Raw genomic sequence first — 57,671 nt, 5'->3', positions numbered from 1 at the left:
AATCATCGGCAATTCCTCGACGACGGTGTATGACGGCTTGATCGTGACTCCGCGCGGATATCAGCGCAAATACACGCTGGATGCGACCGAGCAGGCGCTCAAGCCACATCAGCGTCTCCGCACGGAAGCGGAGCCGTGGTCGCTGGGAGCACAAGAGGATACACCGCAGGCAGGCGCAGCCCAGACTACGCCCGCTGGACCCTCCGCGAGCGGCGCTGCGGTTGCGACGCAGGCACGCCCGCAAGCGATGGCTGCCGTACAGGCAACGACTGCTGTGCAAACCGGCGCAGCCCCGGCATCGCTGGCGGCAGAGGCACTAAGCCGCCTCGCTGTCGGCGGCAAGCTGCCTGGCGAAGCCAACGCTCGCTGGAGCGGGCAAGCGCCTACCGCCGAGAGCACCGCCAGAACGTCAGCGGTGGCCGGAGCGGGGGCCGCGTCCGGGATGGCGACAGGCGGCTTTGGCAAGCCTGCGCTATTTGAGGTGGGCGTTTCCCCGGGTGTGGGAAACAAGAAGTTCACCGCTCGCCAGATGGCGCTGCTCGCGGAGGTAGCGGGTGATGACGGCGAGCTGGAATACTCGCCAGATCATCAGATCGTGCTGCGCGTGCCGTGTGCAGACCCCGAGGAACTGGTCGGACGGCTGCGGGATGAACGATTCATTGTCATGCCGATTGGCGATGTGTTTAAGGTGAAGGCGTGCGACTTCTGCAATATGGAGAAGGATGACGCTGTGCCTGTGGCTGAGCATTTACAGGTTGTACTTGGCGGATTACAGGCACCCAAGGAAACGAGCATTGCTTTGAACGGATGCGGTATGGCCTGCTATGGAGCGGTGCTGGAGGATATCGGAATCGTCTATCGCAAGGGAGGATACGACCTCTTCCTTGGTGGCAAAAAATTCGGTCGCAATGCTCATGCCGCTCAGCCCGTAGCGGAAGGGATTCCGGGTGATCAAATTACTGACATCGTGGAGAACGTCATCGCTGAATATAAGGAAAAAGGGCATCCGAATGAGCGTTTTCATAAATTTTTTAAACGTGTAGGTGTCGTTGCGGGTTTCCGGCATGAAGATGCACCAGCAACGGTAGAAGTGAATGCGGTTTGTGGTGATTAATGGACTGAAGGCCTGATGAACTGGATACAAGCATATATATAAAATAGGGCGTCATGCAGGCGCTATCCCTATTAAAGAGGAGGAAAAAACAGCAGTGGATGCAATATTGTTGGTTGGACATGGAAGTCGGGACCCGGAGGGGAACCAAGAACTGCTGGAATTTGCACAGGCAGTGGCAGACCGGGTACCGGATATGTGCGTGGAAACCTGTTTCTTGGAGTTGGCACGTCCCAGCATTGCTGATGGGATGCAAACATGTGTGGAGAAAGGGGCGACGCGTGTCGTTCTCATTCCGATTATCTTGTTCGCAGCGGTACATGCCAAAATTGATATTCCGATGGCTATTGATCGGGCAAAAGCAAAATATCCGCAGGTGGAATTTGTATACGGACGCCCGATTGGTGTTCACGAGAAAATCGTCAGCATTCTGCAAAGCCGCTTGAAAGAGGCCCGTCCGGTTGCAATTCCAGCGGGAATGAATAGCGCTGTAGAGGCATTTGCCGAGGTATCCGACGAAGAAACGGCGGTACTTGTGTTAGGACGCGGAAGTAGCGATCCAGATGCGAACAGTGACTTTTTCAAAATCACCCGTATGCTATGGGAACAGCTTTCTTATACGTGGGTAGAGAGCAGCTTTATCGGTGTGACGCAGCCTTCTTTTCCCGATGGATTGGAGCGTTGTGTACGACTGGGGGCCAAAAAGATTATCGTGCTTCCCTATTTTCTGTTCACGGGTGTGCTGATTAAGCGCATCGGAGAAATGACCCAGGAATTTGCCGAGGCTCACCCTACATTACAAGTGGAAATGGGAGGATATTTTGGTTTCCATCCTCAATTGATTGAACTGGTGCTGGAGCGAGCTAAGGAAGGCTTGTTCGGCAAGGTTACGGCCAATTGTGATAACTGCCAGTTCCGTCTGGAGGCGCAGGAGCACCACCATCATCACCACGACCATGACCATGACCATGACCACCATCACGATCATGAGCATCATCACCATCATCATGCACATGAGCACGATCATCATGATCACCATACACACAGCCACGATCACACTCATGAGCATGTCCATGCTCACAGCCATGATGACCATGATCACCATCACGAGCATTCACATACGCCATCTGTAGTGAATGGAAGCGGGCAGGTGAAGGGCTCATGATATTCATGCTATGTGGAACGAGCGATGCTCGGGAATTGGCGCTGCAAATCCGTGACAATGGATTCAACGCATTGACCTCGGTTGTAACCGAAAGCGCGGCAGCCAGCTTGTCCGAATCAGGACTGGACGTACGTACAGGCCGAATGACAGCCGATGAAATGAGTGCAATGATTCGGGAGCTGGGAATACAGGCGGTTGTTGATGCCAGTCATCCTTTTGCAGAAGAAGCACATGCGAATGCAATGACAGCCGCTCGCGAATCCGGAGTTCCTTATATTCGCTACGAGCGGGCGGGACTGGTGTATGACAATCATCCATTGCTCCACATCGTGTCTTCCTATGAAGAGGCCGCATTAGAAGCGAAGCAACTCAAAGGCTCTGTAATGCTTACGACAGGCAGTAAGACGCTCGGCACGTTCACCAAGCATTTACTCGGAGACCCGGAGATTCGTCTGGTTGCACGCATGCTGCCGCGCCTAGACAATATGGAGAAATGCGGCGAACTGGGCATGGAGCAAAAGAATATTATTGCCATGCAGGGACCCTTTTCCCGCGAGATGAACGAAGCATTGTACAAGCACTATGGCACGACCGTGATGGTCACCAAGGAAAGCGGACGCACGGGAGCAGTGGATGAAAAGGTTCAATCTGCATTGGAGCTGGGGATTCACGTACTTTTGATTTCCAGGCCGGAAGTGGAATTTGGCACAGTATTTGATCATTTCGACGGAGTGATTGACGCTCTGTGTAAAGACAAAGAGGAGTCTGTGCTTTAAGACATAAGCCTATGAAGTTGGTCGGTCCAGTCAATCCGATGAATTCAGAACGATTTCTGGCGTGTATTTAAAATATAGTCATCTTAAAATGTGCAGTTTTTGTGTAGAGGTGTTTGTAACTCCTTAACATGAATGTCATTTTCCCTATATAAGACGAACTTGAAAAATGAACATAAAACGGAGTAGTCGGAATGGTGCTGTACAAGCGTAGCGGTCGCTTTTGTCCCCGGATTTCTACGCTGATCATAGGTTTTATTCAAGGAATCAGGGGGCGGTGGCGATGGGAAGCACCATCCGACTGCGTAGTGGAACAATAGGTAACTTTAATGTTCTAAGCTAATTTAATTTTCTAATTTTCCATAAGGGAGTGGTCGATACGATGGATTTTAAAACAGATTTCAAACCGCTAACGGTACAGCCGCAGGAGATTGAAGGCAAAAGCTTCGAGATGATCACAGAAGAACTGGGAGAGCATCCTTTTACAGCAGAGCAATATCCCGTTGTACAGCGTGTCATTCATGCATCTGCTGATTTTGAGCTAGGCCGCAGCATGGTGTTTCATCCAAAGGCGATTGAAGCCGGGGTTGCAGCTATTCGTGCAGGACAGCAGGTAGTGGCGGATGTGCAGATGATTCAAGCGGGGCTGAGCAAGGATCGTATCCGTCAATTTGGCGGGGATGTGCATGTGTACATATCTGACCCTGACGTCATGGAAGAAGCGAAAAGGCTGAATACGACACGCGCCATTATTTCGATGCGCAAAGCGATTCAGGCGGGCGAAGGTGGCATTTATGCCATTGGTAATGCGCCGACAGCGTTGCTGGAGTTGATCCGTCTGGTAAAAGAAGGAGCGGCTAAACCCGGACTGGTGATTGGCATGCCCGTCGGTTTCGTATCGGCAGCAGAATCCAAGGATGAGCTGCGCAAGCTGGATATTCCGTTCATTACGAATATTGGACGCAAGGGTGGCAGTACAATTGTCGTAGCAGCATTGAATGCGATCTCCTTAATGGCTATCCGCTAGATGCGGTTGTCCGTTTGCTGTATCATGAAATGAATTAGAACATGATCAGCAGAAGAGGTTAAGGAGGAATTGGCATGGAAAAGGAAGCGGCGTCCGCCAACAGGCCCAAACGGATGAAAAGCGGTGAAGCTCCCGCGCCGGACAAGCCAATGCGTTCAGGTTTTACGACTGGAGCTTGTGCGGCTGCAGTGGCCAAAGGAGCGGTACAACTGCTCATCACGGGCATTCCACCGAAGGAAGCAGTGATATCGCTGCCCGCGGGATTCGATCATGCGTTTGAGATGATCGAGCCTGTGTTGGATGCGGACGAAGCTTCCTGCACGACGATCAAGGACGGTGGCGATGACCCAGATGCCACGCATCAGGCGAAAATTATCGCCTCTGTTAGCTGGCGCGAGGAGCCGGGTATTGAGCTGGATGGCGGCATCGGCGTAGGGCGGGTAACGAAGCCCGGTCTGCCTGTGCCTGTCGGGGAAGCAGCGATTAATCCGGTGCCGCGACGTATGATTATGGAGGCTGTGACAGGCGTGCTTGAAGAGCACGGATCGGCCAAAGGTGTCCGTGTCGTCATCAGCGTACCGGACGGCGAAGAAATCGCCAAGAAAACGCTGAACGGGCGCCTTGGCATTCTAGGCGGTATTTCCATACTAGGCACGCGTGGTGTGGTCGTTCCGTTTTCCACGTCAGCTTATAAAGCCAGTGTCGTGCAGGCCATATCGGTTGCGCAAGCGATGAACTGCCAGGAAATAGTCCTGACCACAGGCGGCAGCAGCGAAAAATATGCCATGCAAATGTACGATCAGCTGACGGAAGAAGCCTTTATTCAGATGGGGGACTTTGTCGGCTTTGCTATTAAGCATGGGAAACGGCTAGGAATGAAAAAGATTATTCTCGTCGGTATGCCCGGTAAGCTGTCGAAGGTAGCTCAAGGTGTCATGATGGTTCACTCCAAGAGCGCTCCGGTGGACTTTGGCTTTTTGGCTGAGGTCGCGCGTGAAGCAGGTGTGGACGAGTCGCTTGCAGCGGCAGTGGCAGAGGCGAATACAGCTACGCAGGTGGCGGATATGATGACCGAAGCGAATGCACTCAGCTTTTTTGAAAAGCTGTGTACCTATGGATGTCAGCATTGTCTGGACCATGCAGGTGGTGGAATTGTCGTGGAAATGGTACTGGTAACGATGAAAGGGAACGTGCTGGGGAGGGCGAGAGTCGGTGAGTAGAGTGATTCGTGTCATTGGTATCGGTGAAAATGGAGCGGCAGGTCTGTCGCAGGAGACGCTGGAGCACATTGAGCGTGCCGACCTGCTGGTTGGTGGAGAACGCCAGCTAGCCTTTTTCAAGGCATTCGCAGGGGAAAAACGAACATTAAAGAGCGGCTTATCTGCCGTGGTAGAAGAATTGGGACGGTTGCGCAAGGACAAGGATATTGTCGTGCTTGCGTCAGGCGATCCGCTTTTTTTTGGAATTGCAGGTTATTTGTCTGCCAAGCTGGGGGCTGAACATCTGGATATTTTGCCGCATCTCAGCTCGGTTCAGCTGGCGTTTGCGCGTCTCGGTGAAAGCTGGCAGGATGCGGTGCTGGAAAGCGTACACGGCCGTCCGATGACCGGATTGGCGCAGCGGATCGACGGACAGAACAAGGTCGCGCTGCTGACGGATGACCGAAATCATCCCGCCACAGTCGCTGCCTATTTGCTGCATTATGGCATGACGGAATATGATGCCTTTGTCGGCGAGCATTTGGGCGGACCGGATGAGGCGTATCAGCATTATACGCTGGAAGAGATGGCACAGAGAACGTTCCAACCATTGAATGTGGTTATTTTACGCCACCGTAAGGGCGAAGACGTGCCTGCAATTCGTCGGGGATTTGGCTTCGAGGATGCGGAATTTCACCAGCGCAAGCCGGAAAAAGGGCTGATCACGAAGCGTGAAGTACGCGTATTCAGCTTGTCCGAGCTGCGTCTGACCGAACGAAGCATCGTATGGGATATCGGCGCAGGCTCCGGCTCTGTAGCGGTGGAATGTGCGCGGCTGGCCAGGTATGGGCAAGTATTTGCCATTGAGAAGAATGAAGGCGATCTGGCTAATGTCGAAGCAAACAAAATCAAATTCCGTACCGATTTCCCGGTCATTCATGCCAAAGCGCCTGCCGGATTGGAAGATCTGCCAGACCCGGATGCGGTGTTTATCGGTGGGAGCGGGGGAGAATTGGCCGAACTGATTCGTCTGTGTGCTTCCCGTCTGCGGAAGGATGGACGAATTGTAGTGAATGCTGCAACGATTGAGACGCTGCATGATGGGATGAAGGCGATGCAAGCAGCAGGACTCGATACTTCGGTGACGTTACTGCAAACAGCGCGTAGCAAGCCGATTTTGAATATGACTCGTTTTGATGGACTCAATCCGATATATGTTATTACAGGACAGCCGGTGGTGGACGTGGCTGATGAAGTTTCAGGGGAGTAAGCTGGTAATTCAAGAGGGGGAGAGAGACAGCATGAATACAGCGGCAACAGGAACACTTTACGGCGTAGGCGTGGGGCCGGGTGATCCCGAGCTGATTACAGTCAAGGCGTATCGCATGATTCAGGAATGTGCAGTTGTGGCTTATCCGAAGAAACGCCGGGGAGGTAAGTCGTATGCTCACGAGATCGTGGAGTTGTACGTCAACCCGGAGGAAAAGGAGATGCTGGGACTCATTTTTCCAATGACCAAGGACCCGGTTGTACTGGAGCGTGAATGGAACAAAACGGTGGTTGCTTGCTGGGAGGCACTGAGTCAAGGCAAGGATGTAGCCTTTGTCACAGAGGGAGACCCTAATCTGTACAGTACCTTTATTCATTTGGCACGGCTCATGAAGGATCTCCATCCTGAGGTGCCGATTGTATCTATTCCGGGCATTTCGTCTGTGTTGGGAGCGGCGGCAGCGCTGGAATTGCCTTTGGCAGACGGAGATCAGCAGGTCGGTATTATTCCGGCTACGGATGATCGGGAAGCGATGAAGCGGGCGATTGAGAATCACGATACGGTCGTGTTTATCAAGGTTGCCAAGGTGCTGGATTTGATTTTGGATGTGCTGGATGAACTCCATCTTGGGGACCGTGCATCAGTCATTACCAAGGTCACTTCTCCTTATGAAATGGTATGGCGCGACGCACGTGAGCTGCGCGGACAGGAGCTTGAATATTTGAGTTTAATGGTGGTGAGCAAATGACGTTGGAGCCCAAAGTATATATCGTAGGAGCAGGTCCCGGCGACCCGGAGCTGATTACTGTCAAAGGCTCCCGGATTCTACGCACGGCCGATGTGGTATTGTACACGGATTCACTCGTGAACGACGAGCTGATTGCCACGGCCAAGCCAGAGGCGCAGGTACTGCAAAGCTCAGGCATGGATTTGGAGCGGCAGGTCGAGATTATGAGCGAGGCTGTGCAGGCTGGACGCAGTGTAGCTCGCGTACATACAGGCGATCCAGCCGTGTACGGTGCGATTTTGGAGCAAATGGTGTTGCTGAAGCAGCGCGGAGTAGCATACGAAATCGTACCAGGCGTCAGCTCGGTTTTTGCTTCTGCGGCCGTGCTGGGTGCAGAGCTAACTGTGCCTGACCTGACGCAGACGGTCATTCTGACGCGTGCCGAAGGCCGTACACCTGTACCGGATCGGGAAAAGCTGCGTGACTTGGCATCCCATCACTGTACAGTGGCACTGTTCCTCAGCGCAACGCTGGCAAAGAAGGTGGTCGTTGAGTTTCTGGCGGCAGGCTGGAGTGAGGACACACCTGTAGCAGTTGTGCAGCGTGCGACCTGGCCGGACCAAAAGATCGTACGCACGACGCTTGCCCAATTGCCAGCTGATCTGCGTGCAGCAGGTATTACGATGCATGCCATGATTCTGGCAGGCTGGGCGCTGGACCCGGGACTGGTGGACAAGGACGCGCATCGTTCCAAGCTGTACGATAAGTCGTTCACCCATGGCTATCGGAAGGGAGTGAAGCCCAGTGAGTAATCCATTTGCCGCTGTGGCGATCACGAAGCATGGAGTGGAAATGGTCCGCAATTTGGGAGCCAGCTTTCCGGGCACGGATGTGTATTACATGTCCAAGTTTGAGCGTGGCGACGAGCAGCAGCGTGGCATTCAGTTGTTCGAAGGCTCGGTCAAGCTGATTTTGCCGGATTTATTTAAACAATATAACGGTATTATTTTGTTTATTTCTCTCGGTGCAGTAGTTCGTATGATTGCACCAATTTTGGTGGATAAAAAGGTAGACCCAGCGGTAGTTGTCATTGATGATCGCGGCGAGCATGTCATTAGCGTATTGTCTGGCCATTTGGGTGGCGCCAATGAATTGACCCGCCATGTAGCGACTGTACTAGGCGCACGTGCTGTAATCACGACTGCATCAGACGTGCAGGGCACGATTCCGGTGGACATGTTTGGTCGGGAATTGGGTTGGGTGGTCGATAGCTTCGACAAGGCCACTCCTGTGAGCGCTGCTGTTGTGAACGAGGAACCTGTTGCGCTCATACAAGAGACAGGCGAACGGAACTGGTGGCGTTATGACAAGCCTGTACCTAGACATATCAAGGTATATGCTTCGACGGCAGAAGCATTGCAAGAACCGTTTAACGCCGCATTGGTCGTGAGTGACCGTTTATTGGAGCCGGAGGAAGAGGAGCAGCTTCTTTCTAATGGTGTGCTGTACCGTCCGAAAAGCTTGGTGCTCGGCATCGGCTGCAACCGTGGGACTGCATTGGAGGAACTGGAGGCGGGTGTGCTGGACACCTTGCAAGAGCTGCGTTTGTCCGTGAAAAGCGTACGAAATATTGCCACCATTGATCTGAAAAAGGACGAAGAGGGCTTACTTGCCCTTTGCGCCAAATACGGTTGGGAACTGGTGACGTATACTCCGTCAGAGCTGAATACGGTGCAGCTTCCCAATCCATCGGAAACCGTCTTCAAATACACTGGCGCATATGGGGTCAGTGAACCTTCAGCCTTGTTGTCTTCTGGTGCAGACCATTGGCTGCTGGAGAAGAAAAAAAGCGGCAATATGACGCTGTCTGTAGCGCGGGTTTCCTATGACTGACATCATGAAGCAGGCTGTACAGTCTGATCCGTCTGCCGCTACGCGCAGAAGCCGTATTGTTGTTGCCGGAACAGGCAGCGGCGCAGGCAAAACGACTGTTACCCTTGGGCTGATGAAGGCGTTCGCCGACAGCGGCCTGCGAGTGCAGGGGTTTAAATGCGGGCCGGATTATATCGATCCGACCTATCATACTGCCGCGACCGGGACCTCTTCCCGTAATCTGGATTCATGGATGACCTCACCGGATACGGTGCGTGAAACCTTTATCCGTGCTTCCGAAGGCGCGGATATTTCCGTGATTGAAGGCGTCATGGGGCTGTATGACGGCAAGGACCCGCTCAGCAACACCGGCTCGACCGCTGAGATCGCCATGCTGACGGACAGCCCTGTATTGCTGGTGGTCGACGTGCGCAGTATGGCACGAAGCGCCGCCGCTATTGTGCTCGGCTTTCAGCGCTTGGAGCCCAAGCTGCGCATTGTGGGCGTAATTGTGAATCGCTGCGGTAGCCAAGGGCACTATGGCATCGTCAAAAAGGCGATTGAGCAGGAGTGCGGCATCCCCGTGCTCGGCTGGTTAAAGCGTGATGACGGGCTGGATATTCCCGAGCGTCATCTGGGTTTAGTACCCGCTGTGGAACGCGGCGAGCTGGAGCCGCTTTTCCAACGGGCGGCAGAGCTGATCCGCGCGGGTACGGATCTGGATGCACTGCGGGCATTGGCGGATTCGGCTCCGCCGTTGTCTCTGCCCGCACAACCGTTGTTTCCCCCGGATTGGCTTCCATCAGCAGGGCATGAAGCTGATACCGGGGAACGTCCCGTCATCGCCGTCGCCAGAGATGCGGCGTTCAATTTTTACTACCCGGAAAATATGGATTTGCTACGTCAGGCGGGAGCAGAGATTGTCTATTTCAGTCCGCTGGCGGGAGAACGCGTACCTGAGCAGGCAAGCGGCCTATACCTGGGCGGCGGTTTCCCCGAAGAGTTTGCCGCAGATATCGCTGCAAATACGGGCTTTTTGGAAGATATCCGCAACGCGGTAAGCCGGGATATGCCAGTATTCGCCGAATGCGGCGGTTATATGGTACTGGCACGGACACTTACGGATCGTATGGGGAATGCCTATCACATGGCCGGGGTTATTCCGTCGGACGTCCGCATGCAGGAGAAACGGGCTGCACTGGGATACCGGGAAGCAACCGCTTTGCAGGATTGCTTGCTGCTGGAGGCTGGAGAGACCATTCGGGGACATGAATTTCATTATTCTGTCATGCACTATGATGAATCATCCGTCCCCTACTCCTACGCCTATCAAACCAAGGGGATGCGTGGTCTCCAGAGCGAGGGTTATGCGAAAGGGAACCTTTTGGCAGCCTACACGCATGTTCATCTTGCATCTCTTCCCAAGGCGGCAGCACGCTGGGTGGAACAATGCCGGGTTTACGGTCAATAGGTTTGCAAACGAGTGCACCACTTCATATAAGCGAAAAAAAGCCGAGTCCCTAAAGGGTCCGGCTTTTCTAAATTCAATAGATTTAAACCTTACATAGTATGGAAGCGTATACATTACTTTTTTGGTGATTCGCTTACATGAGTTTTTTCAGTTGGGAAATCCTTCCCTGACTCACGCCAAGCATGGAGGCGAGTTGTTTTTGTGAAGATGCTGGATGTTCTTCCATAAGCTCTCTCATTTTCTCCAAAATAACGTCTGTGCGCTGATAAATTTTTTTCATATGCATATTTTGCTTAAGTGGAGGTGAATGGGTTTCAGTCGCTGTGACCGGAACTAAATCTTCCGTTTTCATCGAGGCCGCACATTCATCGCAGATAAACTGATCTTTAAAGTAGGTGTTGGTATCAACCGCACCGCAAAATATACAGTTGGTTGATTTGTACTTACGGAGCATGAGTGTCTGGTCTTCAATAAAAAACTCTAATGGATCGCCGATGTCAATCTCCATCGTCATGCGCAACTCTTTAGGAAGCACAATTCGCCCCAAGCTGTCCAAGGGCCGGGTCATTCCAGTCCTTTTCATTCATGCAACCTCCCCGGTTTTTTAAGATTTATAGAATGTATAAGGTTTGAGGCAATTCTTATCAATTCTATAACCGCAAGCATAAATTCTTACAAAAAGCGGCCCTTCATTGTTAATCAAGCATGGACGCACTTTTTTTCTTACGAGTATACCATAAACAGGCCGAATCGCCATCGTTCAGATTTATAAATTTTGAATAAGTTTTAATAAGTTTATTCCGAGCGAACATATATGCTATAATCGTCTGCTAAAGGATTTAATAGGTCGTCTGTAGAATTATTTATATATGCCGTAGCTCGGACAATGATGGCGGTGTTATGGGAAATGGATAAGGGCCAAACGGAATTTTCTGAGCGTTTTGACCCCACAAACAAGAATAAATGACACGGGCCCCGCCTTTAAAGTCCTTATATACAAGTCAGGCAAGGAGGATTTATCATGGAAAAAAGAAAAGCATTGTTGTTAGGAGATTATTCGTATCCGGAGTTTCACCCGCTGCAAGGGGTGGACGAAGAGATTAGCCATATTTTACAGGATTGGATGACGGTACAGTGCAGTGAGAATCGTAAAATGCTGCTCAAGGAAAATCTAACCTCATTTGATCTATGTATCTCGTACTGCGATAGCCGCAAGGAGGTTCTGTCACCTCAACAAACAGCAGGATTGCTGTCTTATGTTAGCGGCGGGGGTGGATTGCTTGTGCTGCATAACGGAATCACATTGCAAGGACGGTATGAAATTGCACAGTTAATGGGGGCACGTTTCTTGCGACACCCGGCTGCGGGTCCACTTTCCTTCAAAGTAACGGAGCCTGATCATCCGATTATGGAAGGAATTGAGCCGTTCGAGATGCAAGAGGAGCCGTATCGTTTTGATTTTGATCCATTCACTGAAAAAACACTACTGATGGAATATGAACACGAAGGCCAGTGGTGGCCGGCGGCATGGTCACTGTCCTATGGCTTGGGTCGGATCGTCTATTTGATGCCTGGACATAATCAGCCAAGCTTCCAGCACGAGGGATACCGCAAGCTGCTGCTTCAGGCTGCCAAGTGGGCTGGACGCTTTCCAGGTTAAACATAGATCATTCCATTCATTGAGGAAGGGGAGCTGCGAACTTTATGCGGCTCCCCTTTTCAGGTTATACTATAGGTAATCACAGGTAGGGGAGGATATATTATGAGCGATTTGTTCAAAAAAGCCATCTCATTGGGGTGGGGCCTCACCGTTGTCAGCAAAGAAAAGGTGGAGAAAGCCGTCGAGGATCTTGTAAACCGGGGAGAACTTGCGCCCTCGGAATCCAAAGCGCTGGTCGATCGTCTGATCGAACGAGGGGCAGAGGAACAGGGACAATTCAAAACAGTGATCCGCGAACAGGTTAGCCGCATTTTGCAGGAGCTGGAAGTACCTACCGAAAATGATGTTACAAGTTTGGAGCAGCGTGTGGCATTGTTGGAAAAACAGGTAGCGGAGCTGGAAAAAGAAAAGGCGGCGCTTACGGGTTCGAGCGACGCTGAAGAAGCGAACCGGCTGGATTAAAATGGCGGTTCGTATGAAGCACGCCGGTCGTTACCGGGAAATTGCCATGGCGCTGGCGCGTCATGGCTTTGGCTATATGGTGGAAGAAATGGGACTGTTCCAGCTGCTGTCATTGCCTCGCAAGTGGCTGACGAGAGAAACTCCCGAGTCCAAAACGCTAGGTGAACGGATTCGACTTGTGCTGGAGGATCTGGGGCCTGCATTCATCAAGCTTGGACAGTTGGCAAGCACACGTGCTGACCTGCTGCCGGAGCCTATTATCCGTGAGCTGGTTAAGCTTCAGGATCAGGTACCACCGTTTTCATCTGAAACGGCGCGTGGCATTCTGGAGCAGGAGCTGGACACGTCATTAGAGGACATACTGGTTCGTTTTGACGATGTTCCGCTGGCCGCTGCTTCGATCGGGCAAGTGCATCTGGGCAAGCTGCACAGCGGCGAAATGGTCGCCATTAAAATCCAGCGTCCTGGCGTTAATCGCATCATTCGGCGAGATTTGGACATTTTGCGGGAACTGACCGCTATGGCAGCCAAGCGCTGGGAGTGGGTAGAGCGGTATCAGCTTCGCCAGATGGTAGAGGAGCTGGGGAGATCGCTCATTCAGGAGCTGGATTACAACCATGAAGCCCGTAATACAGAGAAGATTGCCCTCCAATTTGAGCAGGACCCACATATCTATATTCCGAAAATATACTGGGATCATACCTCTTCCCGTATACTGACTATGGAGTTTCTAGACGGAACTCACTTGGGTAGTCGTGAAGAGCTATTACGCCGTGGATATAACTTGAAAGAACTGGCGCAGCGGCTGGTGAACAGCATGCTGCATCAAATTTTTATAGAGGGATTTTTTCATGCCGATCCCCATCCGGGGAATTTACTCGTTTTGAAAAATGGCAGTCTTGCTTATTTGGACTTTGGCATGACGGGAAGGTTGAGCGAAGAGATGAAGAATCATCTCGCTTCCCTCATTATTGCCCTGATGCGCAAAAATACCGATGCCATGGTTCGGTCTATCGAACGTTTGGGTCTGGTCGAACCGGACACCGACCTGAATGCGCTGCGTGCCGATCTGGACAAGATACGGGAAGATTACTCAGACGTTCCTTTCTCACAGATCAGTATTGGTGATGCTTTGAACGACCTATTTGGCGCAGCGCAGCGCCATCGGATTGGTTTGCCGTCGGACGTCCTGTTGCTAGGCAAGGCGTTGCTGACACTGGAGGGGGTCGTGGAGCACCTGGACCCCGATCTCAGTATTATCGCTTTGGCTGAGCCCTTTGGTAACAAGCTGTTGAAGGAACGCTTCAGCGGTCGTCGTATCCGAGGCAAGCTGCTGGGTGGTGCGACTGAGCTGGTGGAGACGCTGATGGAACTGCCAGGACATGCGAGGCACTTGGCCTCGATTATCAGCAAGGGCAAGCTTAAGCTGGAGGTTACTGTGCCGGAGCTGGAAATGCTTCTGCGCAGGCTGGATCAGATCAGCAACCGTCTGTCATTCAGTATCGTGCTGTTAGCGTTCAGCATTATTATGGTCGGACTGATTATCGGTTCATCGCTGAATCATCAGGCGACCATGCTGTGGAATGTACCTGCCATTGAAATCGGCTTTGTTGTCGCTCTCTTAATGGTTGCCTTTTTACTATATTCCATTTTTAAATCGGGAAGATTCTAGATACTGACCAGAAAGGAAAACTTATGGATACACATAAGATGAATAATCTCCAAATTGCAGATGTGCCATGGCACCGCCTGACTACTCCTTATGGCAGGGGCACGGAGTTGCCACAATTGATATCCAACGGGGAGTACGCAGCAATTGCTGATCTGATAGAGCATCAAGGCACATTGTGGCAGGTTACTCCATGGGTGTTACTTTTCTTATTGCGTAATATGCATATGAGAAATTCGGATGATATCACGCGGAGTGAGTTGGAACTGTACCATGCGGTTGTTGGAGCATTGGACATGGAAAACGCACAAGAGGATTCACAGAAGTCTGTAGAATCCCTAATTATGCTGCTGGACGAAAAATATCTATGGCCGGCAGACAGCGATCCAGAAGAAGATGAACTGGAGTGGGAAGAGGAAGAAGCACGCGGTTATGATCCGGTAGCTTTTTGGAGTTATTATGACTATAGTTATCGATTATTGAAGCAAGCACTGCCTGACTTTGAAGGCTTACTCCAGCAGCATGCGGACTCTGAGATTGCGGAATCCCTATCGGAGCTTGTACAGAAATTGCGAAAATTTTAAACATAAGAAAACGAATCAAATGAGCTATGACAGGAAACTAATCTTTTGCTAAGGAGTGATTTTAGTGGCAAAAAAATTAACTGATCTACATCGAATACGTCTCTTAAATCTCCTTCGTGATATTGGGTTTGAACCATCAAAAGTTACTATAGAAAATAAACAGGGGGAAACTGAGGTTATTGATTTAGAGTCCCCGTTACCGAAAGGGTTGCAAGCTGTTTTAAATTCCCGAGGCAGCCTAAGTAAGGAGCAATTACTTGAGATCGAAGAGAGTGTTAAACAATCCAGAGAGGATTGGGATTAGATGGGGTATTTATTTGATACGAATGCAGCTATTGCCCTTCATAGACTTGACTCATCTTTGGATAGAGTAATACGACAAGCTGAGAAAGACAAAGAGAATATTTTCTTTTCTGTTATAACTCAGTCCGAGTTTATAGCCGGGTTGCCCACTGATACTGCCTTAGATTCAATACCTTTTCTTGGCGGGGAATTTATTGCAGTTAATTCAGATATCGCAGTTAAAGCGGGGCGTATCAGAAGAGAACAAAAAGATAAGTTTGCAAGAAAGCTCAAGACTCCAGATGCATTGATTCTTGCGACAGCTATTATAAACCAATTGGTACTGGTTACGGCGGATCAAGATCTACAGTTCGCGGAGTCTGAGTATGAAGTTAAGGTGATAAACTTTAGCAGGTTAGAATCTTAGTAATTGCGAAAATTTTAATTATAAGAAAACGAATAAGATGAAGATAATGATCGATATTTCAAGGAAATAGATGATTTCTTTCTGTAAACAGCCTTTTAACTCATTCGTCTCTGCGAATTCCTTACGTTATAATGATGGACTGAATGTAACGGACCGGGTTCGTTTGAGAGAGACGAGCTGAATGATAGGAGAGCCTTGGCGATTGGCAGCTGGACGGATGCCCGAAACACACGGGTTGCGAGTCAACACGCTACTCTCTGTAAATATAGGAGGCTGGAACGAGACAGTATGAATCTTAGACAACAATGGTTCGGTAATATCCGGGCCGATATACTTGCCGGCATGACTGTGGCGCTAGCACTAATTCCCGAGGCGATTGCCTTCTCGATCATTGCGGGGGTCAATCCCATGGTCGGACTGTATGCCTCCATCTCGATGGCAATTGTCATCTCTTTTGCAGGTGGACGTCCGGCCATGATCTCGGCAGCAACCGGGGCCGTAGCTGTACTGGTCGTTGGCCTGGTGAAGGATCATGGCGTGGAGTATCTGTTTGCAGCTACCATTTTGGCAGGAATCATTCAAGTGCTGCTGGGTGTTTTGAAAATAGGTCGCTTTATCAGCTTTATTTCGCAGCCGGTTATGACCGGATTTGTGAATGCGCTGGCGATCCTCGTCTTTATGGCGCAACTCACCCACTTCCATGGAGCTAATTGGATCATGTACGCGATGGTAGCGGGGACGCTGCTCATTGTGTATATTTTACCGAGATTTGTGAAAAGCATTCCTGCTCCATTGACGGCAATCATCATCATGACGATCATTACGTATGTATTTGGATTGAATGTGAAAACGGTAGGAGATATCGGTACGCTAACCAGCTCGCTGCCTTCATTCCATTTGCCGCAAATTGAGTGGTCGTGGCATACTTTGCGGATTTTGCTGCCGTATTCCTTTACGATGGCACTGGTTGGACTGCTGGAATCGCTGCTGACAGCCAGTATTCTGGATGAAATGACCGAAACGAAAAGCAATAAAAACCGGGAAGCCCGCGGACAAGGGATTGCCAACTTTGTAAATGGCTTTTTTGGTGGTATGGGTGGTTGTGCCATGATCGGACAATCCGTCATTAATGTCAGCTCAGGTGGAAGAGGGCGTTTGTCCACTTTTACGGCTGGGGTATTCTTGGCCTTTCTGCTGCTCGTGCTTGGCGGGGTTGTAAAGGAAGTGCCAATGGGTGCATTGGTAGGAGTCATGTTCATGGTGTGTATCGGAACCGTAGACTGGAAATCGCTCCGAAACATTGCTAAGGTACCCAAGGCGGACACGTTTATTATGGTGGTCACGGTGATCATTGTGGTGGCTACGCATGATTTGTCCAAGGGCGTGATCGTAGGCGTACTGCTGAGTGCCCTGCATTTTGGCTGGAAAATGGCTAAAATTCGCATCAGCGCAACGGAGAACAACGACGAGAAGGTGTACCATGTCAGGGGTCCGATGTTTTTTGCTTCAACGACTCATTTTGTCGATCATTTCGAACCTTCGGATGATCCAGAACATGTCGTGGTGGACTTCAGTCATTCTCATATTTGGGATCACTCCGCAGTTACTGCCATCGGCAAGGTGTTGCAAAAGTATACGAAATCCGGCAAATCCATCACCCTGCGGGGATTAAATGAGGAGAGCCGTTTAATTGTAGAGAAGCTCGGCGGCCCTCTTGTTACCGAGCCGCTCGTGTGATGAATCGTATAGCATAAATCAAAGCTTGAAATGAAATTATTCATTTCAAGCTTTTTTTATTTATTTCTGAAATAAAACAACACTTTTCTTCCTGAATCATAAATAAATATGACAAATTTTCATCAAAGTATTGACGTAATAATTGGCCAGGAATACAATCATTGTTATTAAGCAAAGCAAATACATAGGAATAATTGAAAATCGAAAGGTATACACATATGAACTTAGACTGGGAGTTTATTGTAGAGAGCTTGCCCTTATATGGAGAAGCTATGTGGTTGACGTTGAAGATCGCCTTTTTTGCTATTCTATTTTCATTAGTCGTCGGTTTGCTGTGCAGCACAGTACTGTATTACAAGGTAAGGGGAGTTAGCGGCATCGTTGTTGCCTATATTGAGCTTTCCCGAAATACGCCGCTGCTTGTACAGTTATATTTTCTGTATTACGGATTTACGAAAATAGGTCTGCATATGAGCGAAATGACGTGTGCCATTGTGGGCATGACCTTTTTGGGCGGGGGTTATATGGCTGAGGCGTTCCGTGGGGGAATGGAAGCAGTGAGCAAAACCCAGACGGAATCCGGGCTGAGTCTCGGACTATCCAAGATACAACTGGCGAGATATGTTATTTTGCCACAGGCTTTTGCCATCAGCGTTCCGTCTCTGGGAGCGAATGCGATATTTTTGCTCAAGGAGACTTCCATTGTTGGCGCCATTGCTTTATTAGATCTGATGAATGTCGCAAAAGACCTGATTGGTATGTACTACAAAACGACAGAATCGCTAATTCTGCTGGTATTGGCATATCTCGTTCTGCTGTTACCTTTATCGATACTGCTGACGTGGGTGGAAAGGAAGGTGCGATATGCTGAATTCGGGGATTAATGTGCTCTTTGAAGGTTCCAATTTCGAGCGTCTATTAGGGGGATTGCTCGTTACGCTGGAGATTGCGCTACTTTCCATTATTATCGGTACTCTATTAGGCATTTTGATGGGGTTGCTGCGCACCTTAAAATCAAGACCGATTCGGTTTGTGCTGAAGTTATATTTGGAGACATTCCGCATTATTCCAATTCTGGTGTGGTTGTATGTTGTATATTTTGGATTTACTCCTTTGTTGAATGTGAATATCAGCGGGGAATTGACAGCAATTATCGTATTCAGCCTGTGGGGAGCGGCCGAGATTGGTGACATCGTTCGTGGTGCATTGGAATCACTGCCCAAGCATCAGGTGGAATCCGGGCAGGCATTGGGACTGACATATGGACAGTTATACCGCCATGTGCTCATTCCCCAGGCGGTGCGCCGAATGCTTCCCGGTTCTATTAATCTGGCGACACGGATGATCAAAACCACTTCATTAGTGGTGCTGATCGGTGTAGTGGAAGTGGTCAAGGTGGGGCAGCAGATTATTGAGCTTGGTGTAATCAAGGCGCCCTCGGCATCCTTCTGGGTGTACGGCTTTATTTTCATATTGTATTTTCTCGTATGCTATCCGTTATCCAGACTTTCCAAAAGATTTGAACGCAGATGGCAAAATTAGCAGGATGGGGTGGATGTCATGGGAGAGGCTGTGGAGGTTTTACTCGAAATTCGAGGGCTGCACAAAAGCTTCGAAGACCGAAAAGTACTGCAACAGATTAATCTGGACGTAACGAAAGGGGAAGTCGTGGTCGTTCTCGGTCCTTCGGGATGTGGAAAAAGCACGCTCCTCCGATGTCTCAATGGTCTGGAGCCGGTCCAGAGTGGAGATATCCGTTATAGAGGGCAGGACCTGACGGATAAGAAAGTGAATTGGCGTGAGGTGCGGCAACATATCGGAATGGTGTTCCAGAACTACGAGCTGTTTCCACATATGACGGTCTTAGAAAATATATTACTCGGCCCGCTTAAAGTTCAGCGGAGAAGCAAGCAGGAGGCACTTGAGCAAGCGGAGCAGCTATTGGAGCGAGTGGGTCTGCTGGATCGCAAAGATGCGTATCCGAGACAATTATCAGGCGGGCAAAAGCAACGGATTGCAATTGTGCGCGCCCTGTGTATGAACCCGGAAATTATGCTCTTTGATGAAGTCACCGCATCCTTGGACCCGGAAATGGTCAGAGAGGTGCTGGATGTCATGCGAGAGCTGGCACAGCAGGGCATGACCATGATTATCGTGACGCATGAAATGGGATTTGCCAAGTCGGTAGGGGATCGTATCGTTTTTATGGATCAAGGACAGATATGCGAAATGACTACGCCACAGCAATTTTTTACCCAACCGGAAACAGAGCGTGCCCAGCACTTTCTGGATATATTTCAGTACGAAACGATATAAACAGGGGGATGAATACAGATGAGAAAAGGAATGAAGTTCACGACGTTATTACTGGCTTTGAGCTTGCTGATTGTTGGTTTGGCGGGATGTGCAGGAGGCGGAAATACCAACGGTAGTTCAGGCTCGGCTAAATTTGCTTCGATTGAGGACATTAAAAAGAATGGCAAGATTCGAATAGGTGTATTTGCAGATAAGCCGCCTTTTGGCTACGTGGATTCGGAAGGGAAGAATCAAGGCTTTGACGTCTATATTGCGAAGCGGTTTGCCAAAGATCTCTTGGGTGACGAGTCCAAGGTGGAATTTGTTCTGGTGGATGCTGCCAGCCGGGTCGCCTATTTGGAATCCAACAAGGTAGATATCATCATGGCTAACTTTACGGTGACGGATGAGCGTAAGGAAAAAGTCGATTTTGCCAACCCGTATATGAAATTATCCTTTGGCATTGTGTCGCCTGATAGCGCTCCAATCACCACGATTGACCAATTGAAGAATTCGGATCAGAAGCTGATTGTCGCAAAGGGAACAACGGCTGAAACCTATTTCACGAAAAATTACCCTGATATCAAGCTGCTTAAATTCGATCAATATACAGAAATCTTCTCAGCCCTCAAAGACAAACGCGGGGCTGCCATTGCCAACGATAATACAGAGCTGATCGCCTGGGCAAAGGCCAACCCTGGCTTTACCGTAACCATCCCGGCCTTTGGTGGTCAAGATACGATTGCACCCGCAGTCGCAAAGGGAAATAAGGAGTTATTAGACTGGATCAACAATGAGCTGGCTACATTAGGCAAGGAAAACTTTGTGCATCAAGCCTACAAGGACACACTGACCTCTGTTTATGGAGAAGGCTTTACAGATCAACTGGTCGTAGAGGGCGGCAAAGTGGATTAATCTGGGGTGAGTAAAGAGTGTTTGACACGTTTATATGATCATTTTGGAATGTAATTAAGTTCTGAGTGCTGTAAATCTATATATTTGCATAATGGATTCCTTTAAAGCAAAAAGACCCGAATTTCTAAAAAAATGGGTCTTTTTGCTTTGTATAGGATTATTGAAAATAACGCCACACTCTACGCAGAATTAATATTCATGGACCTCATCTTCAGGTATGTACTCGAGAACATCGTGCAGGGTTAACGGGCGACCAGAAAGGCGAATTAACGTTTCCATCACTGTATTAAACGTTTTAAACTCGATCCGCTTGGATGTATTGTTACACATTTCGTAGATAGTATTGGGTCTGATTTTAGCCTCACGAGCGAGGGCATTTTTAGTAATCCCGATTTCTCGAAGCAATTCTTCAAGTTTGAAAGCAATTCCCTGTGCGTTTGACATTTTCATGTTGAACAGAACCCCCATGTTCTAACGAATTACAAAAATAATTGAGGTCATGCCTTGGTAGTCTCAATGTCCCTCAATTCCATCTTCGGGAATGTACTCTACAATATCAGCAAGAGTAATAGTCCTTGTAAATCTACGCTGGCGGGCGAATCTATTCAAAGCATCAAGGATATGGACAAGTGTTTCTAATTCAAGTCTTTTGGTTTTGCCATTTACCATATCTATTACAGTTGCCGGACGTATTTTTGCTTCTACGGCCAGTTTATTTCGGGAAATATCAAGTTCTTCTAAAATATCGCCAAGTTTAAAATGATATCTATTTTGAATCTCCATAATTTAGATTCTCCTTTTGTTTCATAGTACAAGAAAATCATAAAATCTATTGAAGTTTTACTATAGAAGTAATAAAATAGAACTACAGGAGTAAAACTTGTGGTTTGAATTCCGCTTTTTCGAGTGAATAGTTGTTAGTTTTCTTGCTTTGAATAATTAAAATCATAAGAGGGAGCTAAATCTAAATGAACAAAAGTAATTTTGAAAAAGTAAGTGTCATTCTTGGTCCCTGTGATCTTCCGCATATGTATGAGCTTTTTGAAGGCTATCTGATCAAGGATCGATACGTCATGATGATCGACAATAGCGTACTTACTCTTCGACATGTAAAAAAGGAAAGGCATTATTCGCATCTATATGTTGATGGTGACACGGGAGGAATCACTCTTGCAAGACATGTACAACGTGAAGACATAGATGTGATTACTGAGTTGGTCGAACGATTGCGCAACATGGATGCATTAAGTTTTCTTACAGATGAACTGTTATGGAACACATGTCGGGAAGATATAGACTTTGACTTAGTTCGGAATAAAGGACTATGAAAAATGGCGAACGTAAATTCTGATTCGAATTTTTGTTCTCGTTTTACTTATATAATGTAACACAGAAGCCTAAAAGGGTGAAATGGACACTGCCGTAATAAAGATACATACTTCCCCCAAAGCTCTTGCATGCTAGTAGATTTCATTATATAATCTTAAATGATAATGAGAATCATAATCATTTAAGTCTTTAGGCGCAGACTCCCATGATGAGCCTAAGTGAATAGGATGGTGATGTACACATGGCTAAAGCAGATGTGGCAACTGCCAGAAGACAGCTTCGGAGTCCGAATAAGGTAACTCGCAGACGAGCTTTGAGAACGATCAAAGCTGCGAAACGCGCGAAGTAGCAGGTTCCAAGTTAACTGCAAATGGCAATACCAGTGTCAAATTTTTTAGTCTCCTCGTTTTGATATTGCACCTGCCTTCCTGATGATGGTACACAGGAAAGTAGGTGTCTTTTTTTGAATAATAAAAAAGCGCCAGGCGGGTATCGAACCGTTTCTGGCGCATTATTTGGAGATATAAAAAACCAAACTCAAAATGAACATAAAAACGGAGTAGACGGAATAGTGCTGTACAAGCGAAGCGATCGCTTTAAAAGCTTTCCGTAGGAAAGCGCGCTTCGGAAGCATCACCTCCCCGGATTACTACTCTATAAAAGGCTTTGTTCAAGAAATCCGGGGGCGGTGGCGATGGGAAGTACTATCCGACTGCGTAGTGGCACAATATGAAACTTTTAAGTTCGGTTTTAATACAAAAACTACATTTATTTCTTTTGTGCAAACAGCCATTCAATCATATCCTGATTTTGCAGAGCCGGAACCCAGGAGAAGTGTCCTGTAGGTTTGATAATCCCTGCTTCGTATTCAGTGAAGTGAATGAGGTTTCCGTTTTGTGCTTTAATGGCAGCGACCATTTCTTGCGAGTTTTTAGGACTTACTGTGGTATCGTCTGCAGCATGGAAGGCCCAAATAGGAACGTTTTTCAATGCCTCGACGTGTGTAGGTTCAACAGGCGCATACATGTTAACGGCTTTTTCATAGTTGGTCAAACCGGCAATTGGCACACCTGCGGCGAACAAGTCCAGATTTTTTTCCAACAATCTCCACGTTCCCATGGCTCCTTGAGAAATACCAACAATATAGATTCGGTTGGTATCGATCGGGTATTTTAACGCCGTATCACGTACCAAATCGGCTACAGCGCTGTTGCGTGGCTCATCTGCCCAAATGAATTTATGCTCCAGGTCAATCGGGCTTTGTGGAGCGATGACGAAGGATGGGTGTTTGGCTTGCTGCTCAGGAGAAGCCCAAGTGACAGCACCAGCATTCGCTAACAGGTTGACTCCGTTTCCATCACCGCGTTCGCCGTTTCCGTGCAGGAATACAACCAACGGGTAGGTTTTGTCAGGCTCTACTTTAGGCTCGAATGTAAAGTAGTTCAGCTTGAAGCCTTCTTTATTTTCAAAGGTGTTTTTTTGGAAGTCGTCCACGATTGGTGTAATTTTATCCGTTGCTTTTACAGTCTGTGTAGAGGCTGGGATGACTGTTTTCTTTGAAGTTGCAATATCTTTCTTTTGACTAATCGTATAATTCAACGTGTTGATGCGGTTAACTGCGCTTGTTGCATCGTAAGTAAGGGTACTTGCATTTTTATCTTGCGTATCCAGCTCAATCACGACATATTTGCCATGAGTACTGCGGTTGGTGATGGCTCCAGTATCATTGGTATATACACTGGTCACGGTTCTGTCTGTATATACATCATTGAGTACAGATTGAACCTGAAAGCTGGACGTGGATAAGGATGCCCCGTCAATATTGGTGCTGTATTTCAGTACGACAGCAGAAACGACTTCACCCAAAGGCTGTACCTGAGTAAGTAGGACAGCCTGTGGCGCTGGGACATCGGCTGCTGCGGCAGAGCTGGAGGATGGGAAAAAGATCGTAAGCAGGAACACGAAAGATAATAAAACAAGGGCAAAACGTCTTCTTTGCATGAGATTAATCTCCTTTGGTGTCATTTTTTTAAAGCGCTTACTACATGTTCGGGATGGTTGACTGTAAGCTGTGAAATTCATACAAATCAAAAAAAGGCAAACTCCGGGTACACGTGTGTACTCGGGTTTTGCCTTTTCAGTAACAATCCCACTTGAAGGATAGCACCTTCATTGGAATCTGACAAGTGAAAGCGCTACATTTTTAGGTGTTTTTTTAAAAAAAGTTTTACTTTCGTTACGGAGGATTCTACAAAAATCCTTAAAGCAACTTGCAATTAGAAGTGGATATGTCGAACTCATGGTATTCATCTATAGCAGGAAAACCAAGTCATAGGGGCTTTTCAACGGTAATATTGTGGTATATAATCCCCTTAACTTAACAGTGTTAACTTATATAACGATGTTAAAAAAAGGGGATGAAATCATGAACCAATACGATGTTATTGTCATCGGTGCAGGACTGGGCGGCTTGTCCTGTGCAGCAAGACTTTCCGCGCTCGGTTACCGAACAGCTGTTTTTGAAAGCCATACTTTAGCTGGCGGTTTCGCAACTGAATTTACAAGAAAGGGATATACCTTTGATGTCTCCTTGCACGGTGTCGGCGGACTCGAGGAGGGCAGCTTCGGTCGGCTGTTAAAGGACTGCAATGCGGACCAGCGAATTGTTCCTCTCCGCAAAAAGCACCCTTACTCCATTCGTTGGGAAGGACAGACCATTGATATTCCGTCCGATGTTCAGGAGTATGTGCAGCTCCTCAAAAATATGTTTCCTGCTGAGGTGTCAGGCATTGACAGTTTATTCGCGGGCATTCGCCGTTTTGAAACAGGCTTTTCTGCTTTTTCTACTCTCACTTCCTGGCGCAAGGCGGTTGGCCTGCTCAAAGCAGGAACCTTCTTCCGTTGGACGCAAATGACGACCTGGGAAGCTGTAAGCCAGTTTGGTTTGTCTGACCGCTTCATAGAATTCTTTACCGCGCTGTGGGCCTATTATGGATTGCCTCCAAAACGGCTTGCGGCCTTGTATTTTTTCATTCCCTGGATCGGCTATCATTTGGAGGGGACGTACTACATTGAGGGAGGCGCACAGGCTTTATCCAATGCATTGGTTGACGCTATTAAGTCAGCGGGAGGAGAAGTTCACCTGCGCAGTCAAGTATCTGAGATTATACTCGAACGCGGTAAAGCAGTTGGAGTCCGTTTGAAAAAAGGCGATGTATATAAAGCCAACTGGATTGTGTCTGGTATCAGTCCCCATCATACGTATGGCCGCCTACTGCAAAACCATGATGCTGCCCGTCGTGAGCTGGAAGCTGTCAGCAGTCTGGAGACTGGCACGTCTCTCACCCAGCTATATCTGGGATTATCATGTGAGCCTCATGAGCTTGGCATCACCGAAGAAGACTTAATCCTGTGCAATGAGCCGGATTCGGAAACAGACTATGAAGTTATGATGAGCGGCCAGTATACCAAAGGCAACTGGATGCTCACGAATTATAACGCCATGGACCCTAAGCTCAATGAACCGGGAAAGGGTGTCATTGCAATTACATTTTTGGACAGATTGGAGAACTGGCCAGCCGCACGTCCCCAATATAAAGCCAAAAAAGAAGCCGTGACACAGCAGATACTGGGATGTCTAGAACAGCTGTATCCGGGTTTTCGCAGCAAGGTAGTGGTGGCCGAGTTGGGCACACCGCGCACGATGCAGCGTTATACCGCTAATCCCGACGGGGCCGTTTATGGCTACGCACAAACGGTCCGGCAGTCCGGTATAAAAAGACTGAAGCACAAATCAGCCGTGAATCGTCTGTCATTGGTAGGGGCCTGGACACAGCCTGGGGGCGGGTTTCAAGGGGTTATGAACTCGGGTATAATGGAAGCTGATCGTATCGCCGCCAAATTGGGGTAGGCAGAAAGGGCAAGTACATCTACTCATGAAACATATCAAACGCCGAGAACGTGAAAGCAGTGAGATCCGCCGGAAAATCATTGAGGCCGCCCGGTCGCTTTTCCTGAATCAAGGATATGCCGAAGTCTCCATGCGCAAAATTGCGGATCAGATCGAATATTCACCAACAACTATTTATCATTATTTTGCCAATAAGGAAGCCGTGGTCCGTGAACTGCTGGTAGAAGGAAATACCTTGTTCCTGCAGGCTCTTCAGCAGCGTGTGGATGAAGCACAGGCAGCGGGATTGAACGCTCTGGACACACTGAAAACAGTATCTGATGCGTATGTTCGTTTTGGAACGGCTAACCCGGAATATTACAACATCCTGTTTATCAGCAACCTGGAATCTGTAAGCTTGGTCAGCCTTATAGACAGTGGGCGTTTTAAAGGCTTTGAGCTGCTTGAAGCTGGGCTCAAAGCCGCTATGGAGGAAGGCTGCATCATGCAAGGAGATGAGCGCCTGATCGCCAGATCCGTATGGAGCATGCTGCACGGATTGACTTCTTTGCTCCTGAATTTTGAACTTCCTATGGCAAAATCCAATGATGAATTGATCGCATTCACTATAGATACTTTCCTCAGAGGGTTAAGCCGCTGACGCAGCGGCTAACTTTCTTTACCTCGCATCACTGTACATGCGAATCCGCGTCTGAAAGCTGATTAAGCACGGCTTCAATGCGACGTTTATCTTTTTTGAGCATAACGAGCTGCAAAGAAGCAAGAAGCAGATCTGAGATATTGGCCCAAGCGTCTGCTTCCAGAGCGGGAAGGAGATCCCGATGAATCATGATATCCAGCGCCTCCGTTGCAATTTTCTGATGAAGCTCGCTATCGGATAGCCATTCAATCAACTGCTCAGCTGTAGGACGGGAGTGAGCGAAAAGTATTGCCCAGCCATCCACCGGATGATTGACTTTATCCCGCATCCAGTTAATGATCTGTGGTGAACGAAAATGCTGTAGCTGCCCATTAGCGGTGTATCCTTCTAATTTGTCTTCTGCAACCGAATCCTGTAGCAGGTGATTGCAAACACATACCAAGCCTTCCTGCTCGGGTAGGCAACGGGCGCTCAGATAGGCACGTGTGGACACAAATGCACCCTTAGCATGTAGGGTATTGTTTTGAGCTAAAGATGTCCATGCTTGCGCGGTTTCCGGTTCCCACAAGGAGCGGGCCCAATCAGCAGCCCCAATCCCCGCGGTCTCCCCTACCAAAACGGCCCAAGTAGAGAATGGAACCTGGCTATGTTGAATGTTCTGCCAGTGCTGCTCCCAGGCAAGAAAAATATCCTTTGGATCATAGGCTTGAAAAGCCTGCAACACAGCAGGATGATCTACGCCATGCATGGTGGTGTAATGGATCAGCGTCTCCAACGATTGCGCATCCTCCAGTTTCATCGTGCAAAACATGTTCAACCAGCGTAGCCAGAGTTGCAGTGGTGGGCTGTTTAGCTGAATGCCTTGCTCATCGGCCACTTTAAACCAATCCCATAGCCATAGCCCATGCAAGGTGAGCATGGTGTCTATATAGGCAGGTAGATTTTCCGCAAGCAGCGTGAACTGGTCCAACTCGTGATGATAGCAGAACACCGCTGGCTCTGTAGTGGATGTCGCCATATCAAGCAGTATCGGATCACCCGCACCATTATAATTAAGGATCAGATATCGTTGCTCGTCCGCTGCTGAATCGGTATCTTCCCCATAGGATGTAAAATTGCTAATATACTCATGATTCCAGCCGAACTCTCCTGTGATATCGTCTAGAATACTCTGTTCTTGTTCAAGATCATTGCTGTTTTTATATGAACACTCCGGTCCATCCGCTACAATACAGTGTGGGGGGAGGCACCATAGTAAATTTAAGCTGCCACACCGCTGTATTAATTCAGACAGGGAGGCAGGCAAAGGCATCCGCAGCCGTTCCTCCAGCTCAGTTAGTTCACCTGTAGAAATCCCCTCCGTCCATTGGTATACCACATCAGGCATCCCACTTTGTCTCAGACGATCAACGACTTGTTCCAGTTTTTCTAAGGTTTGTGCAAAATGTACTGTCATTCGTATTCGTCCTCCTCTTACTCTACAACCCGACAATGCTCTTTTTGCAAGAATGCTAGAATTTCATCACGAAGTGCTATCGCTTTCGGTTCATAAATGATCGCCACTTCGCGTCCATATGCATAGTTAAAACGCACGTATCCGCCTAGAGTCTGAAGAAAAGCCATGCAGATATGCTCATTTTCAATCCATAGGTTTGAGGCAAAATGCTGTTTAAACCGCTGAGCCAATGCTTGTATGGATGCCGGAGCGAAATCCAGGGCTTGCTCGTTCGGATGGGCTGGATTGTAGGCCTCGGTCGTATCCGGGGGATTAAAAAGTAGGAATGTTGAGGCTTTGTCTGGGCTGACAGGTTCGAAATAACGGGGAAATGGTTCCATCTTTCCGAATTCATCCCGTAAAATATCTTCCAGTGTTTCTGTGAATGGGACTTGAACATCTAAAGTCTTCGTAGTAATGATCTCCGAGTGTCGTGGCAGCCACCGTCGTATGTTGTGTGGAAACCCAATACATGTAGGATACACCTGCTTTCCGGCACTCTATCTATAGGGATAGAGATCAAAAGTAAATGAGAGATATGCTATAATTAGGAAATAAAATAGTTATAGATTAGTCTATCTTAATTCCATAGGAACTACAATTTGTGAGGGGACGAAGGAGGAACACATCTTATGACAACATCAGGGGTACAAGCCTACATAGATCCAATTTTTGAGGCGATTGATGAGGCGTACGCTTCTGAGCAAAAGCGTATCGCCGAATTCCAAATCAAAAGTGTCCTTCACGAAGGGATTCATGAATACTTAAAAGTTACCTGTAAGAAGGATGGGCTGTGGGTGGATACCTACGAACCGTTTGATTGGGATCATCGTAGACCGGACATGGAGATTTCTGGTTTTACGGAGGGGGTAACACTGCAGCAGGTTCAGGACGAATGGATGCCTGTGTTTAGGGAACGGATAGAGGCGCTATTTAATTCGGAAGAATTCAGTTCCATGTTCTTTCGTTATCGGCTGGATTTTCATCTGGAAGTGGTCTTGGAGAATAAGGCCAATCATTTTACATTCTCACTCCTAAATGAAGATAAACGGCAGCAACTGTTAGCCACTATCCAGCAGTTTGTGGAGCAGAAGCTCAACCCCTCCAGTAAAGCTATCCCGAAGGAAGAGGACGATTTCTTCTTAGTGAGACACTTGCTTGATCCTCATTTGTACGCTATAGATGCCCAACGTGTGGATGAGTTGCTCCATATAATGGATGCCAAAGTGAAGGTCAGCCGCAAGCGTGAGGAAGCATGGAGGTATCAGCTCAGCAGTGGCTTAAAGCATTGGGCTGAAGATGAATTTTTGCTGAAGTATGCGGATCGGGAAAAAAGCTATGGGTTGGATTATAAAGTGAAGCCCGATATTCTCCCTTCGGAAATTCCCGCGCCAGCCATGGAGATGTTCCTGCTTACCGCGATGCGGGTGGGTTCGACCGATGCCGATGCACGGCAGAAATATTTGGAGATTGCTGTACAGCTAGGCTCGGAGCAGGCTTCCGTGTGGCTTGAGAGCGGATCAGGAAGCATCCCAGCGCTACATACAAGCGAGCGAGTCATCTGCCAAGCCAATGATATTTTGCAAACATTGGAGGTTCAGATTCGTTCAGAGGAAGAAGAAAGCTATAGACAAGCACTTGTATATTTATGCGATATTTTAAAGAAGGGCTTTACCAAGGAATATCGGATGAAGTTCAAAAGCAAGGTGAAAAACTACCTGCCTGTACCCAAGTTGGCTAAATCTACGCTACATCGTTTCTTCGCCAATGCACTTGAGTATCCGTCGCTGCATCCGTTGCTGGCTGAATATGCCGAAACCGTGATGGAAGAATTCAAATGGTATAACGATGTAGAGCCCGGTGAAAAGTCGGCGATGCCGGGAACCTATGCGGTAATGGGACTAGGACTGAAAGGAACGAACTATTTCCCATTAGTGAATCGTTATATGAAGCTGGTGGACAGTGAACATCAGTCCGTACAGGACTGTTACGCGGCTGCTTTTGCCGAAGCGCATGGGCTAACACCTGACACGATCCCCGTTTGGACGAGGATTCTACTGGCAAGCAACGAGTCTGCCAAACCACTGAAGTCATCCGGAATCGAAACTGTAGAGCAGGCACAGGTACTGGTGGAGGAGCTTGAGAAGCTGGAGGACTACGAACAAGAGGTGCTTGTTTATCGTATATGGGGTGGCGCGAAGAAACTAAAAAACAGCCTGAAGCAGGCTGTCCCTGAGGTGAAAGAGTTGCTGGAGACGCTTATTCCATAAAAGCATCATATTCATGATAATATCGCAGTCCCTGCGCAATGCGTTCAATATCCGGCTCGCTTCCGCTGTGGCGTAACACTTCAATAACATCCTGTACAGTCGCTACCTCCAGCCAAGATTGCACGTGATGGTCTGGCAGAGATGCAGGGATACTTTCATCACGATGATTGGTGACGGTGAGACCGGCATCCTCCAGCTCCCACAATTCTTCCTCGGGGATGATGTAGTAGGTAGAATTGAGCGGATTACTTTGGACAAGTTTCAGATTGGCAAATACCCATTCATTGATTTCTGTTTGGTCAACGGCATGAACTAGTGCTTCAAGGCTGTCAAAAGTTAGTATGCTCATGTATGGAGGCTCCTCTCTTAGACGCTGGCTTATGCTGTAGCTTTTGTAATATCTTTAAGATGGCCTGGCGATTCTTCGCATCCTTAATGTACTTGGGAATGGAATGGGAAGCCGTACGCATCATACCGGATATAGGCTTTTCCCGCAAATCGGCAGAGATATAGGAGAGCAGGTAATTCAGGTGTATACGGTTAAGAGCCCAGACAGGTTTACCCCGATAGTAATCAAGGAAGTACAGCTGGAGCTGGAAAATAGGGTCTTTTCCGTTTTGAATCACGTCCGTATGCCATTCGCGTGATTGAACACGATGCACCGGAACCTGATTGCGTGTCTCACAGTGCGGACAGTTTATATTCGTATTTTTATGGAGTTTCGTTCGGTCATCATGGATTTCGATATTAAAATACCGCTCACAATGGTTGCATACGCCGCGTGCATAGAATGTATAAGATTCTGGCTGCTGATACGTGTAGTAACAATGAGAGCATCGAACAACGTAATAACATTCTTTTTTGGATCTGGAAATAAAAGCTTGGCCCTGACAACGGGGACAGTGAACAGCTACTTGTTCTCCTCTTCGGATCATGGCGGCAAAGTCATATTTATATCCATGTTCATCTTTGAAGCGCTTTTGCTCCATATTCGTTCCTCCTTTTCGGAAAGAGCGTAAAAACGTAAATTTTATGATTCGTATGTTATAATATTCCTCAACAACAGAATGGCTTAGATGGGCGGTCGGCTAGTCTCCTGTAAAGGAGGTGACGGTCCTGATTCTTTCCTTCCATAAAAAGAAATAGACCGCCCTCGACAAAGGCAAGCGGTCTATTTCAATGATCATCCTTTGACACGGCTACCGCCCTTAAAAGCGGCTGTTGCCAAAGAGTGAGGATGTTGACGCATCTTCACTCTTTTTTTAGAATATACATCTTATTCCCATTTTAACACTTGAAAATGGCCTTTTCAATGCACCGAAGGGTGAAAAGGTGAATAGGACGTGCAAAAGGAGAGGGCGAACATGAGCATTTTTACAGGGCTGCAACGTCCTCAGTTTCAGGCTTATTATGACGAGACTTTTCTAATAGAACATCGTTTTGAAAATGGTATGGGTTTTCCGCCTTCTTATATAGATTATGTCAAAACTCTTGGTTACGGGCGACTATGCGGCTTATGGAACATTCATATTCCTCTTGGCGATCACCCGGATTCATGGCTTCATCGTTATCATGACTGGCGGGCCTGGTTTGATGATTTACTCGAATCGGAAGAGGTTTTACAAGAAGCGGCGCTGGAGCCAGATGGCTTTCCAGAACTTTTGGAGCATGTGGTTCCCTTCGCTTCCAGTGAAGGGAATGACCTGCTGATTTGGGATATTCAATCGCCTGATGAACGGGGAGAATTCCCAATCTATGCTTTGAATCTACGCACATGGGGCAATTTTCGGTATGCAGCCTCGGATTTGTATAGCCTCGTCGAAGCGTTGGTGGATGAAGAGCGCGTAAAGTCTGTATTGGGCACAGATCGTACACCATTCCCTTATACATTCGAGCCTTTTTAACAACGCTTTTTTGAATCTACCATACAGTGCGCAAATCACCTGACATACCGCAAATCGGCCATCATGCGTGGGAATAACAAAAATATCGCCTTCCCGATGCTTGATTCTTTTGAACACCATCGTCAGGCCAGCTCTTCCTGAATGATCTCTGTTTTTAGACCTTTAGCGCTGGTAATCGTAATGCTGATCGCATCATAGCCGTTCCGCTTCACATCTTCAAAATTGCATCGTTCGCCGCTGATCAGCTCTAACTGTCCATTCTCATCCACATCGTCTGCAAACTCGTCATCCCAATCCACATTATAAAAAGCGGTCAAGCTTACCTCGAAAGTATCTTCACCATCTTCGTCCAGATAGGGCAGCAGGGGAGTGCGATTGTTCTGTTGTTCCTTGGTATAAACTTCGCATAGCAGAGCATCGTAACCATGGCGGGTTCCATCAAAAATCACGATCTGTTCACCTGTGACTGCATCTTCTGCAATAATGAGCTGGGGTGCAAATTCAGTTACAGCGATTAGCTCGTCCATAAGTTCTCCATAATAAAAAATGTGGAATTTCGTATGTCCGGCCTGTGAACGGAGCTTACCTGTCCACTCCTGCTCAACCCATGCCTCCGGGTTTTCGGGTACAACCCAACCTTCCAAATAAGCCGGTCCCCATTTAGGATTATGTATTTCTGTCATCAGTAGGCCTCCCTTTCTGCTCGTTGAGTCGTTCAATTACCTGGTTAAAAAACGTTGTAAAGTCTGTTGCCACCAGATACAAATGTCCACATTGGTCCTGCTCTGCAATATCATAGTTCAGTTTGTCATCATAAGCATGAAGATGTGTGCGGTCCCAGTAGTACACATACGGGGTGTATTCATTACATATCAGAACGTAAAAATTGTCGCCCGCATCTGCACCAATCAACAAAGCGTTCTCGACATGATTGATTTCATCCAGAAATTCATTATTAATCGCTAGCGGTGTATCATTTGTGAGATCATGTCATAGATAAGGTGACGATTTTATTGTTCTCATCCACATCTACCTTCACATTCACTCCCAGCTTGTCCTTAAACAGCTTACTGATATTGATATAGTCATCCTTTACCGCACGGCTTGATCTACCGGTTGTACGAGTCATCCCAGCGGTGATGATGGAATGGACGTATGTTTTATCGAGCTTGGCTTCGGGATTATAGGTATAAATAATCTGTTCCTGCCGATTGTAATAATGGGTTAATTCCGTGTAGTCGTTAGCATTCTCATACTGCTTTTCCTCACGCACATACTCAGGATGGTCCATGGTGTAGTGGACTCCCCCGTCGAGGAAAGGATTTTCCTTGGAGGGTCGGAGTTCATAGTGTCCGTAGGCTAGTTGAAACAGATACTCTATGCCCGAGCCCTTCGCCTGATAGTAGAGCTGACGATTGTCCCCTTTTTTATCTATAGCGGTATAGCTGCTGATTAAAGGCCAGGCATCATACTTTTTATCCTTTACCTCAATGGCAAGCTTGTAATGTACAAGCACCTTTTCATTTTGAAATAATCCAAAGCTGCTCATAATGAAATAGGCAGGCACACATATAATTCCGATAATCAATATGAATATAAATATTCTTACACGCATAAGTAGAGTGATTCTCCTTTGGTTGTCGATTATGTGGACAGCTCTCGTTTGCTAGATGCGCCGAGTTCCTCATGCTGCAATAATTGCTTCAGAGCATGTTGTGCGAAAGGCATGCTTTTATGTGCGCGAAGCAATGCAAAAGCGGCCCCCTTGACTAAGATATATGTATCACTGCGGATTAACTCTCATGTCTGTAGCTCGATAAAGCTTCTTCTGGTCCGCCACCCTCCAGCAGTACCATAACCGCATAGGAGATCGTATCAATCCAATCGTCGAGGGTGTTGATCTGCTCTACGGTCAGCAGATTGTTTCGCTGCAGCATACTATCAGGATACAATGCCCATGCCCGTGTATATTGGCAAATCCCCCACAGAGCGGCAATCAGCTCCCGTTCTACGGATGGTTTCTCCAACTCATCTGCCAGAACTTCAATGATAGTCATCAGCTCATGGAAATTATCCTCAATCAGTTCTCCCTGGAAGGGACGGAGCATCCCTAGAAATCCGTTTTGCATTTTGGGATGATCCAGATCATCGTGAATAAATGAATGACAACGTAACAGCTCGCGAGCCTCCTGTTTATTCATTCAGTTCCTTAATCTCTGCGCGGATACCTCTGCATAGAAAGCTACCTGACAGTCCCGACAAGGCATCAATATCAACGACCATGTCTGCTTCTTCATAGCGGAAATCAAGTTGCAAGATGATGTTTTCAGTTTCTACAGGAGTTAATACGTGCTCTTTGGTTTCCAGAAATGTAAAAGTCACTGCATAGCGTGGGACGTCTTTTGCTGGAGCTTCAGGGATTACAGGTGCCTCAGCCGAAGGTTCCAGATCCGGTGATTTAGGGACAAGCACGCTAGCGTAGGATAGCTCAATCGTCAGCGTAATCTGGTCTTTCGTCATATTAGCAGCCGTAATTCGGTCATAATGAAAGGGAGGGAAATAGCCAAGCTTTTCGACAATGCTGTCTGCACCTTGAATAGAAACAGTTGGAGAAAAAGCCAGTTCCAGTCCGATGGACCCTGCCAGTTGGTCTTCATATTCCGGATTAATACGGATAAGGGCCTGTTCCGGCTCTACTTTCAAAATCGTGCCTATAAAATACTGTTTGCCATGGATCAGAACAATATCATGCGGAACGAACGGCAGAGCTCCCCCGGCTTGATAATGAATGAGATATTCGTTTTCTTTTTTTTCAACGTTGTGAACTTGAATTTGCATAAATTGCAGCCTCCTTAGGGTTAATAGTATGACGGATAGTTTAAGTGTGTGGTAAAGGGAACGGAGTCCACGATTGAAAAACATACTTCATATCCGGGGTATCCTTTTCGAGCATAAATGGAAGAATATCCATAATGGCGTGTGCTTTACTGCCAGCATAAAAGTTGCGCGAGCTATGTAACAGTTTGTTTGCCTTTATTAACTGGCTGAGCTGCAGCATAACGTCTTCCACGCTTGTTCGGTCAATACGCCCATAAACGTCCTGACGGATCGAAACAAGCATCCCGCAATTGTTGGGAGATTGACCCATAGCGTCATTGGACAAAAGAATGTACACTTCCGGCGTTGTCCCTTTGGTATATGACGGAATTACCAATTCTTATACCATAATATATGACATGAAGATCGAATTCACCTTTTACATTGACTGTGGTACTGTTCATTAAAATCGTTTGGAAACCAGTTCAACTTCGCGTATACTAGGAAAGTCATAGATGGAACGGGCCTGAGCCGCATTGCGGCCGTATGTTGGTTACATGAACAGATTCAACGATAACGGATAAGCTCCCTTCCTGAAAAGGGTAGAATGAGAACCGATACAAAAATGGGAATTCTGAACTATGGAACGATAGATGTCATATGGCACATGAACCTATTTTACGTGACACATATTGAATACAGATAAGGGAAGTGAATACCACTTGAAGAATTTTGCAGCATTAGGCGTAGAGCAGCATTGGGTAGAAGCCTTGAAAGAACAGGGAATTTCATCCCCAACTCCTGTACAGCAGGAGTCGATTCCACTGTTGATGGAAGGTCAGGATGTTATCGCCGAGGCACATACGGGAACCGGGAAGACGCTTGCGTTTTTACTGCCGATTCTACAAAAGCTGAATTTGGATAAGCGACACCCACAGGCGCTCGTGATTGCACCTACGCGTGAACTGGCGCTCCAGATTACGGAGGAAGCAAAATGCTTGGCTGCTACGGAGCCGAACCTGTCATTACTGGCTGTATATGGAGGACAGGACGTAGAGCGTCAGCTTCGTAAACTGAAAGGCGGCGCACAACTGATTATTGGTACACCTGGGCGACTGCTGGATCACCTGAGACGTGGCACGCTGGATCTGGGTGGCATTAAAATGCTAGTCCTGGACGAAGCCGACCAAATGTTACACATGGGCTTTTTGAACGATGTGGAGACGATTCTTCAGGAGGTTCCTTACCGGAGACAAACGATGCTGTTTTCCGCTACGATGCCAGCCGGTATTCGCAAGCTGGCTCGTGTATATATGAACGAACCCGTAGATGTCAAAGTGAAATCCGCTTCTTCCGTTCCGGTGAGCCAAATCCGTCAGGTCGTTGTGCAAACAACAGACCGTGGTAAGCAACAGGCATTGGTGGATATGCTGAATACAGATCGTCCGTACTTGGCTGTTATTTTCTGCCGTACGAAGCGACGGGCTGCCAAACTGAACGAAGAGCTGCAAGAGATGGGCTTCGAGAGCGGTGAGCTTCACGGAGATTTGTCCCAGAACAAGCGGGAGCAAGTGATGAAGGCATTCCGGGAAGCGAAACTCCAATTGCTCGTAGCGACTGATGTAGCTGCACGCGGCTTGGATGTAGAAGGCGTCACGCATGTCTTTAACTATGACATGCCGCAGGATGCCGAAAGCTACATCCACCGCATCGGGCGTACCGGCCGAGCCGGAGGCAAAGGCGTGGCGGTGACGCTCGCGACGCCAAGGGATGTTCCAGAGCTTCGGAACATCCAAAGAGTTGCTGGTGTCACATTCACCAGCAGTGAGGGCGGCGGACAGCGTAGACCTGCTTCCGATACGGCTGATCGGCAGGGTCGAGAACGCCGCTCGGGCAGAAACGACCGCCGTTCCTACGGCGGCAACGACTCCGGCGGTGGGCGCCGGGGCAGCGGCCGCGAACAGGCGGGCCGTCGTGATGCCACAGGCGGCGAACGTCGCTCTAGCCGCGGCAGTAGCGAGCGTGGCGGGTATGACCGCAGTAGTGGCGGTTCCGCACGCGGAGGTCAGGGCCGCTCGGCAGGACAAAGCAGCGAGCGTGGCGGGTATGACCGCAGTAGCGGCGGTTCCGCACGCGGAGGTCAGGGCCGCTCGGCAGGACAAAGCAGCGAGCGCAGCGGATATGACCGCAGTAGCGGCGGTTCCGCACGCGGAGGTCAGGGCCGCTCGGCAGGACAAAGCAGCGAGCGCAGTGGATATGACCGCAGCAGCGGCGGTTCTGCACGCGGAGGCCAAGGTGGCCGCGGTGGACAAGCCAAAGGCGGCCCGCGTGGTGGTCAAGGACAAGGAGGCCGTCGCGGACGGTCCAGATAGTTAAAACAGGAGTATTCTCATAGAATGCTCCACTATGGTTATCATAATAGCCCCGGGGAGGCTCATCTTCCGGGGCTATTGTAATCTTCATCCATACCGCTGAAGGAGCGGCACCATAAGATGACATGAGTAGCGGAGCTACCTTGAAATATACGATTAGCGTTTAGGTTACATTTTTCAAAAGATAAATTTGGAGGGGTTATACATCATGCAGGAACAGGATATGGGCAAGCGCGCCATGGTCTCAGCATGGATCAGCCTGATTAGCAACATCCTATTAACCGGCATTAAGATTATTACAGGACTTATGTTCAACAGTAAGGTGCTGGTAGCCGATGGTGTGCATAATGCCGGAGATGTGATTGCCTCTGCGACGGCACTGGGAGCGATGCGCATATCCAGCCAGCCGCCGGATGAGGATCATCCTTATGGTCACGGCAAAGCAGAAGTGATCGGTGCAAGCGTGGTGGCGGTCATATTGTTTGGAGCGGGCATATTTATCGGCTATCATTCCATTGCAGCACTGTTCGAACCGATGCCACAGGAGCATATACTGGCTTTGGTGGCCGCCATTATTTCCTTGCTCTGGAAACAGTGGCTGTATATTTACACGATTCGTATCGGGAGAGCGGCCAATAGTCAGGGTCTTATTGCAACGGCAAAAGATCATCTCGCTGATGTGTACGCCTCTGGGGCTGCTGTACTGGGTATCGGCTTAGGGCTAATTGGGGAGCACTGGAGCATTTCAATCTTATCTTACGGCGACCCTATTGCGGGATTCGTAGTGGCATTGCTAGTTCTGAAATTGGCGTGGGAAATGGGCCGTGAATCCATAGATGTGCTTATGGAAAAAGCGATTGCAACGGAGGAAATTGAAAGCTACGCCGCAGCTGCGCTGAGTGTAGCTGAGGTTCAACGTATTGACCGTATCCGTGCCCGTGAGCACGGCCATTATATCATCGTGGATATCCGCGCTTCAGTGGATGCCTCTTTGACGATTCAGCAGGGACACGATATTATCCGACTGATTAAGGGGGCTGTTATGAAGCGGGAACCGCGGGTTTATGAGGTGCTTGTCCATTTGAATCCATGGTATGCGGACGACCACTAGAACAGACGACACAAATTGACAGATAACTTGCAGGAAGGGTATGCTTTTAAAAGCCGAACGATGATGAATAAAAGCGAGGTTACCCGAAAATATGCGAAAATTTTTAAAATGGTTAGGCATTTCTGTGACTGCAGCGGTTCTTTTAGTGGGCGGTTATTATACGTATTCTATTTATCATTTTACGAATCAAATTTCGGTTGCTTCCGGACAGGATTCGAAATTCAAACCGCAGGCACAAACTCAAACCAATGTACAACCTGTAGAGGTATCGCTCCCACCGGAATGGGATGGGACAGAAAGAGTGAATATTCTGCTGCTAGGCGGCGACTCCCGTGGAGAGGATTCAGGGCGTTCTGACTCCGTTATGGTTGCTTCTATTGATCCGGTTACGAAAAAGGCTACACTTATGTCGATTCTTCGTGATACGTACGTCAATATCCCAGGTCATGGGCAAAGTCGATTGAATGCTGCTTTTTCCTACGGTGGACCGGATTTGACCAGACAGACCGTGAGCGACCTGCTGGGCATACCGATTCAATATTATGTATATACTGATTTTAATGGCTTTATTGCGCTGGTTGATTCTGTGGGTGGTATGGACCTGGATGTCGAAAAAGATATGCACTATACCTCCAAGGCAGATAAACACCAGTTTGATATTGATTTGAAAAAGGGAATGCAGCACATGGACGGTAAAACAGCCTTGCAATATGTACGCTTCCGTCATGATGCAACTTCCGATTTTACGCGTACGGAGCGGCAACGCAAATTTATTACCGAGCTTGGCGGTAAAATTCAGTCAACCTCATCTCTAATTAAACTGCCGAGTATTCTAAATAGCATTTCTCCTTATATTGAAACGAATCTCAGCACTACGGAAATGCTGCAATTGGCTTCATTGGGCTTTAATATCGATGCAACAACAGTAGCGAAGCAGCAAATCCCGCCGAATGAATTGGTGCGCGGGGAAACCATTAAGGGTGCGCAGGTGTTGGGTGTAGACGAAAGAAAGCTCAAGCGCTTCATACAGAATCTTTTTGAACAGGAGAACAAACCTGTGACCACGACGGTGGATGCTGCAACCACGATAAATGATACTCCATAACCCTCGAAAGCAAGCGAAGTTCGTACGATGACGTACAACTTTGTTTGCTTTTGTGTTTATTTGGGTATAACCTTGTATATTTTGTTCCAAAAATATATCGTATCTATGAAGAACGTCTACTCATTTGTATAAAGAGAAGGGGAATGTGGTGTGGAAATAACTCCGGCATGGAAAGACCGATTCAAGAAGTTTTTTCTGAACAACAAGTTTGTGTTATTCCTGCTGGTACTGCTGCTGATCGGCTTGAATATCTTGGTGCTTACCAAAATTTCATACATATTCACACCTGTCATGGTGCTGTTAAAAACGATAATTCTCCCTGTCATTTTATCCGGCGTGTTGTACTATCTGTTCAACCCGTTGGTTGATGTATTGGAGCGTAACAAGGTGAAACGAGTATACTCCATTGTTGTACTGTTTTTGCTTATTATAGGGGTTATTGCGATTGTAGTTACATCGGTGGTACCTGTAATCCGTGATCAAATACAGGGGCTTATCCAGAATTTCCCTGACTATAGCGAGCAAGTACAACGACAATTCGAGAAACTGATCGGCAGCGATTTTGTAAACCAGTTCCAGAACACCATTCAAATTAATCCATCTGAGCTGGCCTCCAAAGCTTCTGAAAAGTTATCTAGCTTTATTAATAATGCATGGACGGGTGTGGGCAGCTTTTTGGGCGTGGTTACAGAAACAGTACTTGCAATTGCCACGGTTCCATTTATTCTGTTCTACTTGCTAAAAGATGGACACAAGCTGCCACAGTTTATCCTGAAAATGCTCCCGCCTATGTTTCGTAAAGAAACAGATCGCATTATGACCGAGATGAATCATCAAGTCAGTTCCTATATTCGTGGGCAGATTATTGTCAGCTTCTGTATTGGGGCGCTGTTGTATATTGGTTACCTAATCATTGGATTAGACTACTCTCTGACGCTTGCAGTCATTGCATCCTTTACGAGCGTTGTCCCCTACTTAGGTCCCGTCATTGCCATTACACCTGCGTTAATTGTAGCCTTAGTCACCTCACCGGTTATGCTGCTCAAGATGGTTATCGTGTGGACAGTCGTACAGCTCATTGAGGGTAAATTTATTTCTCCACAAATTATGGGCAAATCTCTTCGAGTACATCCGATCACGATTATCTTCGTTATTCTGACCGCAGGCAATTTGTTTGGTGTGGTGGGAATCGTACTGGCGGTTCCAGGTTACGCTGTCTTGAAAGTAATCGTTACACATCTGTACAGTTTCTTTAAAAAGCGTTCGCATCTCTATGAGGCGGATAAAGTGAACACAAGTCTTTACGAAAAATAAACTTTTCCACTATAAAATCGATATTGACCCCTCTTGGGTAACTGTGGCTTTGCGTGCTATAATTAATGTCTATTCTTAATCCAAAATAGAAAGGTCAGACTTTTATGATAAAACTCAGCATTCTTGACCAATCTCCGGTATCGGAAGGCATGACGCATGCGCAGGCATTACAAAAGACCGCTGAGCTTGCTATAGAGGCGGAACGCTTGGGTTATCATCGCTTTTGGGTATCAGAGCATCATTCTGCCGCAAATCTCGCAGGCTCCAGTCCGGAGGTACTGATTTCACATCTGGCCGCACGTACCTCAACCATTCGAGTGGGGTCGGGTGGTGTGATGCTGCCCCATTACAGCGCTTATAAAGTAGCGGAAAACTTCCGTGTGCTGGAGGGATTGTATCCGGGACGCATTGATTTAGGTCTGGGACGAGCGCCCGGAGGAATGCCCATTGCTACCAGAGCCCTGCAAGAAGGCAAAATGCGAGGTGGTGTAGATCTATACCCTGAGCAGTTGGATGACCTGTTAGCTTATTTACATGACAGCACGGGCAATAATCACCGTTTCGGTTCGCTACAGGCGATGCCGCTTATAGAAACTGTACCGGAAATGTGGTTGCTCGGCTCCAGTGGTGATAGCGCAGGTCTGGCAGCCGAGCGTGGCGTGGGCTTTGCGTTTGCGCAGTTCATTAATGGTGAAGGCGGCACAGGGGCTATGAAGGAATACCAGGAAAGCTTCCAGCCTTCCCAGCATAGTGACCAACCACGTTCGCTTGTTGCCGTATTTGCGATCTGTGCGGATACCGAAGAGGAGGCGAATCGGTTGGCTTCCAGTATGGACTTGTCTCTTGTTCTATTAGAGCAGGGAATGCGCTCCGCTGGAACACCTTCCGTCGAAAAGGCACTGTCGTATCCGTATACGCCGTTTGACCGGATGCGGATTCGTGAGAATCGCAAACGTATGGTGGTCGGTTCGCCCGAACAGGTGAAGCGTCAGATTGAGCAGTTAAGTAAGGACTATAATGCACAGGAGATCATGGTTGCGAGCATTATTCACGACTTTGATGCCAAAATAAAATCTATACGTCTCATGGCTGAAGCATTTGGACTGTCTTCTGTACAGTCATAATGCGATTCGCCGGATTTAAAAGATCACAGCTTCGAGGAGCTGTGATCTTTTTTTGAATTTTTTGAGGGAATATTGGATGATATGCACTGTATGATATAGGAAATAAACCAGTTAACACTTGATAATGATTATCAATATCTTTATTATATAAAGATAGAATGAAGTTTTGATGAAAGTCGTGCGTTAAGCCCGTGACTATATATATTGGATAAGGGAAAGGGATGATTCCAAATGTTTCGTCTGAAAACGGCAAATCTGGATATTGCTTATGAAGATCGATTGATTGTAGAAGATCTGAACGTAGAAATACCGCAAGGGAAAATCACAGCCTTGGTGGGCGCAAATGGTTCTGGCAAGTCCACCATTCTGAAGACGATGGCTCGCATCATGAATCCTAAGGGCGGCAGTGTTCTGCTTGACGGTAAATCCATTCATAAGCAATCCACCCGGGAAGTAGCTAAGCAGCTGGCTATTTTGCCACAAAATCCGACTGCACCGGAAGGATTAACCGTGACGGAACTGGTATCTTACGGACGTTTTCCCTATCAAAAAGGTTTTGGTTCTATGAAAGCGGAAGATCGCAAAATGGTGGAGTGGGCCATTCAAGTAACGGGAATGAGCGAGTTCCACGATCGTCCGATTGATCAGCTTTCTGGCGGTCAGCGTCAGCGTGCTTGGATTGCTATGGCGCTTGCGCAGGATACGGATATTTTGTTTCTGGATGAGCCGACGACATTTTTAGATATGGCGCATCAACTGGAAGTGCTGCATTTGCTAGAGTATCTGAATACTTCGGCGGAGCGCACCATTGTTATGGTCGTACATGATTTGAACCATGCGGCCCGGTATGCTCAGCATATGATTGCGATCAAAAAAGGGAAGGCCGAGGCGGTAGGAACTCCAATTGAGGTTATGTCTCCTGATGTGCTGCGCGAGGTGTTCGGGATTGAGGCGGATATTGTAACAGATCCTCGTACGGGTGTACCGCTCTGTCTTCCATATGCTTTGGCTGGACAGCCAGCGGTAAGCCAAGCAGTAAAGGAAATGAATGTGGAAGATAAGAAACTCGTAGGTTCTGTTGCTGAGCGACGTGATGCTAGAGCACAAGTAGCGGCAAGAGGTTAAAGAGGACATACCATGAAACCACTGGATTACGATCAGCTTGAGCAACTAGCGAAAATAGTGAGAGTCACGCCGGAGGATGCAGTATATTCCGGGCCAGTGGCCGAATGGCTTGAACCAGAGAAGATCCGTTCTGTGATGGAGTATTACGGCGATCTTCTGCGTGCTGAAGACGATTTAACCGCAGCCGTTTATTTTGTGAACCAGTTGCGTGGTCTCGTGTTTGCACAGCATTTTATGGTGTCACTGTGTGAACGCCGTTTGGATCTGTCCGTATCTAATCTCAGATTTCATATTTGTTATGAAGGTCAATATCCCTCTATTAGCCTCCAGGTCATCGACCTCACAGAGCTGGACAATACGCGGAACAATGGGGATGACCCTTCTTCCGAACAGGCTCAGCAAGTGTTACGTGACTTTTACAGTTTGCAGATGCGGCCCATAATGGAGGCAATAGCTGCAGTGGGGAGTGCATCTATTGGGCAAATGTGGGGACAGTTTCCGTTGACATTGCTGTATTTTAAGGATAGAGTACAGCCATCGTTGACTGATCCTCAGGATGTGGAGCGCTTTGAACAAGATTATATGTATGTGACACGTGAGCTGAAGGGAGAGGTATTCGGGCGTAAAAGAAATCCGTTTACGGTTCGTCTCATTGAATTGGACAATCCTTACCGCCCCGGTGAAAATACCTACATGAAACCGTCCTGTTGCCAATATTACAAGACAGGTGGAGGCCAGCGGTATTGTTATGCTTGCCCAAAAATGTCCGCTTCCGAACGCGAAGAACGCAGACTCGAAGTGATGGCATCACGGTAAAGGATCTGCGGATGTTGGCATGTCCGTCACGTTTTGGTTAAAATAGGTTATGTAACCTAAACCAAGCGACACGAAGGAGGATGCTGTATGTCTGTCTATTCACATAATGCCGTAACACCAGCGAATCAGGAGGTTTCTCTGGATACTTACACCGGTAAGGTGCTGGTTATTGCGAATACCGCCAGTAAATGTGGACTTACTCCGCAATATGGGGATTTGCAAAAGCTTTATGACGAATATAAGGATCGGGGATTAGTTGTATTAGGCTTTCCTTGCAACCAATTTGGCGGTCAGGAGCCGGGCAGCAGCGAGGAAGCGGCTGAATTTTGCCAACTGAATTACGGGGTTAGTTTCCCGGTATTCGCCAAAGTGGACGTCAACGGGCCGGATACAGCGCCTCTGTTTGAATATTTGAAAAAGCAACAGCCTGGAGAACAGGAAGATGGAACAATTCAGTGGAATTTCACGAAATTCATTGTGAATCGTGAAGGTGTACCTGTGGGTCGTTTTGAACCGAAGGAGTCACCAGAAGCGATGAAAGCAGCCATTGAGCAATTGCTATAGTAGCTTTGCCTTAACTCCAAAGTATATGTTTAAAAAGGTCTGATTTCCTGCGTGTCTCCGGGAAACGGACCTTTTTTTGTTCTCTACATGTGCATTTATTTAAGGGTGGTCGCATCATGTGAAAGTCGACTCCAAGGGCATAATCAGAGGGCTTACAGGGAAAACTGAATGGAGCAAAAAAATATTTCAGCAAACAGTTGATTTTGTATATCCTTTCTTTTTTAAATGTGGACAAATTGTGAATATCACGAAAATATATTGTAATGTGAAAAATATCACACTATAATAAGCGCATAAAGTGAAATAAATCACAAACGCTAACGAGCTGTTTACGTGAAACTATTCACAATAATTATACATTTTATGCCCACACACCAAGGAGGAATTTAACATGAAAGTAGCAGTTATCGGATGTACACACGCAGGCACGGCAGCTATCGTCAACACAGCTAAATGTTATCCAGATGCAGAAATTACCGTTTACGAGCGTAATGATAATATTTCATTTTTATCTTGTGGTATTGCGCTGTATGTAGGTGGTGTCGTCAAAGATCCACACGGCCTGTTTTATTCGTCTCCAGATCAACTGGCTGACTTGGGTGTAGTGACCAAGATGCTTCATGAGGTAACGAGTGTGGATACGGCAGGCAAGACGCTGCATGCACGTAATCTCCAAACAGGTGAAGAATTTACAGACACATTTGATAAATTAATTGTGACTACGGGTTCGTGGCCTATTATTCCAAAGCTGGAGGGCATTGAACTTGATCATATTTTGCTCTGTAAAAACTATAATCATTCCAATGATATCATTGAGAAAGCCCAGCACGTACAGAACATTACAGTCGTCGGGGCTGGATACATTGGTGTTGAACTGGTAGAAGCTTTCCAAATGAACGGTAAAAATGTAACACTGATCGACAGTGCTGATCGTATATTGAATAAGTATTTGGACCATGAGTATACAGACCGGATTGAAAGTTCCCTGAAGGAACATGGCATTAAGCTGGTACTTGGCGAGACGGTGAGTCGTTTTGAGGGTACGAACGGTAAGGTGAGTAAAGTCGTGACCTCTAAAGGAGAATATGAAACAGAGCTTGTTATTCTCTGCATCGGTTTCAGACCTCAAACGGATCTGCTCAAAGGTCAAGTAGATATGTTGCCTAACGGTGCGATCATTGTGGATAACTATATGCAAAGTAGCTGCCCGGACGTGTTTGCAGCAGGTGACAGTTGTGCAATCCGCTATAATCCGACAGGCAAAACGGCTTATATTCCTTTGGCAACCAATGCAGTTCGTATGGGTACGCTGGTAGCACGTAATCTGGTACAACCAACCATTGCCTACATGGGAACCCAAGGAACTTCGGGTATCAAAATCTACGAAGACAATATCGCAGGAACAGGCATGACGGAAGCCGCGGCAATGGACGAAGGCATGACTGTAGAGGCTGTAACCATTGAAGACAGCTACCGGCCTGAATTTATGCCAACCTCCGAAAAGGTATTACTGAAAGTGGTATATGAGCAGGAGACGCGGAGAATTTTGGGGGCTCAAATTATGTCGAAGGTGGATTTGACGCAATCCATTAACACGCTATCCGTAGCCATTCAAAATCATATGACCATTGACCAGTTGGCTTTTGTCGATTTCTTCTTCCAGCCGCATTATAACAAGCCTTGGAATTTCCTGAACGCGGCAGGTTTACAAGCATTGCCTACAATATCCGAGCGGAACCCAGTTACTGTATAATTAGATTTGTCTGTGACATTGTTCATAAGTTTGTCAACAATCTGAGGCGTACGGATGAATCCTTATAGTACAATATAGAGTAGCATAAGGATCAGGGGGGAAGTAGCTTATGGGTTTGTTTTATATCCTTTTTCTTGTAGTCGTGGCCGTGGTAGGCCTCGGTGGAGTTATTTGGTTCTTGAGAGCAGTTGAAAAGGAAGAATACAATTAAATGTAAAGCGCGTAGTAGCGCAGTAGATGTAATAATACAGAAAGACAGTCCTTATTCTAAGGGCTGTTTTTTTATAGTTAAGAAAGTGATTTTTTTCACAAACATAATCACTGATTTTAAATAAAATATGAAAGAAGAATATTTTAGTGAAAAGATATTAAAGGAGCGGGGACATATGGCGAGCTATAAACCGGGGCAAATTGCTGAAAAGACGGTGGAAACAGGAGTGGCCAAGGCGAACAACCCGTGGACTGTGGCGGTGGTACTGGGATTTTTGGCAGGTGCATTTATTGCACTTGGGTTTTTGCTGGATATACGTGTTATTGCAAGTGCGCCTAAAGAATGGGGAAGCATTGCCACCTTTATTGGAGCTGCGGTGTTCCCCGTAGGTCTGGTATTAGTTTTGATCGCCGGCGGAGAATTGCTGACCGGCAATATGATGGCGGTCCCTTTGGCGAGATGGGCAGGACGGATTAAGACAGGAGCCATGCTTCGTAATTTGGCGATTATTACGCTCAGTAATTTTGCAGGTGCGTTATTCGTTGCATTTTTCTTTGGGCATGTACTGGGTTTGACAGAAACGGGCCCTTACCTGGACAAAGTGGTGGATATGGCAGGACATAAGCTACATGAAAGCTTTTTGCAGTCTTTTATATCGGGTATAGGATGTAACTGGCTCGTAGCACTGGCTGTATGGCTGGCATATAGCACAGACTCCATTGGCGGCAAAATTATGGGGATTTGGTTCCCAACAATGGCCTTTGTCGCTATTGGATTTCAGCACGTTGTTGCCAATATGTTTCTCATTCCGGCAGCTATTTTTGCAGGCCACTTTTCATGGGCAGATTATGTTATGAACTTCATTCCGGTCTGGCTGGGGAATTTGGTAGGAGGTAGCCTGTTTGTGGCTGGAGCCTACTGGTTGGCCTATTTGAAAAAGCCTCAAACCAACGCACTTCCAGCGAATGAATCTCCAACTACTTCTTCGGTTGCACATCAAATCCGTTGAGTGATCCTGCTTAATTACGGTACTTTAAACAGCAATGAACAAAGCAAATCCGCCATGACAGGCCCGGGGGAACGAAACCTGTCATGGCGGATTTTTTTGGGAGTGGTCCATGATTTGGCATGGAGGATGAGTGTGCTCTCGTCCCATAATGCCTTGATCTCTTTTACCCTCGGTAAGATATAATGAAACAGGATGTCGAAAAAAATTATGATTCTTAAAAAAATCCGTTTTGCTCTATGCAGCAGACGGATTTTTTTAATATTTTGGAGAGCGGCTGTGTGGGAAAATCCTTCTCTTGCCATAGGCCAAAGCTGTGGATATGATAAGATCAGTGTAATTTTTGGAAACGGTAACGGAAAGGAGCATCAACACTATGGATCATCGCAATAGCGCGCCTCCTGAGGCCACGCTTCAACAAGACTTACAAAGGGGACAGCGGATGACGGAGCAGCAGGACGGAATTTTCCCGGCTGTATGCCCGTTAGATTGCCCGGATACGTGTGGGCTCCTGCTTCACAAGGAAAGTGGAAAGATAGTCAAGGTGACTGGGAACCCGGATCATCCTATTACCAAAGGGGCTATTTGTAACAAAGTTCGCAATATGACGGAGCGGGTATATGATCCTGATCGGGTGCTCTATCCGTTGAAACGTATAGGCCCCAAAGGAGAAGGGAAATTTGAACGTATTAGCTGGGAGGAGGCAGTCGATACCATTACAGGTCGGTTCAAGGAGCTGATATGTATGGACGGACCGGAATCTATTCTCCCCTACAGCTTTTATGGCAATATGGGCGTATTGAGTGTGGATGGAATGGACCGCAGATTTTTTAATGCGCTGGGTTCAAGCCAACTGGATCAGACGATATGTAGCGTGGCAGGGAATGAAGGCTGGGCGTCCGTTATGGGTTTTAAGGGCGGCACCAGCCCGGAGGACACGGAGGATGCAGACCTCATTATTGTGTGGGGTGGAAATGTCATTAGCACCAACATGCATCAGGTCGTTTTGGCTGAGAAAGCACGTAAAAAAGGTGCTAAGGTGGTCGTTATTGACGTTCATCGCAACCGGACGGCGCAATGGGCGGATTGGTTCATTCCGTTATATCCGGGGACGGATACGGCGCTTGCACTGGGTGTTATGAATGTGCTGTTCGCTCAGGGACTGACGGACGACGAATTTTTACATCGCTACACGGTAGGCCATGAGGAACTGCGCGAGCATGTTAAGACATATACACCAGAGCGAGTTTCGCGGATTACCGGCGTACCGGAAGCGGATATCATCCGTTTGGCGGAAATGTACGGAACTGCGCGAGCAGCGTATATCAATATCGGCAATGGGCTTCAGCATCATGATAATGGCGGTATGAACGTACGTGCGGTTACATGCTTGCCTGCGCTCACTGGACAATGGCTGAAGCACGGCGGGGGAGCGTCACGCTCTAATGGCGCTTATGGCAAGTTTAACGGCGCCAATCTGGCGCGTCCTGATCTGCGACAGAATCCGGATGCCCGGGTGATCAACATGAACCGGATCGGAGAAGCGCTGCTACAGAAGGAACAGCCGATTAAGGCGTTATTCGTATACTGCAGTAACCCCGTAGTTGTAGCCCCCGATTCAGAACGGGTGACTGAAGGATTTGGACGAGAGGATTTGTTCACAGTCGTTCATGACCTGTTTCTTACGGATACGGCCCGTTATGCCGATATTGTGCTGCCTGCAGCGTCTTCCTTTGAAGGTACAGACCTATATAAATCCTACTGGCATCACTATGTTCAGATGCAGGAACCCGTCATTGCTCCACTCGGGGAAAGCAAAAGCAATTATGAGCTGTTTAGCCTGCTCGGACGGGCTATGGGCTTTGACGAAGCTGCCTTTACGGAAAGTGAAGAGGACATGATTGTGGGCGCGCTTGATAATTCAACGAACCCTTATCTCAACGGTGTAACTTTGGAAGCCTTAAAGAAGTCACCTTTTGTAAAGCTCGATATGACGCCAAAGGTTACTTATTTGGATCGTTTAACCACGCCTTCAGGCAAGATTGAGTTGTATTCGGAAAAAATGAAACAAGCAGGTCTGCCCGCGATGCCTTCTTATGTGCCGCTGATTGAAGGGTACGACGGAGAGCATCGACCGCAAGCGGACGAGCGGTATCCATTAATGTTTATTTCACCGCCAAACCATAATTTTCTGAATTCTACTTTCGCTAACTTGCCCAAGCATCAGCGACTGGAGCGGGAGCCCTTGCTACAAATTCACCCGGAGGATGCTCAGACAAGGGACATCGCGGATGGGGACCTGGTTACCGTATGGAATGATCGGGGGACGTATGAGCTGAAAGCGAAAGTCACCGATCTAATGCTGCCCGGTACAGTGATTAGTCAGGGATTATGGTGGGAAGGCAAAGGACGCAGACAGCGTGCCAATGTGTTAACCTCTGATCGGCTGTCGGATATGGGACAGGGGGCTACTTTCTTCTCAACGGTGGTGAATGTGAAGCGCCAATGAGATAATGCCTTTTATGGCGTCAGATGCAAAAGGAGAAACAAAAGATATGAAATGGTTGGAGTCTTACCCGAAAGAAGTGAAAGTGTTTCTCGTTGCTAGCCTGATTAATTCCGCTGGAAGTTCCCTGATGTGGCCGTTGGTTAGCATGTATGTGTTTGACGAGCTAAACCGTAGTATGGGAGATGCAGGGATTGCGATTTTAGTGCAATCTCTCGGTGGAATTTTTGGTCAAGTGCTGGGCGGAGCCCTCTATCACCGTATTGGAGCCAAGAAACTGATTGTTGGCTCACTCGCGATGAACGCGCTGGGACTTCTCGCGCTTCCATTTACCAGTGGTCATTGGGTAGCGTTTGTCATCATGATGGGCTTTATCGGCTTTTTTAATGTCGTATCTGTGCCTGCGATTCAGGCCTTTGTAGGTTTTCGTTTCGCTGACCGTCGTGGTGAGCTGTTTAATATTATTTATGTCGCTAACAATATTGGGGTTGCAGTGGGTACGGGATTGAGTGGCGTTCTGGCTGACCTTTCCTATCAGCTCAGCTTCGTGATGAACGGAGTGACTTCTGCGGTATTTGCCGGGTTCTTCTGGTCTTATCTAAGCAGGGTGGATCGGGAAGAGGGAGAAGTGCAGCTCAGTAAGTCCGTGAAAAAAAGAGAGGAAATACCAGCTCGATTACTGTTTCGTGATACCAGACTGTATCTCTTTGTGGGGTTAGGTTCGCTTTTTTTATGGTTCGGGAATTCGATCTGGAATACAGGAGTGTCTCCCCATATTATTGAGCAGGGCTTGCCTAAAACGATGTATGGATTACTATGGACACTGAATGGTATCCTTATTTTTGCCGCACAACCCATTATTTTTTGGATAAAACGACTGTACGCTCATCACGCTTCAGCGCAAATGACATGGGCCGGAGGATTTTATTTGGCGGCTTATATTGTCATGCTGGGCACACAGAACTATACTGGAATGATATTCGCTATGGTTCTGGCGACCCTGGGAGAAATGCTGATTGCACCTGCCGTTCCAGCATTCCTGTCTGATCATGGAGGTCGGGGTGCACCCTTTTACATTGGGCTTGTGGGGGGCATTGGCGCAGCCGGACGGGTAATGGGGCCTTATATTATGGGGAAGTTGTATGATGGCGGTGGGTTACCGCCTACACTTTGGCTGGCATCAGGCGTAGCGGTGTTGTCGATCCTGTTTTTCGTCCTGCATAGCTGGTTGAACCGTTTCCGGCATCATTCGGATACTTTGGATACTACGACGTCCAAGGTGGATGCTCCCAGTTCTTAAGTCCTAATAAAAGTGCAGTAATATGCTGTGATTATGGTACAATAGTGACGGATGGTTGTAGTTATTGCTTCAGGAAAGCCTTCACAGGAAGGATTGAAAGGAATTGTTTACAAGTCAACCCTTGACGATACGTCATTCGGAGATGAAGGATGCTCCTAATCTGATTGCGCTGGATGAATTGGTATGGAATGAACGCACGGCTCCCGCTTCATTGTCTTGGAAGTCGCGTGGAGAGTTTCTGCGCAATACGCCTCCAGGCTCTCAACTGGTCGCCATCGAACAGGAAGTACTCTGCGGGTATATTGGATTTCGTCCTCCAACGCTGTTGGCTAGTAACTGTCATGTACTCGAAATAAATATAGCTGTACATCCAGCTTATCATCGCAAAGGTATTGGGACGGCGCTCATGAACTCCATGAAGGACATTGCAGCTGCGGAGGGCATACGTAAGTTGAGTTTGCGTGTACTCTCATGCAACACGGAAGCCCTTATGTTTTATGAAAAAAGCGGTTTCGCGATTGAAGGACGTTTGCATGAGGAGTTTTACATAGCAGGCCAATTTGTAGATGATGTGTTAATGGCCTATTTCTTAAAATAGGCGGGAGGCTACAGACAGCAATTCGGTTGTATGCCGGCCTAAAACAACAACGCCGCAGACCTGATCAGGTCTGCGGCGTTGTTGTACAATACAATATTACCGAAGTTGCTTCCATTCATTTTGGAGCATACCGTACACTGCGTGGTTCATGTAGCCGTCGGGCAGCAATTCCGCTTCGCGTACAATGCCTTCGAGCACAAAGCCCAAACGTTCCGGAATACCGCGGCTGCGGCGGTTCGTAGTTGCGCAACGGATTTCGACCCGATGCAAGTCCAGCTCCATCAAAGCATATTCAACGAATACGCGGCAGGCGCTGGTCATTAGACCTTGTCCTTCGTACCCGTGTCCAAGCCAGTATCCGATGCTAACGGAGCGGTGAGTCCAATTGATCTCATGGTAGCTGATGATGCCAGCAAGCTCGTTGTCTATCCAAATTCCGGCGGTCAGACTACCGTTCTCTGCGGCTTGTTTCAAGGCGCCCTGCACGAACTGCTCTGTGTGGCTGATTTCCGTGGTAGAGTCTACCCATGGAAGCCATTGACGCAGGCGGTCACGGGACATTTCGATCAGCTCAAACAGAGGCTGCACATGCTCCTTGGTGAGCGGCCGAAGGACTGTGCGTTCGTCCAACGCATATGTAAACATGATTGATCCCCTCTTTCACTCGGAAAATCGCTAAACCAGCCAGTCTAGCATTTAATCCCATGCTACCTTATTCTGCGAGAGTCGTCAAAAGGGAGAGGAAGCTTCAAATTCAATAGGTCCCACCCGGAACCGTTCATGCTCGTATACATATTTTAGATCCAAATCCCCTACAAATTCGGTTGGGGATACACTGCCAGATACAGTGGCTTGCAGAGGAAGCTGTTCAGCATCATACATTACGACAGAGCTAAAATCGAGATACTTTGTAAATTGGGCTGGATCATCGTAAAATACGGATGCTTTAGGGTTTATCGTGTGTGTAACACCGTCAATCGTGACAGCAATATGAACCTGGCGGTTGTGGTCACGTAGCTCCACTGAGCTATGTACGCGCTGGGACACAGCATCTACTGCCGATTCGACCGCATATTCTTCCATCGTGCGTGCGTTAACAATATGCAATTCCTGCAATTCGACACCCGTTCCCGAGGCACGCGTGAGGATCACGACGGCTTCACGGACACCATCCCCGTTCACATCCCTGTAAAATAATTGTGGTGCGGTGGAGATGTCCGCCGAGCCTGACCATCGGAATGTGCGGCGTTGCTGGCCGATTTCCAGTACAGCTGATTGGAATAATCCCTGTGACGGATTAACGGCATATAAGCGGACGGATGAGTCTTCTGGAGCGCTGGCTAGCGGACGAGATTGTACGGTTTCGTTCACTGGGTCCGATGAAGGATGGCCGGAAGTCATGACGGAAGAGGACAAAAGCATAGACAGCAGGATCACAATGAGCAGCTTAAACACGGGTGGGTCTCCTTTTCCGGGCAAAATAAAAGATATATACACTATAACGAATTTATTTGCCGAAAATGTTAACTCTTTTTCATAACTTGTCACTTTTTTTGCTGAAGAGAGCATAAGGATTTTCATTTTATTGAGTTATGCGGTGTGAAAGGGTATATTTAAGGGAATAGGTTTTACACAGATTATACGGAAGAAAGGTTGATTAGCGTGGAGAAGCCGATCACTCCCCCCAATTTTATTAAAAATGTTATTGAAGAGGATCTACGTACGGGTAAGGTAAAGGAGGTCGTTACACGATTTCCGCCTGAACCTAACGGATATTTGCATATTGGACATGCCAAAGCTATTTGGATCAATTTCTCGTTGGGAGATGAATTCGGAGGACGCACCAACCTGCGTTTTGACGACACCAATCCGGCGAAGGAAGACACGGAATACGTGAACTCCATTCAGGAGGATGTGAAGTGGCTCGGTTATGAATGGGAGGAAAAACATTTTGCCTCCAATTATTTCGAAGAAATGTACAAGCGTGCCATCCTGCTGATTCAAAAGGGTAAAGCCTACGTGGATGATCAAAGCGCGGACCAAATCCGTGAAACTCGTGGCACATTGACCGAACCGGGGCAAAATAGCCCTTATCGGGATCGCAGTGTGGAAGACAATCTGAAGCTATTTGAAGAGATGCGTGCAGGCAAATACCAAAATGGTGAAAAGGTGCTGCGTGCCAAAATTGATATGGCTTCAGGAAATATTAATTTACGTGATCCGGTTATTTACCGCATTTCACACACAGCACATCACAATACAGGCGACACATGGTGTATCTATCCAATGTACTCCTATGCTCATCCGCTGGAAGATGCGATTGAGGGAGTAACGCACTCGCTCTGTTCGCTGGAATTCGAAGATCAGCGCCCGCTGTATGATTGGGTTGTAGCTGAATGTGAGATGGAAAAGGTACCGCACCAATACGAATTTGGACGGCTGAACCTGGCTCAAACCGTAACCAGCAAGCGTAAGCTCAAGCTTCTGGTCGATGAAAAGCACGTAGATGGTTGGGATGATCCGCGTATGCCGACGATTTCCGGTTTACGTCGTCGCGGCTACACGCCGGAAGCCATCCGCAGCTTCGTATATGAGACAGGCATTTCCAAAGCCTACGGAGTCATCGATTTGCAGGTGCTGGAGCATTTTGTACGTGAGGATTTGAAGCTTAAGGCACCCCGCACCATGGCAGTCATAGATCCGTTGAAGGTAGTTATCACAAACTATCCTGAAGGACAAGTTGAAATGCTGGAGGCGGAAAACAATACTGAAAATCCGGAACTCGGTACACGTCAAATTCCGTTTTCCCGTGAGATTTATATCGAGCGTGAGGACTTCATGGAAAATCCGCCGAGCAAATACTTCCGTTTGTTCCCTGGTAATGAAGTACGTCTCAAGCATGCTTACTTCATTAAATGTAACGATGTGATTAAGGACGCAGACGGAAATGTAACGGAAATCCACTGTACCTATGATGTAGAAACCAAGAGCGGATCAGGCTTTACTGGACGTAAAGTGAAAGGCACGATCCACTGGGTAGAGGCTACTCAGGCTGTACCTGCCGAATTCCGTTTGTATGAGCCTTTGATTAACGCAGAGGACACGGAAGAGATTGAAGAGGATGCATCGGAAAAAACATTCCTTGACCAATTGAATCCGAACTCTTTGGAAATTGCTCATGGCTATGTCGAGCCGAACATGAAAGAAGCTCAATCGCAGGACAAGTTCCAATTTTTCCGTCATGGTTATTTCAGTGTCGATCCGAAGCTTTCCCAACCGGGTCAGCCTGTATTTAACCGTGTTGTGTCGTTGAAAAGCTCTTTCCAATTGCCTAAGCAATAGGCTGGTGGAAAGTGTGGGAGAGATGGTAGCTTCGTGCGACCAAGTTGAAAAGGAGTCTGCCGTCGGCAGACTCCTTTATTTTACGCATGCACACTCTTTATACATGATCATTGACTTGACGATACTCTATTGTCTTTGCTAACGAGCCAGAAGGGAGGATAGCTCATTCCTCTAGTGTTGTTAAGGGGCTTCTTCTATTCGTTTGTGCCCGCTGGCAGTCCTGGCTGATAACCGTTTTTGTACAGCATATACCACATGATAGCGAATCCCGCAGATCCAAGTAGGGCGAAGAACACCCCTGCATGGTACATCATTTCTCCACCAAAGTTCTGGAATAGCCATCCTCCCGCAAAACCTGCTACGATACCGGATATACCACTCCAGGTCAAGGTATATACGGCCTGTCCGGATGATCGGTATGCTGCAGGGGTAAATAGGACGGTCAACTGGGTGCCTACATAGAAGTATCCACCGAAGGTGACGCAATGAAGTGCCTGAATGAACACAATCTGAATCGGGTCTGTGGCCAGAGCCATCAGTTCCCAACGTAAGGCAAACAGCAAACTGACGAGTGCCAAACAGCCGACCATCACAGTCATTCTTTTCTTCAAGAAGCGATCAAACAGCAAAAATACAATAATTTCGAATACCGATGACATAAAAACAGCAAAACCAAGCATCTGTTTGGACCCACCCAGCTCGGTGATGTACAGGGACATAAAGGCGCTGTTGATCGAATTCGGGATGGATACAAGGATGCCCAATAAAATAAAGGATATAAAGTATCCGTTCATTAAAACACTGCCAAAGCCGCGTAAATGGATGGTTGCTGTCTCCACAGTGCTTTTCAGTGGTGGAATCGACAAGGTGCAGATCAATGCAGCCAGAAGAAGTACCGTAAAGATGGTGGATATGCTGGATATCCCCGTTTGGTCAATAACTATGCCGGCAGCTGCTGCTGTCACAGCCCAACCGAAGGAACCCCATATACGGAATGCGCCAAATTTCCGGTCTGTGCCCTCAATATAGCTGAGAATTAGGCTGTTGCTTTGCGCAAATAAAGGGCTTTGGAAAAAATAAAAACCAATCATCGACACATAAATCATGATATACGTATGGACATAAAACAAAGCTTGTAGCAATAACAAGGTACCTATAATCATAAATAGCAGAATACGTCGGAGGTTACGGCTCCGGTCGCTTGTATAGCCCCAAAAAGGGTTCGCGAATACGGATACAAAAGGCCCGATGGCCATCAGACTCCCGATCTCCAGCTTGTCCATGCCGATATCTTGCAGATACAACGGGAAGAAGCTGGAGAAAATGACCATAGCTCCATATAGAAAAAAATTATACAGTTTTAAGGAATATAGAGGAGTCTCTTGAATTTCTCTCTTTTGCAAGACAAGCCATTCCTTTCTTAGCCCGATAGAGAACTGCGCATCGATGCCGATCTGTGGGGAGGTTCTTTATTCCAATGTATCATGTGTTGAAAGGGTTAACAAACCAATAAATTAACAATTATGTAATAATTATTAGAAGATACTAATTTGATAATGGTTTAAGCAAACTTAAAGATTATTTCGCTATTTTACTAGTTATTGTTTTTGTTGTTCCAAGGGGCGACATGTAGACGAGCTACAGCATTGGAGACTATATATGGTTAGTCCAAGTAAATGTTTGGTTAGTTACAAAATCTTTATTTATAGATAGGTTCTTAAGACCTAAAGTTTATACATAGAATAACCGATACTTAATCCATAATCAGGAGAATTTAGGATTATTTTTTTCTGAATAAAATACATTGTCGCAGATATTACATAAAATCAGAATACTATGCTTCATAAGAAACTATATAGGTTTAATCGACTGGCCTGTATAGTTGGTTTTATGAAATATCCGGGTGGAAAGGGATGGAAAATGGCATTACAGCATCGTAGAGACAATTCCTTGTACCGCCGATTTCCTCGGCTTCTTTTGCTTCAGGCAGGAGAAGGAAGTGAGTTGGTGACTTCTGAAACCAACGAGCCCAATTTAGTACTGACTCGTGAGGGGAAATCATATTATTTGCATGATCTTGAGCAGCCTGGGCGGGAAGCAGAATTATTTATTTCGGGCTTTAAAGAAGTTAAACCTCAAGCGCACGTGATCTTTTTTGGTATAGGACTTGGGTATCATGTCCGTGAATTTCTGCGTAGACACCCGAATACCAGCTTCTCCGTCGTCGAGCCGGACATTGATGTGATGAATACTTTTTTACAGCATCTGAATGAAACCGATTGGCTGGCTGATAAGATGATCGAAGAGGTTATGGTAGGAGGAATGACTGGAGAAACAATCGGTACACTGCATAGGTTGGTTGACCGTGTATCTGGGGTCCTTGTTGTTCCATGGCTCCCGTATCGTTCCTTAT

Annotated in this window: 59 protein-coding genes and 2 pseudogenes (2 of these 61 cut by a window edge); 43 read left to right on the top strand and 18 right to left on the bottom strand. The window is 47.5% G+C overall.

Annotated elements, in window-relative coordinates; genetic code table 11:
• The 10 genes from cobJ to G9G54_RS10470 form a co-directional block, all read left to right on the top strand.
• A protein-coding gene (gene cobJ, locus G9G54_RS10515; protein ID WP_165177857.1) for a precorrin-3B C(17)-methyltransferase crosses the window boundary here: on the top strand, positions 1-1,114 show its 3' portion. 683 nt of this gene lie to the left of the window's left edge; only the last 1,114 of its 1,797 coding nucleotides appear in the window; its start codon lies beyond the left edge, outside the window; the stop codon is at positions 1,112-1,114.
• Between the two features lie 94 nt (positions 1,115-1,208).
• Positions 1,209-2,276 carry a sirohydrochlorin chelatase gene (locus G9G54_RS10510; protein ID WP_165177855.1) on the top strand — a complete coding sequence of 356 codons (1,068 nt, stop codon included), beginning with the start codon at positions 1,209-1,211 and terminating at the stop codon, positions 2,274-2,276.
• On the top strand, positions 2,273-3,052 hold the full coding sequence (gene cobK / locus G9G54_RS10505) for a precorrin-6A reductase (RefSeq protein ID WP_165177853.1): 780 nt from the start codon (positions 2,273-2,275) through the stop codon (positions 3,050-3,052). The genes G9G54_RS10510 and cobK overlap by 4 nt, the downstream gene beginning before the upstream one ends.
• A gap of 379 nt (positions 3,053-3,431) precedes the next feature.
• Positions 3,432-4,076 carry a precorrin-8X methylmutase gene (locus G9G54_RS10500; protein WP_025719602.1) on the top strand — a complete coding sequence of 215 codons (645 nt, stop codon included), beginning with the start codon at positions 3,432-3,434 and terminating at the stop codon, positions 4,074-4,076.
• 74 nt (positions 4,077-4,150) lie between these two features.
• Entirely contained in the window at positions 4,151-5,296 is a 1,146-nt protein-coding gene (locus tag G9G54_RS10495) for a cobalt-precorrin-5B (C(1))-methyltransferase (protein WP_165177851.1), read from the top strand.
• Positions 5,289-6,545: a precorrin-6y C5,15-methyltransferase (decarboxylating) subunit CbiE gene (gene cbiE, locus G9G54_RS10490; RefSeq protein ID WP_165177849.1), complete on the top strand. Its 1,257-nt coding sequence runs from the start codon at positions 5,289-5,291 to the stop codon at positions 6,543-6,545. The genes G9G54_RS10495 and cbiE overlap by 8 nt, the downstream gene beginning before the upstream one ends.
• 31 nt (positions 6,546-6,576) lie before the next feature.
• A complete protein-coding gene (gene cobI, locus G9G54_RS10485; protein ID WP_039271654.1) occupies positions 6,577-7,293 on the top strand; it encodes a precorrin-2 C(20)-methyltransferase in 717 nt (238 codons plus the stop codon).
• Positions 7,290-8,084, top strand: a complete 795-nt coding sequence (gene cobM, locus G9G54_RS10480) for a precorrin-4 C(11)-methyltransferase (protein WP_023990786.1) — start codon at positions 7,290-7,292, stop codon at positions 8,082-8,084. The genes cobI and cobM overlap by 4 nt, the downstream gene beginning before the upstream one ends.
• Positions 8,077-9,165: a cobalt-precorrin 5A hydrolase gene (locus G9G54_RS10475; protein WP_165177847.1), complete on the top strand. Its 1,089-nt coding sequence runs from the start codon at positions 8,077-8,079 to the stop codon at positions 9,163-9,165. The genes cobM and G9G54_RS10475 overlap by 8 nt, the downstream gene beginning before the upstream one ends.
• A complete protein-coding gene (locus G9G54_RS10470; RefSeq protein WP_165177845.1) occupies positions 9,158-10,615 on the top strand; it encodes a cobyrinate a,c-diamide synthase in 1,458 nt (485 codons plus the stop codon). The genes G9G54_RS10475 and G9G54_RS10470 overlap by 8 nt, the downstream gene beginning before the upstream one ends.
• 133 nt (positions 10,616-10,748) lie before the next feature.
• Here the strand turns inward: G9G54_RS10470 and G9G54_RS10465 are convergent, their stop codons facing one another.
• Complete coding sequence (locus tag G9G54_RS10465) at positions 10,749-11,198, bottom strand: AbrB/MazE/SpoVT family DNA-binding domain-containing protein (RefSeq protein ID WP_025721620.1); 450 nt, start codon at positions 11,196-11,198, stop codon at positions 10,749-10,751.
• A 438-nt stretch (positions 11,199-11,636) separates the two neighbouring features.
• On the opposite strand from G9G54_RS10465, the gene G9G54_RS10460 reads away from it, so the two are divergent.
• The 11 genes from G9G54_RS10460 to G9G54_RS10410 all read left to right on the top strand — a co-directional run bounded on the left by G9G54_RS10460 (position 11,637) and on the right by G9G54_RS10410 (position 20,646).
• Complete coding sequence (locus G9G54_RS10460) at positions 11,637-12,275, top strand: ThuA domain-containing protein (RefSeq protein WP_165177843.1); 639 nt, start codon at positions 11,637-11,639, stop codon at positions 12,273-12,275.
• Between the two features lie 102 nt (positions 12,276-12,377).
• Positions 12,378-12,737 (top strand): phasin family protein, encoded by a 360-nt coding sequence (locus G9G54_RS10455; RefSeq protein WP_013312404.1) that lies wholly within the window; start codon positions 12,378-12,380, stop codon positions 12,735-12,737.
• Between the two features lies 1 nt (position 12,738).
• A complete protein-coding gene (locus tag G9G54_RS10450) occupies positions 12,739-14,409 on the top strand; it encodes an ABC1 kinase family protein (protein WP_165177841.1) in 1,671 nt (556 codons plus the stop codon).
• Between the two features lie 23 nt (positions 14,410-14,432).
• A complete protein-coding gene (locus tag G9G54_RS10445; protein ID WP_165177839.1) occupies positions 14,433-14,990 on the top strand; it encodes a hypothetical protein in 558 nt (185 codons plus the stop codon).
• 64 nt (positions 14,991-15,054) lie between these two features.
• Complete coding sequence (locus G9G54_RS10440; RefSeq protein ID WP_069290586.1) at positions 15,055-15,294, top strand: hypothetical protein; 240 nt, start codon at positions 15,055-15,057, stop codon at positions 15,292-15,294.
• The gene (locus G9G54_RS10435) at positions 15,295-15,699 is read left to right on the top strand and encodes a PIN domain-containing protein (protein WP_165177837.1); all 405 of its coding nucleotides are present in this window, start codon (positions 15,295-15,297) and stop codon (positions 15,697-15,699) included.
• Between the two features lie 288 nt (positions 15,700-15,987).
• A complete protein-coding gene (locus tag G9G54_RS10430) occupies positions 15,988-17,436 on the top strand; it encodes a SulP family inorganic anion transporter (RefSeq protein WP_165177835.1) in 1,449 nt (482 codons plus the stop codon).
• Between the two features lie 218 nt (positions 17,437-17,654).
• Complete coding sequence (locus G9G54_RS10425; protein WP_165177833.1) at positions 17,655-18,320, top strand: amino acid ABC transporter permease; 666 nt, start codon at positions 17,655-17,657, stop codon at positions 18,318-18,320.
• A complete protein-coding gene (locus tag G9G54_RS10420; RefSeq protein WP_013312399.1) occupies positions 18,301-18,978 on the top strand; it encodes an amino acid ABC transporter permease in 678 nt (225 codons plus the stop codon). The genes G9G54_RS10425 and G9G54_RS10420 overlap by 20 nt, the downstream gene beginning before the upstream one ends.
• A gap of 18 nt (positions 18,979-18,996) precedes the next feature.
• A complete protein-coding gene (locus G9G54_RS10415; RefSeq protein WP_165177831.1) occupies positions 18,997-19,752 on the top strand; it encodes an amino acid ABC transporter ATP-binding protein in 756 nt (251 codons plus the stop codon).
• An 18-nt stretch (positions 19,753-19,770) separates the two neighbouring features.
• Positions 19,771-20,646 (top strand): cysteine ABC transporter substrate-binding protein, encoded by an 876-nt coding sequence (locus tag G9G54_RS10410; protein ID WP_069290583.1) that lies wholly within the window; start codon positions 19,771-19,773, stop codon positions 20,644-20,646.
• Between the two features lie 189 nt (positions 20,647-20,835).
• Here G9G54_RS10410 and G9G54_RS10405 read toward each other — a convergent pair whose 3' ends face one another.
• Both G9G54_RS10405 and G9G54_RS10400 read right to left on the bottom strand, forming a co-directional pair.
• Positions 20,836-21,096, bottom strand: coding sequence for a helix-turn-helix domain-containing protein (locus G9G54_RS10405; protein WP_053326298.1), 261 nt, complete (start codon positions 21,094-21,096; stop codon positions 20,836-20,838).
• Positions 21,097-21,159: 63 nt separating this feature from the next.
• On the bottom strand, positions 21,160-21,429 hold the full coding sequence (locus tag G9G54_RS10400; RefSeq protein WP_010347197.1) for a helix-turn-helix domain-containing protein: 270 nt from the start codon (positions 21,427-21,429) through the stop codon (positions 21,160-21,162).
• A gap of 185 nt (positions 21,430-21,614) precedes the next feature.
• Here G9G54_RS10400 and G9G54_RS10395 point away from each other — a divergent pair, with 185 nt between their 5' ends.
• The 3 genes from G9G54_RS10395 (at position 21,615) to G9G54_RS10385 (ending at position 22,588) form a co-directional block, all read left to right on the top strand.
• Positions 21,615-21,974 carry a hypothetical protein gene (locus G9G54_RS10395; RefSeq protein WP_061831998.1) on the top strand — a complete coding sequence of 120 codons (360 nt, stop codon included), beginning with the start codon at positions 21,615-21,617 and terminating at the stop codon, positions 21,972-21,974.
• 242 nt (positions 21,975-22,216) lie between these two features.
• The gene (locus tag G9G54_RS10390; protein ID WP_158451783.1) at positions 22,217-22,324 is read left to right on the top strand and encodes a putative metal homeostasis protein; all 108 of its coding nucleotides are present in this window, start codon (positions 22,217-22,219) and stop codon (positions 22,322-22,324) included.
• Between the two features lie 114 nt (positions 22,325-22,438).
• Complete coding sequence (locus G9G54_RS10385; RefSeq protein ID WP_165177829.1) at positions 22,439-22,588, top strand: hypothetical protein; 150 nt, start codon at positions 22,439-22,441, stop codon at positions 22,586-22,588.
• Positions 22,589-22,743: 155 nt separating this feature from the next.
• On the opposite strand, the gene G9G54_RS10380 is transcribed toward G9G54_RS10385, so the two are convergent.
• Entirely contained in the window at positions 22,744-23,976 is a 1,233-nt protein-coding gene (locus G9G54_RS10380) for a PHB depolymerase family esterase (protein ID WP_165177827.1), read from the bottom strand.
• Between the two features lie 424 nt (positions 23,977-24,400).
• On the opposite strand from G9G54_RS10380, the gene G9G54_RS10375 reads away from it, so the two are divergent.
• Complete coding sequence (locus G9G54_RS10375; protein ID WP_165177825.1) at positions 24,401-25,885, top strand: phytoene desaturase family protein; 1,485 nt, start codon at positions 24,401-24,403, stop codon at positions 25,883-25,885.
• Positions 25,886-25,910: 25 nt separating this feature from the next.
• On the top strand, positions 25,911-26,525 hold the full coding sequence (locus tag G9G54_RS10370; RefSeq protein ID WP_061831995.1) for a TetR/AcrR family transcriptional regulator: 615 nt from the start codon (positions 25,911-25,913) through the stop codon (positions 26,523-26,525).
• A gap of 28 nt (positions 26,526-26,553) precedes the next feature.
• Here G9G54_RS10370 and G9G54_RS10365 read toward each other — a convergent pair whose 3' ends face one another.
• Both G9G54_RS10365 and G9G54_RS10360 read right to left on the bottom strand, forming a co-directional pair.
• Positions 26,554-27,981 carry an SMI1/KNR4 family protein gene (locus G9G54_RS10365; protein ID WP_165177823.1) on the bottom strand — a complete coding sequence of 476 codons (1,428 nt, stop codon included), beginning with the start codon at positions 27,979-27,981 and terminating at the stop codon, positions 26,554-26,556.
• 17 nt (positions 27,982-27,998) lie between these two features.
• Positions 27,999-28,361, bottom strand: coding sequence for a hypothetical protein (locus G9G54_RS10360; RefSeq protein ID WP_238807906.1), 363 nt, complete (start codon positions 28,359-28,361; stop codon positions 27,999-28,001).
• A 291-nt stretch (positions 28,362-28,652) separates the two neighbouring features.
• On the opposite strand from G9G54_RS10360, the gene G9G54_RS10355 reads away from it, so the two are divergent.
• The gene (locus G9G54_RS10355; protein ID WP_165177821.1) at positions 28,653-30,290 is read left to right on the top strand and encodes a DUF6138 family protein; all 1,638 of its coding nucleotides are present in this window, start codon (positions 28,653-28,655) and stop codon (positions 30,288-30,290) included.
• On the opposite strand, the gene G9G54_RS10350 is transcribed toward G9G54_RS10355, so the two are convergent.
• Both G9G54_RS10350 and G9G54_RS10345 read right to left on the bottom strand, forming a co-directional pair.
• The gene (locus G9G54_RS10350; protein ID WP_165177552.1) at positions 30,280-30,639 is read right to left on the bottom strand and encodes a DUF7716 domain-containing protein; all 360 of its coding nucleotides are present in this window, start codon (positions 30,637-30,639) and stop codon (positions 30,280-30,282) included. The two genes, G9G54_RS10355 and G9G54_RS10350, sit on opposite strands and share 11 nt — an antisense overlap.
• Complete coding sequence (locus tag G9G54_RS10345) at positions 30,620-31,279, bottom strand: hypothetical protein (RefSeq protein ID WP_165177819.1); 660 nt, start codon at positions 31,277-31,279, stop codon at positions 30,620-30,622. Before G9G54_RS10345 ends, G9G54_RS10350 begins: the two co-directional genes overlap by 20 nt.
• 375 nt (positions 31,280-31,654) lie before the next feature.
• Between G9G54_RS10345 and G9G54_RS10340 the strand changes: the two genes are divergently transcribed.
• The gene (locus tag G9G54_RS10340) at positions 31,655-32,194 is read left to right on the top strand and encodes a hypothetical protein (protein ID WP_165177817.1); all 540 of its coding nucleotides are present in this window, start codon (positions 31,655-31,657) and stop codon (positions 32,192-32,194) included.
• A 3-nt stretch (positions 32,195-32,197) separates the two neighbouring features.
• Here G9G54_RS10340 and G9G54_RS25600 read toward each other — a convergent pair.
• The 7 genes and pseudogenes from G9G54_RS25600 to G9G54_RS10305 all read right to left on the bottom strand — a co-directional run.
• Positions 32,198-32,314: pseudogene (locus tag G9G54_RS25600) on the bottom strand (Imm26 family immunity protein); the annotation flags it as partial.
• A 2-nt stretch (positions 32,315-32,316) separates the two neighbouring features.
• Complete coding sequence (locus G9G54_RS10335; protein ID WP_165177815.1) at positions 32,317-32,877, bottom strand: hypothetical protein; 561 nt, start codon at positions 32,875-32,877, stop codon at positions 32,317-32,319.
• Complete coding sequence (locus G9G54_RS10330; protein ID WP_165177813.1) at positions 32,861-33,106, bottom strand: hypothetical protein; 246 nt, start codon at positions 33,104-33,106, stop codon at positions 32,861-32,863. Before G9G54_RS10330 ends, G9G54_RS10335 begins: the two co-directional genes overlap by 17 nt.
• A 73-nt stretch (positions 33,107-33,179) precedes the next feature.
• Positions 33,180-33,809, bottom strand: a complete 630-nt coding sequence (locus tag G9G54_RS10325) for a hypothetical protein (RefSeq protein ID WP_165177811.1) — start codon at positions 33,807-33,809, stop codon at positions 33,180-33,182.
• A 178-nt stretch (positions 33,810-33,987) separates the two neighbouring features.
• Positions 33,988-34,395 (bottom strand): hypothetical protein, encoded by a 408-nt coding sequence (locus G9G54_RS10315; RefSeq protein WP_165177549.1) that lies wholly within the window; start codon positions 34,393-34,395, stop codon positions 33,988-33,990.
• The gene (locus G9G54_RS10310) at positions 34,388-35,032 is read right to left on the bottom strand and encodes an immunity 50 family protein (protein ID WP_165177809.1); all 645 of its coding nucleotides are present in this window, start codon (positions 35,030-35,032) and stop codon (positions 34,388-34,390) included. Before G9G54_RS10310 ends, G9G54_RS10315 begins: the two co-directional genes overlap by 8 nt.
• A 40-nt stretch (positions 35,033-35,072) precedes the next feature.
• On the bottom strand, positions 35,073-35,408 hold the full coding sequence (locus tag G9G54_RS10305; protein WP_238807894.1) for a hypothetical protein: 336 nt from the start codon (positions 35,406-35,408) through the stop codon (positions 35,073-35,075).
• 325 nt (positions 35,409-35,733) lie between these two features.
• Here G9G54_RS10305 and G9G54_RS10300 point away from each other — a divergent pair, with 325 nt between their 5' ends.
• The 13 genes from G9G54_RS10300 (at position 35,734) to G9G54_RS10240 (ending at position 51,916) form a co-directional block, all read left to right on the top strand.
• Positions 35,734-37,383, top strand: a complete 1,650-nt coding sequence (locus G9G54_RS10300; RefSeq protein WP_165177807.1) for a DEAD/DEAH box helicase — start codon at positions 35,734-35,736, stop codon at positions 37,381-37,383.
• Between the two features lie 208 nt (positions 37,384-37,591).
• A complete protein-coding gene (locus G9G54_RS10295; protein WP_013312377.1) occupies positions 37,592-38,494 on the top strand; it encodes a cation diffusion facilitator family transporter in 903 nt (300 codons plus the stop codon).
• Positions 38,495-38,585: 91 nt separating this feature from the next.
• A complete protein-coding gene (locus G9G54_RS10290) occupies positions 38,586-39,599 on the top strand; it encodes an LCP family protein (RefSeq protein ID WP_165177805.1) in 1,014 nt (337 codons plus the stop codon).
• Between the two features lie 150 nt (positions 39,600-39,749).
• Entirely contained in the window at positions 39,750-40,913 is a 1,164-nt protein-coding gene (locus G9G54_RS10285; protein ID WP_165177803.1) for an AI-2E family transporter, read from the top strand.
• Positions 40,914-41,017: 104 nt separating this feature from the next.
• The gene (locus G9G54_RS10280) at positions 41,018-42,037 is read left to right on the top strand and encodes an LLM class flavin-dependent oxidoreductase (protein ID WP_165177801.1); all 1,020 of its coding nucleotides are present in this window, start codon (positions 41,018-41,020) and stop codon (positions 42,035-42,037) included.
• 231 nt (positions 42,038-42,268) lie between these two features.
• A complete protein-coding gene (locus G9G54_RS10275) occupies positions 42,269-43,162 on the top strand; it encodes an ABC transporter ATP-binding protein (RefSeq protein ID WP_165177799.1) in 894 nt (297 codons plus the stop codon).
• Between the two features lie 12 nt (positions 43,163-43,174).
• The gene (locus G9G54_RS10270) at positions 43,175-43,978 is read left to right on the top strand and encodes a hypothetical protein (protein ID WP_165177797.1); all 804 of its coding nucleotides are present in this window, start codon (positions 43,175-43,177) and stop codon (positions 43,976-43,978) included.
• Between the two features lie 87 nt (positions 43,979-44,065).
• Positions 44,066-44,542, top strand: a complete 477-nt coding sequence (locus G9G54_RS10265) for a glutathione peroxidase (RefSeq protein WP_039271605.1) — start codon at positions 44,066-44,068, stop codon at positions 44,540-44,542.
• Between the two features lie 391 nt (positions 44,543-44,933).
• Positions 44,934-46,295, top strand: a complete 1,362-nt coding sequence (locus G9G54_RS10260) for an FAD-dependent oxidoreductase (protein ID WP_165177795.1) — start codon at positions 44,934-44,936, stop codon at positions 46,293-46,295.
• A 386-nt stretch (positions 46,296-46,681) separates the two neighbouring features.
• A complete protein-coding gene (locus G9G54_RS10255) occupies positions 46,682-47,515 on the top strand; it encodes a formate/nitrite transporter family protein (protein ID WP_165177793.1) in 834 nt (277 codons plus the stop codon).
• 373 nt (positions 47,516-47,888) lie between these two features.
• Entirely contained in the window at positions 47,889-50,021 is a 2,133-nt protein-coding gene (locus G9G54_RS10250) for a molybdopterin-containing oxidoreductase family protein (RefSeq protein WP_165177791.1), read from the top strand.
• A 46-nt stretch (positions 50,022-50,067) separates the two neighbouring features.
• Positions 50,068-51,318 (top strand): MFS transporter, encoded by a 1,251-nt coding sequence (locus tag G9G54_RS10245; RefSeq protein WP_069290563.1) that lies wholly within the window; start codon positions 50,068-50,070, stop codon positions 51,316-51,318.
• Between the two features lie 103 nt (positions 51,319-51,421).
• Positions 51,422-51,916, top strand: coding sequence for a GNAT family N-acetyltransferase (locus G9G54_RS10240; protein WP_165177789.1), 495 nt, complete (start codon positions 51,422-51,424; stop codon positions 51,914-51,916).
• Between the two features lie 96 nt (positions 51,917-52,012).
• Here the strand turns inward: G9G54_RS10240 and G9G54_RS10235 are convergent, their stop codons facing one another.
• Positions 52,013-52,561, bottom strand: a complete 549-nt coding sequence (locus G9G54_RS10235) for a GNAT family N-acetyltransferase (protein WP_028540721.1) — start codon at positions 52,559-52,561, stop codon at positions 52,013-52,015.
• 84 nt (positions 52,562-52,645) lie between these two features.
• Positions 52,646-53,371 (bottom strand): hypothetical protein, encoded by a 726-nt coding sequence (locus G9G54_RS10230; protein ID WP_039271598.1) that lies wholly within the window; start codon positions 53,369-53,371, stop codon positions 52,646-52,648.
• Between the two features lie 207 nt (positions 53,372-53,578).
• Here G9G54_RS10230 and G9G54_RS10225 point away from each other — a divergent pair, with 207 nt between their 5' ends.
• A complete protein-coding gene (locus G9G54_RS10225; protein ID WP_165177787.1) occupies positions 53,579-55,258 on the top strand; it encodes a glutamine--tRNA ligase/YqeY domain fusion protein in 1,680 nt (559 codons plus the stop codon).
• A gap of 180 nt (positions 55,259-55,438) precedes the next feature.
• Here G9G54_RS10225 and G9G54_RS10220 read toward each other — a convergent pair.
• Positions 55,439-56,661: pseudogene (locus G9G54_RS10220) on the bottom strand (MFS transporter).
• 517 nt (positions 56,662-57,178) lie between these two features.
• Here G9G54_RS10220 and G9G54_RS10215 point away from each other — a divergent pair.
• A protein-coding gene (locus G9G54_RS10215; protein WP_165177783.1) for a motility associated factor glycosyltransferase family protein crosses the window boundary here: on the top strand, positions 57,179-57,671 show its 5' portion. It continues 1,331 nt past the right edge of the window; the window shows 493 of its 1,824 coding nt (coding positions 1-493); the start codon lies at positions 57,179-57,181; the stop codon falls past the right edge of the window.

This window comes from Paenibacillus sp. EKM212P (assembly GCF_011066115.1).
Taxonomy (GTDB): Bacteria; Bacillota; Bacilli; order Paenibacillales; family Paenibacillaceae; genus Paenibacillus; species Paenibacillus polymyxa_B.
Note: the sequence above shows the minus strand (reverse complement) of the source record. Positions and strands in the feature narration are given on the sequence as shown.

Coding starts and splice junctions, on each gene's coding strand:
- G9G54_RS10335 (WP_165177815.1), bottom strand. CDS start 32,877: ATGACAGAAATACATAATCCTAAATGGGGACCGGCTTATTTGGAAGGT.
- G9G54_RS10470 (WP_165177845.1), top strand. CDS start 9,158: ATGACTGACATCATGAAGCAGGCTGTACAGTCTGATCCGTCTGCCGCT.
- G9G54_RS10280 (WP_165177801.1), top strand. CDS start 41,018: ATGATAAAACTCAGCATTCTTGACCAATCTCCGGTATCGGAAGGCATG.
- G9G54_RS10430 (WP_165177835.1), top strand. CDS start 15,988: ATGAATCTTAGACAACAATGGTTCGGTAATATCCGGGCCGATATACTT.
- cobI (WP_039271654.1), top strand. CDS start 6,577: ATGAATACAGCGGCAACAGGAACACTTTACGGCGTAGGCGTGGGGCCG.
- G9G54_RS10400 (WP_010347197.1), bottom strand. CDS start 21,429: ATGGAGATTCAAAATAGATATCATTTTAAACTTGGCGATATTTTAGAA.
- G9G54_RS10455 (WP_013312404.1), top strand. CDS start 12,378: ATGAGCGATTTGTTCAAAAAAGCCATCTCATTGGGGTGGGGCCTCACC.
- G9G54_RS10260 (WP_165177795.1), top strand. CDS start 44,934: ATGAAAGTAGCAGTTATCGGATGTACACACGCAGGCACGGCAGCTATC.
- G9G54_RS10255 (WP_165177793.1), top strand. CDS start 46,682: ATGGCGAGCTATAAACCGGGGCAAATTGCTGAAAAGACGGTGGAAACA.
- G9G54_RS10275 (WP_165177799.1), top strand. CDS start 42,269: ATGTTTCGTCTGAAAACGGCAAATCTGGATATTGCTTATGAAGATCGA.
- G9G54_RS10410 (WP_069290583.1), top strand. CDS start 19,771: ATGAGAAAAGGAATGAAGTTCACGACGTTATTACTGGCTTTGAGCTTG.
- G9G54_RS10375 (WP_165177825.1), top strand. CDS start 24,401: ATGAACCAATACGATGTTATTGTCATCGGTGCAGGACTGGGCGGCTTG.
- G9G54_RS10395 (WP_061831998.1), top strand. CDS start 21,615: ATGAACAAAAGTAATTTTGAAAAAGTAAGTGTCATTCTTGGTCCCTGT.
- G9G54_RS10360 (WP_238807906.1), bottom strand. CDS start 28,361: ATGGAACCATTTCCCCGTTATTTCGAACCTGTCAGCCCAGACAAAGCC.
- G9G54_RS10270 (WP_165177797.1), top strand. CDS start 43,175: ATGAAACCACTGGATTACGATCAGCTTGAGCAACTAGCGAAAATAGTG.
- G9G54_RS10325 (WP_165177811.1), bottom strand. CDS start 33,809: ATGCGTGTAAGAATATTTATATTCATATTGATTATCGGAATTATATGT.
- G9G54_RS10355 (WP_165177821.1), top strand. CDS start 28,653: ATGACAACATCAGGGGTACAAGCCTACATAGATCCAATTTTTGAGGCG.
- G9G54_RS10450 (WP_165177841.1), top strand. CDS start 12,739: ATGGCGGTTCGTATGAAGCACGCCGGTCGTTACCGGGAAATTGCCATG.
- G9G54_RS10390 (WP_158451783.1), top strand. CDS start 22,217: ATGGCTAAAGCAGATGTGGCAACTGCCAGAAGACAGCTTCGGAGTCCG.
- cobM (WP_023990786.1), top strand. CDS start 7,290: ATGACGTTGGAGCCCAAAGTATATATCGTAGGAGCAGGTCCCGGCGAC.
- G9G54_RS10310 (WP_165177809.1), bottom strand. CDS start 35,032: ATGCAAATTCAAGTTCACAACGTTGAAAAAAAAGAAAACGAATATCTC.
- G9G54_RS10380 (WP_165177827.1), bottom strand. CDS start 23,976: ATGCAAAGAAGACGTTTTGCCCTTGTTTTATTATCTTTCGTGTTCCTG.
- G9G54_RS10315 (WP_165177549.1), bottom strand. CDS start 34,395: ATGAATAAACAGGAGGCTCGCGAGCTGTTACGTTGTCATTCATTTATT.
- G9G54_RS10235 (WP_028540721.1), bottom strand. CDS start 52,561: ATGTTTACATATGCGTTGGACGAACGCACAGTCCTTCGGCCGCTCACC.
- G9G54_RS10465 (WP_025721620.1), bottom strand. CDS start 11,198: ATGAAAAGGACTGGAATGACCCGGCCCTTGGACAGCTTGGGGCGAATT.
- G9G54_RS10415 (WP_165177831.1), top strand. CDS start 18,997: ATGGGAGAGGCTGTGGAGGTTTTACTCGAAATTCGAGGGCTGCACAAA.
- G9G54_RS10295 (WP_013312377.1), top strand. CDS start 37,592: ATGCAGGAACAGGATATGGGCAAGCGCGCCATGGTCTCAGCATGGATC.
- G9G54_RS10500 (WP_025719602.1), top strand. CDS start 3,432: ATGGATTTTAAAACAGATTTCAAACCGCTAACGGTACAGCCGCAGGAG.
- G9G54_RS10290 (WP_165177805.1), top strand. CDS start 38,586: ATGCGAAAATTTTTAAAATGGTTAGGCATTTCTGTGACTGCAGCGGTT.
- G9G54_RS10265 (WP_039271605.1), top strand. CDS start 44,066: ATGTCTGTCTATTCACATAATGCCGTAACACCAGCGAATCAGGAGGTT.
- G9G54_RS10345 (WP_165177819.1), bottom strand. CDS start 31,279: ATGGAGCAAAAGCGCTTCAAAGATGAACATGGATATAAATATGACTTT.
- G9G54_RS10405 (WP_053326298.1), bottom strand. CDS start 21,096: ATGAAAATGTCAAACGCACAGGGAATTGCTTTCAAACTTGAAGAATTG.
- G9G54_RS10350 (WP_165177552.1), bottom strand. CDS start 30,639: ATGAGCATACTAACTTTTGACAGCCTTGAAGCACTAGTTCATGCCGTT.
- G9G54_RS10425 (WP_165177833.1), top strand. CDS start 17,655: ATGAACTTAGACTGGGAGTTTATTGTAGAGAGCTTGCCCTTATATGGA.
- cobK (WP_165177853.1), top strand. CDS start 2,273: ATGATATTCATGCTATGTGGAACGAGCGATGCTCGGGAATTGGCGCTG.
- G9G54_RS10460 (WP_165177843.1), top strand. CDS start 11,637: ATGGAAAAAAGAAAAGCATTGTTGTTAGGAGATTATTCGTATCCGGAG.
- G9G54_RS10245 (WP_069290563.1), top strand. CDS start 50,068: ATGAAATGGTTGGAGTCTTACCCGAAAGAAGTGAAAGTGTTTCTCGTT.
- G9G54_RS10370 (WP_061831995.1), top strand. CDS start 25,911: ATGAAACATATCAAACGCCGAGAACGTGAAAGCAGTGAGATCCGCCGG.
- G9G54_RS10250 (WP_165177791.1), top strand. CDS start 47,889: ATGGATCATCGCAATAGCGCGCCTCCTGAGGCCACGCTTCAACAAGAC.
- G9G54_RS10420 (WP_013312399.1), top strand. CDS start 18,301: ATGCTGAATTCGGGGATTAATGTGCTCTTTGAAGGTTCCAATTTCGAG.
- G9G54_RS10340 (WP_165177817.1), top strand. CDS start 31,655: ATGAGCATTTTTACAGGGCTGCAACGTCCTCAGTTTCAGGCTTATTAT.
- G9G54_RS10445 (WP_165177839.1), top strand. CDS start 14,433: ATGGATACACATAAGATGAATAATCTCCAAATTGCAGATGTGCCATGG.
- G9G54_RS10435 (WP_165177837.1), top strand. CDS start 15,295: ATGGGGTATTTATTTGATACGAATGCAGCTATTGCCCTTCATAGACTT.
- G9G54_RS10495 (WP_165177851.1), top strand. CDS start 4,151: ATGGAAAAGGAAGCGGCGTCCGCCAACAGGCCCAAACGGATGAAAAGC.
- G9G54_RS10365 (WP_165177823.1), bottom strand. CDS start 27,981: ATGACAGTACATTTTGCACAAACCTTAGAAAAACTGGAACAAGTCGTT.